Source organism: Aromatoleum diolicum, assembly GCF_012910955.1.
GTDB lineage: Bacteria > Pseudomonadota > Gammaproteobacteria > Burkholderiales > Rhodocyclaceae > Aromatoleum > Aromatoleum diolicum.
In genome coordinates, this window is the sequence record NZ_WTVQ01000008.1 from 1 (window position 1) to 54,629 (window position 54,629).

The following is a 54,629-nucleotide window of genomic DNA, read 5'->3' on the forward strand; positions in this document are numbered from 1 at the left end:
ACCCGGCGCGGTTGAACTCGCGCGTCTCGATCACCCGGCCCGCGCCGTCCGCCACACAGGCGACGAACACGTTCTTTGCCAGATCCACGCCGACCGTCGTAGTATTCATTTGGACTTCCCCTTTCGCGATCTCAGATTGAACTTCAGCAATTCAATCTTGGCACTTCGATGCCGGGCGGCCAATGCCGCGGGCGGAAGTGGGAAGTCCCTTTGTAGTCGGTCAATCTGACAACCGAAAGCGGAACGCTCTTCGAACGAACCGCCTCGCGCGGTTGCAGGTTACCTCAACGTTGGGCATCGTTTTCAGACGTGGCGGCCTTATGAAGACCAGAACCAGGCAGTTCGTGCAGCATCTTTCGCATGAGATTGAGGATGAGGACCGTGCAGAGGCCTACCTTGACGACTCGCTCCCGCTCATAGGCTTGGTCGTCATGTACTTCAACGCCGTCGAAAAGTCGCTCGACTCGTTCATTTGCGAGATCGTTTCCGACCGAACCGATGCGCCTGGCCTCCGGAGTTCGACAGTTAATCGCGTAACTATCTGATTTTGTTGAGCGCGACTTTGAAACGCTCCACTACAACAGCGTCAGCTGCTGGGGCGCGAGCGGTTTTTTCACCCGGAGCGCACTGAGGACCTCACTCTGATCGGTGCTGATGGAAGACACCCCGGTCACCGGCTCGGCGTCATTGAGGCGGATGCGGTGGTGCTGGATGCGATGCAGCTGCTCGAGGGCGCGCTCCGGGGTCAGTCCGGTATCTGCCGCGCGCAAGCGGGCACGCATGATCCGGTGCAGGATCAGCGCCATGAAACAGATTGAGGCATGCGCCCGGATGCGCTCGGGCAGCCGGTGATACACCGGCCCGATCTCGATCTCGGACTTGAGCACCTTGAAGCCGCGCTCGATGTCGGCGAGCGACTTGTAGCGCACGACGATGTCCGCGGGTGTCAGGTCCTGCGCATTGGTGACGAGCAGCAGCTTGCCGTCCATCATTTCGGCGAGCGTGCGAGCGGCGACGTCGATGTCGTAGCTGAAGAGCTCGGCCGGCAGATCGACCTTGATGATCTTCGACAGATGCGCCTCGCACACCGCGTGGTAGAAGCGTGCCTTCGCGCCGCTGTCCGAGAGTTTGCGCCCACGGTGTTTGACGCCACCGTCTTGATCGACGAGTTTGCCGGCCCAGTGCTCGCCCTGATTAATGAGCGTCTCGATACGTTCGTGGCGACGTTGGGTCTGGACGGCCGCCGTCGCCGGATCGTGCGCCACGACCAGGCGCAGGCCATTCCATGCGAGTTCGCCGGTCACCTCATCCTTGGCCGGGGCGCAGTGGGTGCGGTGGAAGTCGCCGAGCAGCTCGGCAAACTCATGGTAGCGTCGTCCCGGCACGGCGATGATGAATTCGAGCGCCTGCCCGTTGGCGAGCCGGATTGCCTGCAGCGCTTCGAGGTTGTCCAGGCTCAAGAGCCCGCGATCGGCCACGAGAATCAGCCGGCGCACCTGCGGGAAGCGTTCGAGCACCGTCGTGAGGGTCGGCAGCAGCGTCTTCGTCTCGGACGCGTTGCCGTCGAACACCTCGTGGTAGATCGGCAAGCCTTCGGCCGTCTGCACCACGCCCAGCATGAACTGGCGCGCGATCAAGCCTTCCTTGGCCATGCCGAACTGGCGCACGTCACCTTCGACCGTCGTCAGCCCCTCGGAGCGGATCGTGGTCAGATCGTAAAACACGACCGACAGGTCCTGATCGATCAGCGGGCGCAACAGCCCGGCGACCACCGCATCGACCGCCGCCTGGTGATCCATCAGCGCATCCATGCTGCGCAGCAACTGCTGATGCGTGATCGTGCTGACATCGACTTCGGGCAGCGCCACGGTCTCCAGCCAGCGCAGCACGCCGAGCTTGGAGTCGGGATCGCACAGACGGTTGAGCACCATCACGCGGATCAGGGCTTCGACGTCGGTGGTGTGCCGCGTCCGGCGAAACACGCGCCGCAGCTCGCCGAAGCCCAGCTCCTTCCACAACTCCGTGAGCGCCCACACGTCGCCCAATGCGCGCGCCGACTCGAACGCTACCGATGGCGGTGCCGGCTTCGCACCGAGGGGATCACGCCCCGACACCCTCAACAGACCGTTGATCACCGAATCGAGTTCGCCGCCGAGCTGATCGAGTCGCCCCAGGGTGGCCACGGTGCGCTTCTTTACCCGGCCCGCGTCATCCCGATAGGACTCGACGAGTTGGACGTAGCGGCGGCTTCCGGAGGTGGTGATCTTGACATGCATGCCGCCACTTTATAACCCACCTATAGCACGTCAACAAAGGCGTATTCCGTTACAAACGTGCCACCACAAGCATTTCAGAAAACTCGGGCTGAAACCCGCATGAATACTGGGGCGCCTTTGCCAAAATCGTCATTTTTCGGGATTAACTGTCGAACTCCGGTGGCCTCATCGTGATTCAGAAGCTCATGTTCAACGCCAAGCTGGACCTGTTCAAGCGCTTCTCCGAGGACTTCCATCAGTGCTTTGCGAGTGAACCGCCGAACTTCGATGCACTGATCCGCGAGTTGAGTGAAGTCGCAAGGCTGCGAAATCTCGTGGTGCACGCAGATTGGAACAACACTGATGAAGAGGGATACACGTTCGTGCGGCTAAAGGGTTCTAAGAAGGGAATGCTGCAGGAATACGTGCAGTTCTCGGTCGACTCCCTTGAAAAACTCATGGAGCGAATCATCGCCGCCAATCATCTACTCTCGGACTATTGGGAATGGCGGTCCGAGTGTCTCGCCAATCACTTTAGGCGGACCGCGCCGTGACGATGCCTAACTTGGCAATCGACACGGACGTCCTTTCGGCCGGCTTTCGCCGGCCTACTGTTCGCCGGTCGTTTCTACGTTGGGCATCGGAAAGAGCCGCCCCATGTCACGGATATCAATACCAAGGAGAGCTGAGATGAAGCAGATGCCGATTGTGTGGAAGCGTCTCGTGAAGGGTGGAGAGACCTGTACGCGTTGTGGGAATACGGGCCGCGAACTCGAGGCGGCAGTGGCTAAGCTCGCTGCCGCGCTGCGACCGCTAGGAATTGAACCCGTGCTCGAAACGCGAGAGATCGACGAGAATGCGTTCAAGGCAAATCCGTCGGAGTCCAACCGCGTGTGGATCGCGGGAAAACCGATTGAGGAGTGGCTAGACGCCAACGTTGGCATGAGTCGCTGCTGCTCAGTGTGCGGCGAATCGGATTGCCGAACGCTCGAGCTGGGCGGTCGCACCTACGAGGCGATTCCGGAGGAGCAGTTCATCAAAGCGGGCCTGATGGCAGGTAGCCAGATGATGGCCGTGGCATTGCCGCAGGACGAATGCGCAACGTCTTGCCACAGCAGCACCTCGGGAACCGCGCCGTGCCCGCCAGCCCCCGGGAGCGCGAAGGGCTCTTGCAGCTGATTAGCCTGGCAATAGTTCCCATAAAGCCTAGTGCAGCACACCGCCCAACCCGGCAGTCCACACGGACGCTGCGCGATAAGGCCGCGCAGCGCCGGTGACTTCTACTTTAGGCCCTGACCGAAGCTATTCACACCCGTAAGGGAATTTTTCACAATGGACATCCCACGGATATTCAACATCACTGAAAGTGCTCACCGCATCCACAACCCGATCACACCCGAAAAGCTCGCCACTCTCGGCGCGGCGCTACGTCTGGAATCGGGGGCCCGAGTGCTCGACCTCGGCAGCGGTTCGGGGGAGATGCTGTGCACCTGGGCACGCGATCACGGCGTCATCGGCACCGGCATCGACATGAGCCAGTTGTTCACCGAGCAAGCGAAACTCCGTGCTGTAGAACTCGGCGTCGACGATCAAGTCAAGTTCATCCATGGCGATGCTTCCGGCTATGTCTCTGACGAGAAGGCCAGTGTGGCAGCCTGTGTCGGTGCCACTTGGATCGCCGAGGGAGTCATCGGCACTATCGAGCTTCTGGCGCGGAGCCTGCGCACCGGAGGGATAATCCTCATCGGCGAGCCCTACTGGCGGCAGTTACCGCCGACGGAAGATGTTGCCAAGGGGTGTCTTGCCAACTCAATCTCCGATTTTCTCATGCTTCCAGAACTTCTCGCGTCTTTCGGCCACCTTGGCTACGACGTCGTTGAAATGGTTCTTGCTGACCAAGACGGCTGGGACAGATACGAGGCGACCAAATGGCTCACCATGCGCCGATGGCTTGAAGCCAATCCTGATGACGAGTTCGCGAAAGATGTTCGAGCCAAACTGACCTCGGAACCCGAGCGTTACGCCGCTTACACGCGTGAATACCTGGGCTGGGGTGTGTTCGCGCTGATGCCGCGGTGATACGTTGGCGCATCCGGCGGATCGTCAACGGCTGTGCCGCGCAACAGTTGGAGGCGTTGGGCGTCTCAGTAATGAAAGCGCAACTGAGCGATCAGCAATGCATCTCCCTCTACCCTGTACACCATGCGATGCTCATCCGTGATCCGGCGTGACCAATATCCTGAGAGCGCGTGCTTCAATGCTTCCGGCTTTCCAACGCCCGCAAAGGGCTCGTGCTGTGTCGCACGTATCAACTTGTTGATCCGTTCAACCATGCGTTTGTCCTGTTTTTGCCAGTACAGGTAGTCTTCCCATGCCTCGTCCGCGAAAATCAGCTTCATTCCGCCAGCTTCCGCTCAACGCCTTTGCCGGCGTTCAGTTGAGCAGCTGCCGAGAGAAGGCGCTTGGCGTTTGCGGGTGTGCGCAAGAGGTACGCGGTCTCTTCAAGCGCCTTGAAGTCTTCGAGCGAGAGCATCACAACGGACTGCTCGCCGTTGCGGGTAATGATCAAAGCCTCGTGGTCGTTGCAAACCCGGTCCATGGCGCTGGCGAGGTTTGCACGAACGGTAGTGTAGGTAATTGCATCCATAGCGGGCTCCTTATATGTACGGATTACTGTACATCTACAGCGGCCGACTGTCTACTCTGGTGGCACAGACGCCCAACAAATCATTGCAGCAGACCGCCAGAAGCTGCGCGTTTGCTGTCGGCTGAATTTAGCGTTAAGCGTCAAATAACCAACGACCTACTCCCTGGCATCCGATAACCCATAACGAATCAATGAAAAAAATACTACTACTCATCGCTGCTGTGGCGGCAGCCTTCTACGTAGGGTATGGAAAAACCAATGGGTTTCGCCAGCTCACAACGTTACCGGCAACACAAACGAGCACCGAGCACTCCGGTTCCTCCAATGCGGTTCAAGCGGCGTTCAATGAACAGAAGAGTGGCGTACAAGTTCAAGGCGAAGGAGTAGTTTCAAAGCTCCTTGCCGACGACAATGACGGAAGTCGCCATCAACGCTTCATCCTCGCACTTTCTTCCGGCCAAACCATTCTCGTTGCGCACAACATCGATTTGGCTCCCCGAATTGCGACGCTGAAATCTGGGGACTCTGTTGCCTTCAATGGTGTGTACGAGTGGAATGCGAAGGGTGGCGTTGTTCACTGGACCCACCATGACCCGGACGGGCGCCACCAGGCGGGCTGGCTCAGGCATGCGGGTCAGGACTACCAGTGAGGCGGAGCGTTGACGCTTAACCCGATAGCCCAACAGCTTCGCTGTTGGGTCCCCTTCGCGCTCCGGCTGCCGGTTGGCTGCACGTTATGTTTCTGAAAGCGCCGACCGGAGTCCCAAGTGTTGAACGAACGGCTCAAAATCTCTATCGCTGAACAAAAGGGCGTAGTCGCTTTCAATGCAGCGCGTCGCGATCACCGTATCTATGGTCTTGCGCACGGTAATACCACGCGCTCTCAAACTCCGAAAATTCTTGGCTGCTTGGATCGCGATCTCCTGACCACCCAGTTCCACGACATCCAACGAGGTGAGCAATCGTTTGGCTTCGTTAAACTCGCGGTCACTTCCAAAGCCTTGAAGCACCTCGGTCAAAATGAGGTCTCCCGTCGCGACCGGTTCGCTCCCCAAGAGCGAATCGAGCTTCTCGGCCTCCGGCGTGGCGGCTCCCCGAAAGTAGTCAATCCACACGCTCGAGTCGACCAAAATCACTGGTCTGTCCTCATTGCATCAAGGTCGCCCTGCCAGTTCAACTTGCCCCGGAAACGCCGTATCTCTTCCTGCCGGCTAAGGCGCAACACCGTTCGCAACCCAAGTTCAACCGCCTCCCGCTTGGTTTTCAGGCCCGTCGCTCGAAGGGTGTCGCTCATCAACTTGTCGTCAATAACAATGTTCGTCCGCATGATGTGTATCTCCAATAACATCTATACACATCATAGCACTTGGCCCACACACATAACCCTGCGCTCAGCACGGAAGAGAACGACACGAGAAGCACCAGCGACAGGTGTCGGGCGTCGCTTATATCTGGTTACGCCAAGATGGGAAGTCAGTCACTCATCGGTGGGACAGGCGCATAATCTTGCTGGATGGATCTATGACCATGCAGCCTGACTGCCCGAACCTGCGTACTGAGCTTGCGAAGCCCGGATGACACTTCACGCCAACGTCACATGCCCCGGTTGCAGGAGCGGCGACTGCCGCAAGTCCAATTGGCGATCGGACGTCGAAAGACAGACGAATCCGGGACTGCGGCCGTATCGTTGCCGTGCCTGCCACCACCGTTTTTGGGCGCCCGACCAGGCGCTATCGCGCCGGCGCTTTGCCCTTTCCTCTGCGGTGCTGCCACTGCTGGGCATCGCCATCATGGTGTTTTGGGCGGTCGACGAGCGAAGTGGGGACGAAATCGCGGCGCATGCGCCCGTCGCAGCGCCAGTGGCGATCGATCCCCATACGCTGAGGGCGGCGCAGGAGGGCGATGCGGAGGCTCAGCTCCGTATTGCGAAGCTGCTGCTCTTCGGTGGCGCGCAAGCTGGCGAGCAATCCGCCGAAGCGGTGCGTTGGTTGCAGTCGGCGGCGGAGAAGGACAATCCTGCGGCCATGGTGATGCTTGGAAAGCTCTACCGCAACGGCTTCGGTGTGTTGCAGGATTACGGCCAGGCGGTGAAGTGGATCCGGACGGCAGCCGAAAGGGGGGACCCCGACGGCATGCTCGAACTGGGTCGGCTGTACCGTGATGGTGTCGGCTTTCCGCGGGACCCGGTGCGCGCCTATGTGTGGTTCAATCGTGCGGCCGCGGCACTGCATGGTGATGCCGTGCGCGATCGCGCTGAGGTCTTGCGCAGCCTTACTGCGGACCAACTGAAGGATGCGCAGGCACAGTCATCGGCAGTTGAAGCCGGTCTTCCCGACGCCAAGCTGGCGAAGGACAACAGACAATGACCGCGCTTCGGCGCAGCGCACCGCCTTCCGCCACATGCTGGCGATAGTCGAGGCCGCGTTGGCGGATCAGGCCTTCGGCTCGTCCGCCCTGCGACCGGCCGCGCACTGAGCTGCCGCAAACGCCCCGAGCCGCCGGATCGCATCCTCGAAGCGCGGCGACCACGGGTTGCCGCAGTTGAGCCGCAGGCAATTGCGGAAGTGTCCACTGGCGGAAAACAGGTCGCCGGGCACGATCGCGATGCTGGCCTTGGCCGCTTCCTCGAACAGCGCCGTGCCGTCGCCCCCGGCCGGCAGTTCGACCCACAGCACGAAGCCGCCCTGCGGCTGCGAGAGGCGTGTGCCCGCCGGAAAGTGACGCAGCACGGCTTCGGACATCTGCATCACCTGCTTCTCGTAGACGCGCCGCAGGCCCCGCAGGTGCCGGTCGTAGGCCGTGGATTCAAGGTAGCGGGCGGCGACCGCCTGCGTCACCGGGTTGGTCGCGCCCGATGTCAGCGTTTTCTGCATCACGACATCCGCGTGGTAGCGGCCCGCGGCGACGTAGCCCAGCCGCAGCGACGGGCTCAGCGTCTTCGACAGCGACGAGCACAGCATCACGTTGCCGGCCGTGTCGAAGGATTTCAGCGGCCACGGCCGATGCGGACCGTAATGCAGGTCGCCGAAGATGTCGTCTTCGATCACCGGGATTCCCCGCTCCGCCGTCAAGGTGGCGAGGCGCCGTTTTTCCTCGTCGGGAACGAGGCTCCCCAGCGGGTTGTTGAAATTGCTCACCAGCAGGCAGGCGGCGATGCGCCGTTCGCGGCTCGCGATCTCCAGGGCATCCACCGACAGGCCATGGCGGGGGTGGGTCGGAATTTCCAGCGCCTTCAGCCCCAGTTCCTCCAGCAACTGCAGCATCAGGTAGTACGAGGGCGATTCGACCGCCACCGTGTCGCCGGGCCGGGTCACCGCGCGCAGGCACAGCAGCAGGGCTTCGGTGCACGAGTTGGTGACGACGATCTCGTCCGCTGCCAGCGCCTGCCCCCAAGTCAGCGAATGGCGCACGAACTGGCGTACCAGGTCGGGGTGGTTCAGTTGCGAGTGGCTGGCCGCGTCGAGGAGGCGTGCCGACTGCCGCCCGACCTGGCCGTACAGGCGCTGCAGCGGCGCGATCGGCAGCAGCTCGGCGGCCGGCATCGCGGGGCCGAGCGGCACCATGTCCGGCCGGCTGTTCAGCGCCACGACGCCCATCAGCCGGCTGCTGATATCCACGGCGACCGGACGCGACCGCCGCTGCCGCGCCTGCGGTTCGAGTTGCGCGTTGCGGCTGGCGGTGAGCGGGCGGACAAAGAAGCCGGACTGGGGACGCGCCTCGACCTGGCCACGCTCCTCGAGTTGGCGCAGCGCCTGCACCACCGTCGACACCGACAGCTTCTTTTCGCGTGCCATCGTGCGCACCGAGGGCAGGCGGTCGCCGGGGCGCAGGATGCGCTCGGCGATCAGGCCGGCCAGCTCGTCGGCCAATTGTTCGTATCGCAGTGCACGCTGTTCCATCACTCCCCCCATTTTCTTCACGCCACCTGCGCCGCATTGTCCTGCCGGCCGCGCCCGGTCGAAAGGCACAGTTGCCCTCCGTTTCGACCAGTACACTTTAAGAGAAATAGAATTGTAGCGATCACAATTTAAGTTCCGTGTGTCTGTACTGCTATCCCCTGTGTTCCTAGACTGGCAATGCGCCTTTATTGACGATTTCAGGAGAGCGATCATGCGGATGTCACTGAGCAACGGAATAATCCAGCTGGACGCATTGAAGCCGCTCGCCATTCGCGATGCTCGCGGTGTCCGTCTGGAATGCACTGCCGGCAGGGTCTGGCTGACCGTGCAAGGCCAGCCCGGCGATTTTTATCTCGCCGCGGGCGACGGGCTGTGCCTCGCCAGCAACGGCCTCGCACTGGTCGAAGGCATGCCGCGCGGCAGTGTCCGGCTGGTCGCTCATTCGCCCTGGCCGGTCCGCTGGGCCGGCCGGCTGTTGCGCCGCCTGTATCGTCGGCGCCCGCAGCGTGGCCACGGTACCGCCGGCGCGGCGATCTGAGCATCGGCGGGGAGCAGACATACAATCCTCTGCATCCCCGTCATCAGGACCGTACGCGCGACGCGGCAGGGGGTGCGACGGCACCGCATCATCCGGTAAAGTTGCTGTGCTCCGGATCTCGGCCTTTCGTAACTGCGCCGAGCCTTTACGCAGATAACCGGACCACCGCATGGACCGCTACACCGAAATCCGCAGCTTCGTCCTGGTCGCCGAGAAGGGCAGCTTCGCCGCCGCCGCGCTCGTCGAAGGCGTGACTCCGGTCGTCATGGGGCGCCGCCTCGACGGCCTCGAAAAACGCCTCGGCGTGCGCCTGATGCACCGCTCGACGCGCGGGCTCACGCTCACCGACCTCGGCGAACAGTTCCTCGAACAGTGCCGCCACCTGATCCGCGAGTTCGACGATGCCGAAACCAGCGTCAGCGCCGGGCGCGACATCGTGCGCGGCCACCTCGTCGTTTCCGCCCCGGCCGCCTTCGGCCGCCGCCACGTTGCCCCGCACGCCCCGGCCTTCAAGGCGCGCTACCCGGAACTCAGGCTCTCGTTCAACCTCACCGACAGCGTCGTCGACCTCGTGCGCGAAGGCTACGACATGGGTATCCGCATCGGCGAAGTCACCGACCCCAACTACGTCGCCGTGCGCCTCTTTGCGAACCGTCGCGTCGTCTGTGGCACCCCCGAATACTTCGCCCGCCACGGCGAACCGCACACCCTCGAGGACCTCGCCCACCACAACTGCCTCGCCTTCAACCTGCAGGGCGGCCAGCAACGCGGCTGGAGCTTCCTGCGCGACGGCAAACTCGTGGCCGTCCGCGTCGACGGTGATCTCGACTGCAACGACGGCGAACTTCTCTACAGCTGGGTCAAGCAGGGGTTCGGCATCGGCTGGCGCTCCACCTGGGAAATCCAGGCCGAACTCAAACGCGGCGAACTGGTGACCGTCCTAGACGAATTCGCTGCGCCCACCTACGACATCCAGGCGGTGTATCCGCAGCAGCGCTACCTGCCGGCCAAGGTGCGGCACTTCATCGAATACCTGAAGGGGATCTATCACACGCCGGGGTATTGGGAGCGGGGGTAGGCTGCCGGCGCAGCCTGCAAGGCAGATGCCGGGCGGTGGCCAGTGCTGCTCGACGCGGGCACTCATGCGGTCACCGACGATTCATGGAATTTCATGAGGTTCAAGACGAGGAGATCGCACATGAACGAGAAGCCTGCAGCGAAGGCCGAATCCACGGCGGACCGCGAGTTTGTCCACTCGCGCGTGATCGATGCGCCGCGCGAGCGCGTCTTCAAAGCCTTCAGTGATCCCGCTCACCTTGCACGGTGGTGGGGGCCGAACGGGTTCAGCAGCACTTTTCACGAGTTCGACTTCCGCGCTGGCGGCACGTGGCGCTTTGTCATGCACGGGCCTGACGGTACGGACTACCCGAACGAGAGCGTCTTCATGGAAGTCCTCGCGCCCGAGCGCATCGTCTTCGAGCACTTTTCCGGCCACCACTTCGAGATGACCATCACGCTTGCGGCGCAGGGGGCCCAGACCGTGGTGGGCTGGCGCCAGGTGTTCGACACGGCCGCTGAGCGGCAGCGTATCGCGAAGTTCGTGACCGAGGCGAACGAGCAGAACCTCGATCGCCTCGCGGCAGAGGTGCGCAATGTGGCATGAAGCCCATGCGGCCTGCCCCTTCCAGCGAAGCGGAGCGCCATGACCATTGGGACCAGCAAGCGGGGTGACGTGCGCATGTCAAACGCCAGCCGGTTGATGCAGAATTGAGTAGGCGGAACCGTCGATGTTCAACTCTTCAAGTGTCCTATGGCAAATAACCGTTTACGCCTTGCTTCAGTAACCGCTGTCACGTATCTGGTCGTCGTGCTCGGTGGCACGCTGGTACGTTTCGCGAATACGGGCGACGCATTCACCTTGCGTTTCAGCCTTACGCAACCCGCCACATGGATTGCCGCGTTCATCGCGGCGATCGTCGCATGGGGTTTGTGGAAGCATTACAGATGGGCGTGGTGGCTCGGGATTGCTGCGGCCGGCTACCAGCTGTTTCGGCTGCTTGGCTGGATCGTCGGCCATTTCAGCTTCTCGCGCCCGCCGGGCTTCGGGCCGTTGCTGGTCGCCGCGCTGCTGTTGGCGTTTCTGGTGCTCCTGTTCCCGTCGCACGTTCGCGCATCCTGCAATCGGTGATGCCGGCACGGAAGATAGCGACGAGGCTCTTGGCCCGTTGCGTATCCCGCTTCTAGTGGTTCATCATGAGGGAGACGGGCGCAGGCCATGCGCTGCAGGCTTCTCTTCGAGAGGATGTGCCAATGAAAGCTCTTTTGCGGCTGTTCTCGATCATCCATGCGCTCATGGCTTTTCTTTTTGCCTGCGCCGCAATCGTGCTCATCATCATAGCCGCCCGCATCGGCTGGACCGCCGTCGGCGGCGGGCTGGACCGGGTTGCAGCGCAGGGGATAATCGAAGCGGTCGGCTTGTTGGCAGCTGCAGTTGTCGCGCTTCAGATCGCGCAGACCATTTCTGAGGAAGAAGTCATTCGTGACGCGCATATCAGCGGACCGACACGGGTACGCCGTTTTTTGTCACGATTCATGGTGGTAGTTGTGGTCGCGCTCGCCATCGAAGGACTCGTCGCGACGTTCAAGGCGGTGCGCGAGGACTCGGTGCAGTTGCTGTATGCCGCGAGCCTATTGTTATCCGTAGGGCTGCTCCTGGCCGGCTGGGGGGTATTCATCCGCCTCAATCGCTACGCCGAGGAACTGGAGCCGGAGGCAATGGCGGCGGCCAAGCGCGAAGACCGAAAGCTCGAATAGTTGTCATGCGGGCGCCCTCACAGGTCGTTCCGCGAGACGGCCTGCAAACGGCGCTCCACCGCACTCGCAGGCTGCCCCCGGGAACCTCGGCGTCAGGCGAGCTCAAACTTGCAGGAGGCACATTCATGGCAATCGGCTGGCTCACAGTACTGCAAAGCGTTCCGTGGGCGGATGTCATCAGCAACGCGCCAAAGGTTGCTGAAGGCGCGAAGAAGCTGTGGAATACGGTGGCGAAGAAATCCTCTCCGCCGGAGGTTTCCGATGCGAGCACGCAGCCCGCCGTCTCGGCCGAATCGCGCACCATCGCCGCACTGGAAGCGCGTGCCATCGCGCTGGAGGCGTCGGTGGCCGACTTGCACGGCCAGATGCTTGCATCATCGGAACTCATCAAGGCCCTCGCCGAGCAGAACGCGCAGCTTGTCCAGCGCATCGAAACCAATCGGGTACGAGTGCTATGGCTGAGCGCGGTGACCGCGGCGCTTGCGCTTGCCGTAGTGTTCGGTCTGTTTCCGGCGTGAGCGACGAACCAAGGGGGGCAGGGGATTTTCCACAGCGCTGCGCCCGGTGAACGGGGCCGCGCCACAGTGTCGTTGTTTATGCGTATGAGTTTTTGGTGGTTTTCGCGTGGTGCATCACAGGGGAAACAATGATCGACATCGTCCCATTTTCTCCACCATACGCCCGTGGCGTCGTCGACGTCATTCTTCCGATCCAGCAGGCCGAGTTCGGGATCCCGATCACGCTCGAGGCGCAGCCTGATCTGCGGGACATTCCCGGCTATTACCTGCGGGGCAATGGCAACTTCTGGGTCGCCCTGGACGGCCAGACTGTCGTCGGAACCATCGCATTGCTGGACATCGGCGAAAATCAGGCGGCGCTGCGCAAGATGTTCGTCAAGGCCACGCATCGCGGTGCGGAGCAGGGCGTCGCCAGGCGTCTGCTGGAAACGCTCCTCGCCTGGTGCCGCAAGCGCGGCGTGCGCGAGATCTACCTCGGAACCACCGCCAAGTTCTTTGCGGCGCACCGCTTCTACGAGAAAAGTGGCTTCCGCGAGATTACGCGCGCCGAGTTGCCCGCCAGCTTTCCGGTGATGGCGGTCGACACGAGGTTCTATCGCCACAATGTATGAGCGTATGACATGCAGTCTCGCGGCGGCGCGGTCGACGCCCTGCCCGAGTCAGCCGTGACACACACACAAGGAGCAATGATGAAGCTTGTCGGCATGCTCGATTCTCCGTATGTTCGCCGAGTGGCGGTCTCCATGCAGCTTCTCGGTCTGCGCTTCGAGCACGAGTCGCTGTCGGTATTCCGCACGTTCGCGCAGTTCCAGCAGATCAATCCGGTGGTCAAGGCGCCGTCGTTCATCTGCGATGACGGCGAGGTGCTGATGGATTCGACGCTGATCCTGGAGTACGCGGAAGCGCTTGCTCGGCCCGGCCGCAGCCTGTTGCCCGCGTCCATCCCCGAGCTTCAGCACGCGCTGCGGGTGATCGGGCTGGCGCTGGCGGCGTGCGAGAAGAGTGTGCAGATCATCTATGAACGGGGCCAGCGGCCGCCCGAGAAGATGCATGAGCCGTGGGTCGCCCGGGTGACCGGGCAGTTGCTGGCGGCGTATGGGGCGCTCGAGGAGGAGTTGGTGCGGCGGCCGCTGGCGGTGGCGAGCGCGACGATCGATCAGGCGGGGGTGAGCACGGCGGTGGCGTGGCATTTCACGCAGCGGATGCTCCCCGAGCTCGTCCCTGCGGCCAACTATCCGGCGCTCGCGGCATTTTCAGCCAAAGCGGAAGCCCTTCCGGAGTTTCTTGCCGCGGCGCACGGGGCGGGGACCTATCGCCAAAACGGCTAGCGGTCGGGGCGGTAGCTGAACATGTCCGACGAGTTTTTCCTGGGTGTCGTTCTGCCCGTCATCTTCCTGCTGGCGGGGGGCGGGCTGCTGGCGACCGCGGCCCGGCACGGGGTGCGCACGCGGGCGTTTCTCGACCAGGCCCGCGAAGCAGCCGGGGAGGTAGTCGCGCTCGAGGAGGAGCCGGCGATGGAGGTGGGCGACTCACGCACTTACCGGCCGGTGGTCGCGTTCGCGATGGATTCGGGGCAGCAGGTGCGCTTCAGTTCGATGGCCCATTCCAATCCGCCCGCATATGAACTTGGCGCATCGGTCCGCGTCCTTTACGATCCCGAGCGGCCTCATGAGGCGCGCATCCGGTCCTTCGCCGAGCTGTGGTTTCCGCTGCTGCTTCTCGGTGGCCTGGGGGGCATTTTCACGGCGCTGGGTGCGGCAATATTGCTGGGCTACATTCCTTTATGAGTTCCCGCAGGTGCGTTAGCGGTCGGGGCCGATTCCGATGAAAGGAGCTGGTTGATGATCTACAAAGGTAGCTGCCATTGTGGTCAGGTTGCTTTCGAAGTCGAAGGCGAACTCATGCAAGTCATGGACTGCAATTGCTCGATGTGCACCCGCAAGGGTGCGCTGCTCTGGTTCGTTCCCCGCGACAAACTTCGCGTGCTCACGCCAGAGGAAAACCTCAGCACCTATACCTTCAATACCCACACGATCAAGCATCGCTTCTGCCCGACCTGCGGCATTCATCCGTTTGGCGAGGGCACCGATCCCGCGGGCAATCGCATGGCGGCGATCAACGTCCGGTGCCTCGAGGGGGTCAAGCTCGCGTCGCTTCCCGTCAAGCACTTTGACGGTCGTTCGCGCTAGGTGGTCAGCGGGGCTGGTCGCCTGGTGTCCGCTCAGCGGATGTCTCGCGCACCGTCATCTGTTCGCGTGCGCGTTGTTTGGCCGCGACGTAGTCGGCATGGGGAATGTGGAGCAGGTCGCCGAGCCGGCGCATCAGATGGTTTTCGTGATGACTCAAGTGGCTGTCCGCGAGCGCGACGCGCCACAGGAATTCGACGACGCGCAGTTTCTGTTCGGCGCTGAAGCCCTTGTTGATCTTCGAGGTGAAGCGATAGAAATCGGTCGCGTTCTGCGCCTCGGTTTCAGCGAGTTCGAACAGGCGGGCGAGTTCGTCGTCGGCGAGCGCGAACTTGTCGCGCAGCGCCGCGAGCACGGCCTGACGTTCCTCGGCGCCGACCTGCGCGTCGCTGCGCATCACTTCGACGAGCAGGACGGCGGTCGCCAGTTGCAGGGAATGCACACTCGACGGTGCGTCGACGGGGGCCGGTGCGTCGAACAACGTGCGAAAAAGGTCGTTGAGGGTACGAAGCATGGACGGGTCTCGGATTGGGTGGGCCCGCACGGTGGGCGGTGCGTGTAATGACAGCACGTCGGAATGAAGGTGCAAAAAAATGCGGCGAGAGCGGAGTCGGGGGGCGAGCCGAGCGAGCAAGGTCCCCACCCGACCGCGGCACCACCGATACCGCTGACATCATTTCCCGCTGCCGCGGGCGCAGCGGCCACAGCCGTCGGGATCGCTCTGCGCGGCCGACAGGCGTATATTCCGCGCTCGGCCAACGAAGTGCCCCCTTCGGCGCGGAACGGCCCCGACAGCCACGAACACCATGCCCCTGACCCGAATCGACCCCGTCCAGTACCCGTCACTACTGGCGGAGAAAGTGTCCCAATTCAAGCGTGACTTCGCTCCCTTCGGCGTGCCCGAGCCTGCGGTCTTTCGTTCGGCGGCGCTGCATTATCGCCTGCGCGCCGAATTCCGCATGTGGCACGAAGGCGATCGGGTCGATTACGCAATGTTCGCCGCGGCCGACCCGAAGCAGCCGGTGGTGATTGACGACTTCCCTGTCGCTGTGGAATCGATCTGCACGGCGATGCCGCGCCTGCGCGAGCTTCTGCAGGGCAACGAGGTTCTGAAGCGCAGCCTGTTTCAGGTGGAGTTTCTCGCGACACTGAGCGGTGAGCTGATGATCGGCCTGATCTACCACCGACCGCTCGACGAACGCTGGGAGGCCGCCGCACGGGAGCTCGCGGCCAAACTGGGCGTGCAGCTGATCGGACGCAGCCGCAAGCAGAAGATCGTGCTGGACCGCGACTGGGTGCTGGAACAGTTCGACTTGAACGGCCGCAGCCTGCGCTACAAGCAGGTCGAAGGGAGCTTCACGCAGCCCAACGGCGGCGTGAACCGGCAGATGCTCGGCTGGGCGTGCGAGCAGGCGGCCGGCCTCGGCGGCGATCTGCTGGAACTGTACTGCGGCAACGGCAATTTCACGATCGCACTGGCGCCGCTGTTCGGTCGCGTGCTCGCCACCGAAGTCAGCAAGTCGTCCGTGAATGCCGCGCACTACAATCTCGAGGCCAACGGCATCGACAACGTCGCGATGGTGCGCATGTCCAGCGACGAAATCAGCGGCGCACTCGCGCGCACCCGCGAATTCCGCCGCATGCAGGACATCGACCTCGACAGCTATCGCTTTTCGACGCTGTTCGTCGATCCGCCGCGCAGCGGTCTCGATGCGCCGACGCTCGCGCTCGCGGCCGGCTTCGAGCGCATCCTGTACATCTCGTGCAATCCGCAAACCTTGCAGGAAAACGTCGCCGCCCTGCAGTCCACCCATGCGGTCAGCGCGGCCGCGGTGTTCGACCAGTTTCCGTACACCCACCATCTGGAGTGCGGGCTGCTGCTGACGCGGCGGTGAGCACCGGCGGCGCAGGAAACCTGCGCCGGGTCAGCCGATTGTGCCAGTGAGCAGCAGATAACCTGGCAGCCAGCCGGTGAACACGCCCTGGACGATCGCGGTCCATGCGGCGAGGCGCGAGAGTGGTTTCTGCAGCGCGAGCAGCAGGAAGAATAGCAGCCATAGTCCGCTCCACGCGGCCCAGGATGCGCCCAGCCAAAGGTCCCAGCCAGAATGTGCGCCGGCCAGCGTCTCGATCGAGACGGGTATGGCGGTGATTGCGACGAACAGGCTGAACCAGCCGAGCCCGCGACCGTCGGCGCCGTTGTGGCGGTTGAACGCGACCCACAAGTACGTGAAGGAAAACAGCAGCGACAGCGCGGCGGCCTTGATCGACGCGGCGTCGGCACCTTCGCCGAACGCGAGCTTGAGCGAGACGAGCAGCGTGACGCCGCCGGCGAAGAAGTTGATCAGCGGGATCTCGCGGTCGCCGATGCGGCCGAGCATCCACAGGCCGTTGAGGATCAACACCGCACCGACATAGAAGAGGGCAAGGCCGAGAAGCATGATTGGCTGCGAGTTGGTTGATTGCCGAGCTTGAAGTTTGGGGACACGCTGCAGGGGGGCGTCCGGCGTGGCGGCCGGACGCCGGGTTCAGCGGGGCGGTGCGATCAATACCGTGTGATCGAGCTCAACCTCGTCGCAGTTGTGGCCGTCGCCGGCGCGGTCGACGACGAGGAAGTCCGACACGCCGTCGAGGGCGAGCAGCGGGTGGTGCCATACGCCGCGTGCGTAATTCACCCCCTGGTCAGCGCGCGCGAGGAACACGCGCAGATCTCCGCCGCTCGGCGCATCGCCCGCCGGGGCGACGACGACGAGGTAGGGACGCCCCGACATCGGCACAAAGGCCTGGCTGCCGAGCGGGTGGCGTTCCATCATCTCGATCGGGAAGGGCATCGCGCGCGGTTGGCCGCGAAAGATCGAGATGATGACGCGCCCGCCCGGGCCGGCGTCGACATCCGCCAGATCATGGTAGCGCTCGGTGTTGCCGCCGTTGATCGGGAAGTGGCGCACGGCGTCGCTTGCCTCGATGACGTCGCCGAAAGGCGCAAACGCCTCGGGCGTCAGCGCTTCGGCGACGATCGTTCGCGTTCCTGACAGCACCGCGGCGGCGCCCGGGGCCGGCGCGTTCATCGTGCCACCTTGCCCCACAGGCGCAGGCGCGAGACGCCGCCGTCCGGGATGATGTTGAGGCGCACGTGGGTGACCGGGCCGAGCCTGGCGATCTGTTCGGCGAACGCATGGATCGCGTCCATCGACAGTTTCTGCTCGGGCAGCAGCACCGGCCAGAACATGCTCTGGGTGATCACCGACTGGTCGGTGCCGCCGGAGACTGCGGCGGCCTGGATCGAGCAGCGGTCGGGGTAGTTGCCCTTGAAGTGGGCGGTATCGACTTCGATCTTCTCGATCGTGCCGGCCGCCCCCAGCTGCAGGATGCACCAGTCGGCGCCGGGTTCGCGGCGGCGGCGGGTTTCCCAGCCGTCGCCCATGTTGATGCCGCGCCCGGGCAGGATCAGGTTCGAGGCGGTGCCGAAATGCGCGTCGTTCCACGCCACCGGGCGACCGCCGTTTTCGAGCGCGACGAGGTCGACGAGCGCATCGCCCGCGCCTTCGAACACGCCGACCGGCTGGCCATAGACGCGCAGCCGCGCGATGCCGCCGTCAGGGTAGATGTTCACGCGCAGGTGGGTCCAGGCGGCGTCCGAATTCGCGCGCAGCACGTGGTGGCTGTTCCCGGATAGGGATGTCGAAGGCAGGATCTCGGTCCACTTCGCGTCCTTCAGCGCCGCCGTGTCGTCGCTGTCCGAGACGGTGGCCTCGATCGACACGGCCGGCGCGTAGTTGCCGGTGAAGTGGCTGGTGTCGACGTCGAAGCCGCGGATCGTGCCCTTGCGACCCAATTTCACGAAGCACCAGTCGTGGCCGGTGCTGCGCTTGCGGCGGGTTTCCCAGCCGTCCATCCACTTGCCGTTGTCGTCGTACTTGCCCGGGACGAACTGGGCAGGCTCGGGGTTCAGCATGCGCGAGACTTCGGCGAAAAAGTCGTCGGAGGCGAAGAGCGCCTTGGCACCGATGCGCGGGTTGGCCAGATCGACCGAGCGCAGCGCCCAGTCGGGCAGGGTGGCCGGTTCGGCGATGCGGATGCTGCCGGTGTTGTGACTCATGGTTTTGTCCTTGTCGGGTTTGGGAGGTTTTGGGGGATTGGGTGCCCGCGGCCGGACGGGGCGACCGCGGGTGTGCGGGGCTCAGGCGCGGGCCGGCACGGTGACCATCGGTTCCGGGAGCGTGGTGCTGATCGCGGATTGCGTGAGCGGCTCGGCGGCGGACGAGTTCAGATCGACGATGACCTCGCGGTTGAGGACCCGGTGCGCGCGCTGGCGGTCGATGTCCTTCTCCCACACGCCGACGACGACGGTGGCGACGCAGTTGCCGATCATGTTGGTCAGCGCGCGAGCCATGCCCATGAACCAGTCGACCGACAGCACCAGCACGAGCCCGATCGCGGGAATCGCCGGAATCGCGCTGAGCGTCGCGGCGAGGATCACGATCGCCGAGCCCGGCACGCCGTGGGCACCCTTGGACGTCACCAGCGAGATCGCGAGGATGGTCAGCAGGTCGACCATCGACAGCGGCGTATTGGTGGCCTGGGCGATGAAGACCGCGGCGAGCGTCAGGTAGATGGAGAAGCCATCGAGGTTGAAGGAATAGCCGGTGGGGATGACGAGGCCGACGGTCGAATCCTTGATGCCCATCAGCTCGAGCTTGCGCATCACCTGCGGCAGCACGGAGTCGGACGAGGCCGTGCCGAGCACCACCAGCAGCTCTTCGCGCAGGTAGCGCAGCAGTTTGAAGATGTTGAAGCCGGCCAGGCGCAGGATGAGGCCGAGGATGCCGACGACGAAGATCGTGCAGGTGATGTAGAACAGCGCGACCAGCATGCCGAGCTGCTTCAGCGAGCCGATGCCGTACTTGCCGACGGTGAAGGCGATGGCGCCGAGCACGCCGAGCGGGGCGAGCTTGACGATGAAGCCGATCAGCTTGAAGAACACGTGCGACAGGCTGTCGATCGCCGCGGTGACCGGACGGCCGCGTTCGCCGAGTGCCGCGACGGCGCAACCGAACAGGATCGCGATCAGCAGCACTTGCAGGATGTCGCCTTTTGCGAAGGCGTCGATGAAGGTCGCGGGGATGATCTTCAGCAGAAAGTCGACGGTGCTGGTCGCCTGCTGCACGCGATCGGACAGGCCGCTCATCGCCGAGGCGTCGAGCGAATTCGGATCCACGTTCATGCCGACGCCGGGCTGCAGCGCGTAGGCGAGCAGGATGCCGAGCGCCAGCGCAAAAGTGGTGACGATCTCGAAATAGACCAGCGCCTTGACGCCGACGCGGCCAACCTTCTTCAGGTCGCCGGTGCTGCAGATGCCGTGGACGACGACACAGAACACGAGCGGGGCGATGATCATCTTGATCAGCTTGATGAAGCCGTCGCCGAGGGGTTTGAGTTTGACGGAGAACTCCGGCCATACGAAGCCGACGATGACGCCAAGGATCAGTGCGATGACGACCTGGCCGAACAGGGTCTTGTGAAAGCGTTTATGCATGGTTCACCTCGCGAACCTGGATGATGGAGGCTGCGTCGTCGCAACCGTTCGTTTGCCGCGTCGTCGGGGAAAGTCGTGGCGTTCCCCGGGTTCGGCCATCCGTACAGCAGGCACCGGATCGATGTGTCAGCCGCGAATGCGTTCTCAAATGTGTACTGACATGTTAGTTAGAGTGTCACTTATTAGTCAATAAAAAATTTTTTTATGGACGGTCATCACATGGCAGCCGACATTTGCCCTGACGCGGCAGGCGTGTACCATTTGCTCATCTTAGTAAAGGGCAAACATATGAACATGCCGGACGGTGATGGTTTGCTGCTTGCCGAAAAGGCATTCAACGCGCTGAAGACTCAGCTGACCACCGGTCAACTGCGTGCCGGCCAGTTCGTGTCGATGCCCGACCTGGCGCGGATGGTGGATCTGCCGCTGGCGCCGGTACGCGAGGCGGTGAAACGCGCCGAGTCGGCGGGCTTGCTGAACGTGCTGCCGAAGCGCGGCGTCGCGGTGATGGAGGCGACGCCGGATTTGGTCCGCGAGTACTTCGACCTGCGCCTGATCTTCGACCAGGAAGGGGCGCGGCGACTCGTGCGTCTGGGCGACGGCAAGCGTCTCGCCGAACTGCGCGAAGTCCATCTGCGCCTGCTCGAGGCGGCGCGCACCGGCATTACGGCATCGTTGCAGCGCGAGGCGATGGCGGTCGACTGGGCGCTGCACGCGACGCTGTCGGATGCGCTCGGCAATGCGACGGTGCGCGAGATCTACGCGCAGAACCGCGACCGCATCTCGGTGATGCAGCATTCGCGGCCGCTGCTGCCCGACCGCATCGTGCCAGCGATGGAAGAACATCTGGTGATCATCGAGGCGGTCATCGGCGGCGACGAGCAGGCCGCGGCCGAAGCGGTACGTCAACACTTCAGCCAGACGCTGCGCTGGTGGGGCATCTTCGCCTGAGCGGCCTTGCTCGGCGGTGGGCTCCGGCGATGCGAGGCGGAAGCCCGATGTGCTGAGCGGTGTCTCGCTCCTCGGGACACGGCGAACGAGGAGGCGAGATGGGTGACGAGGACCGGCGCAGCGGAGCGGATCGGGTTTCGCCCGCCGAGGACGTACTGGACGCGGAGTGGCTGGAGTCTATCGGGCTGCACGAGCTGCTGCCCCCTTCGCTCGCGCCATGGCGTCCGCTCGTGGAAGAAGCCACGATGTTCTTCCTCGATCGCCTGCCGCCCGGAAGACTCGCTGAAATCCTGCTCGACCAGCTCGCCCTGGGTGAGGACGCCTCGCCCGCGCGGCGGCTCGTCGCACTGCTCGCGCAGTGTCCGACGCTGCACAAGCTCGGCCAGGTGCTCGCGCGCCAGCCCGGGCTCGATCCCGAACTGCGCCGTCATCTGCAATCGCTCGAATCGATGCCGGCGACCGCGTCGCTCGAACCGATCCTCGATCGGCTGCGCGCCGAACTTGGCGACGAGCTTCCCGTCACGGTCGCGTCCGCGCCGCTCGCCGAAGGCAGCGTCGCCGTGGTGCTGCCGTTCACGTACGAAGACGAGGGGCGACGGCATCACGGCGTCTTCAAGGTGCTCCGGCCCGGCGTCGAGGCGCGGCTCGCCGGGGAACTCGCGGTGCTGCCGGATCTGGCCGCCTTCATCGAGCAGCGCGCGGCGGATCTGGATCTTCCGCGCCTCGATTACCGTGACACCCTGGCCGGCGTCCAGCGCCTGCTGACGCAGGAGATCCGGCTCGATGTCGAGCAAAAGCATATGCGGACGGCCGCCGCCTTCTATGCCGACGAGCCGAAAGTTCTGGTGCCCCGGGTACTGCCGTGGTGCTCGCCGCGCGTCACTGCGATGGAGCGGGTCTTTGGGCCGAAGCTGACCGATGCGTCCCTGACGGCGGCACAGCGGCGCGAACTCGCCGAAACCGTCGTTCGCGCGCTGCTCGCGAAGCCGTTCTGGACGCGGGCCGACCCCGCCGTGTTTCACGGCGACCTGCACGGCGGAAACCTGCTCGTCGCCGACGACGGGCGGCTCGCCGTGCTCGACTGGAGCCTGGTGGCCCGGGTGTCGAAGTCGGATCGCGAAGCCCTGCTCGCGATCGCGCTCGGCGGGCTCACGTTCGATCCGGCGAAGATCCGCAAGGCGGTCGCGGCGCTCGGCACTTGCGCGGAGGACGATCCCGTCCTTGCCGGCATCGTCGAGCGCTCGCTCGACCGCCTCGTGCTCGCAGGACGCGTTCCGGGATTCGACTGGCTGCTCGCATTGCTCGACGAACTCGCGCTTGCTCGTGCCGCCGGTTTCGGCGAGGACCTCGCGCTGTTCCGCAAGAGTTGGCTGTCCTTGTCCGGCGTGGTCCGCGACCTCGCCGGATCGATTGCGCCCGACCTGCCGCTGATCGACGCCGGATTGCGCGAATTCCTCGCCGAACTGCCGGCGCGCTGGCTCGCGTTTCCGGGCACGCGCAGTTTTTCGACCCACGTCTCGAACGCGGACCTGCTCGACCTCGCCGCCTCGCCGTGGATCGCCGCGTTCCGTTACGCAGCCCGGCTCCGGGCCCTCGGCTGGCAACGTCTCCAGGCCGTCGCTGGCGGCTCGGGTGACGATCCCCAAGTGAATCCGGACCAGGCGAAACGATGAACGAATTGCTCGCCGCGGGCCGTCGCCGGCGCGGTGGAGTGCCTGTGCCGGCCGTCATCCGCCCGCCCTCATGCCGCCTGCACCGCGCCGACGAAGTTCGCGAGCTCCGGCGTCTGCGGATCGGCGAACACGGTCTTCGGGTCGCCGCTTTCGTGGATGCGGCCGTGGTGCATGAAGATCAGCTTGTTGCCGACCTCGCGCGCGAAGCGCATCTCGTGCGTCACCATGATCAGCGTCATGCCTTCGGTGGCGAGCTGGCGGACCACCGCGAGGACTTCGCTGACCAGCTCCGGGTCGAGTGCCGAGGTGATCTCGTCGCACAGCAGGACCTTGGGCTGCATTGCCAGCGCGCGGGCAATGGCGACGCGTTGCTGCTGGCCGCCGGAGAGCTGGTCGGGATAGCTGTCGAACTTGTCGGAGAGGCCGACCTTCAGCAGCATTTCCTTGGCGATGTCGCAGGCTTCCGGTTTCGGCGTGCCCTTGACGACCGTCGGCGCGAGCATCACGTTCTGTCCGGCGGTGAGGTGCGGGAAGAGGTTGAACTGCTGGAACACCATGCCGACCTTCTGGCGCAGCGCGCGCAGGTCGCCGCGGCCGTCGTGCAGCGCGGTGCCGTCGACGACCAGTTCGCCCTTGTCGATGCTTTCCAGGCCGTTGATGGTGCGCAGCAGGGTGCTCTTGCCCGAGCCGCTGCGGCCGATGAGGGCGACGACGTCGCCGCGGGCGACGTCGAGGTCGATGCCCTTCAGGACGTGGTTGGCGCCGAAGTGCTTGTGCAGCCCGGCGATCTTAACGAGCGACATGGAATTTCCTCTCAAGGCGTTTCGCATACAGCGAGAGCGGGTAGCACAGCGCGAAGTAGCCGGCGGCCACCAGGCCGAACACCACGAAGGGCTCGAAGGTGGCGTTGGCGAGCATCGAGCCGGTCTTGGTCAGTTCGGTGAAGCCGATGATCGAGGTTACCGCGGTGCCCTTGACGACCTGCACCGAGAAGCCGACGGTGGGCGCGATCGCGATGCGCAGGGCCTGCGGCAGGATGACGTGGCGCATCTGCTGCGTGTAGGACAGTGCCAGCGTCGCGGAGGCTTCCCACTGGCCCTTCGGCACCGCGTCGACGCAGCCGCGCCAGATTTCGGCGAGGTAAGCGCTGGTGAATAGCGTCAGCCCTGCCGCGGCGGCGAGCCACGGCGAGACGTCGATGCCGGCGAGCGACAGGCCGAAGAACACGATGAAGAGCTGCATCAGCAGCGGCGTTCCCTGGAAGACCTCGATGTAGGCCTTGGTCGCAGCCTGTAGCGCGCGGTGCTTCGAGATGCGCGCGAACAGGATCGCGAGACCGACGAGGCCGCCGAGCACGAAGGCGATCAGCGACAGCGCCAGCGTCCATTTGGCCGCGTCGAGCAGGTTGCGGACGATGTCCCAGGTCGTGAACTGGACGAGCATCAGCGTGCCCTCCCGACGATGACGTGCCGGCCGAGCTGCATCAGCAACTGGCGGATCAGCAGCGCCATCGCGAAATACAGCGCGGTGGTGAGGAAGTAGGTTTCGAAGGCGCGGAAGTTGCGCGACTGGATGAAGTTGGCGGCGAAAGTCAGCTCCTCGGTGGCGATCTGCGAGCACACCGCCGAGCCGAGCATGACGATGATGACCTGGCTGGTGAGCGCCGGCCATACCTTGGCGAGCGCGGGGCGCAGCACCACGTGGCGGAAGATCTGCCGCCGCGTCAGCGCGAGCGACTGGGCCGCCTCGATCTGGCCGCGCGGCGTTGCCTCGATGCCGGCGCGGATGATCTCGGTGGAGTAGGCGCCGAGGTTGATCACCATCGCCAGCACCGCCGCCTGCCATTCGCCCATCCTGACACCGAGCGCGGGCAAGCCGAAGAAGATGAAGAACAGCTGCACGAGGAAGGGCGTGTTGCGGATCGCTTCCACGTACACGCCGAAGAGGCGATCGAAGGGGCGCAGCTTCCACGCGCGGCAGATTGCTCCGGCGGTGCCGAGGCCGATGCCGAACACCGCGCCGACCGCGGTGAGCGCCAGCGTGAAGCCGGCGCCCGCGAGCAGCAGGTCCGCGTGGTCGATCACCGGCGCGAAATCGAATTGATAGGCCATTGCAGGTTCCGTACGGTGGCGGTTCAGGTGCGCAGGACGCGCGTCGGCGGAAACCGCGCGTCCTGCCGGCCGGGGGGCTTACAGGTCTTTCGGCAGCGGCGCGTGGAGCCAGCGCTGGGCGATGTCGTTGAGCGTGCCGTCCTGGCGGGCCTTGGCGATGATCGCGTTGACCTTCGCCGTCAGCGCGGTCTCGCCCTTGGCGATGCCGACGTAGCACGGCGAGTTCTTGATCAGGAACTTCGCGCCGAGGCGGCGCAGTTTCGTCATCTCATTGACCGCCGCAGCGACCACGTTGCCGGTGGCGACGAACTGGACTTGCCCGGTCAGATAGGCGGAGATCGTCGCGTTGTTGTCCTCGAAGCGCTTGATCGTCGCCGTGGCCGGGGCGATCTTGGTCAGTTCCAGATCCTCCACCGAGCCGCGGGTCACGCCGATGGTCTTGCCGGCGAGCTCCTCGACCTTGGTGAGCTTGACGTCCTCGGGGCCGAACACACCATTGAAGAAGGGCGCATAGGCGGCGGAAAAGTCGATCACCTTTTCGCGGTCGGGATTCTTACCGAGGCTGGAGATCACGAGGTCGGCCTTGCCGGTGGTGAGGTAGGGGATGCGGTTGGTGCTCGTCACCGGGATCAGTTCGACCTTCACGCCGAGTTCCTTGGCGATCAGCGCGGCTATGTCGATGTCGTAGCCGCGGGGTTTCAGATCGGTGCCGACGCTGCCGAAGGGCGGAAAGTCCTGCGGCACGGCGACGCGCAGGGTGCCCGCTTTCTGGATGTCGGTGAGCACGTCGGCGCGGGCGTTAGAGACGCCGAGCGTGGCGGCGACGGCAAGGCCGGCGGCGAGACCGCACAGGCTGCGGAGGAAGGGGCGGCGGGGGGAAGTCATGGACAATCTCCTTGCGAGGGCGGGTTCAAAGAAATGGGGAGGCAATGCCGACGCGGTTCGCGGCGGCGGAAAGGTGTTCGCGCATCGCGGCTTCGGCGGCCGCGGCGTCGCCGGCGAGAACCGCGTCGATGATGTGGCGGTGCTCGTCGGCGGGTTCCCAGATGCCGGTCGGATCGGAGAACGGCAGGCGCAGGCTGTGGCTGATCTGGTCGCGGAACTGCGCGGCGACGCCGGCGAGGCCCGCGTTGCCGGAGAGCTCGGCGAGGCACAGGTGGAATTGCAGGTCCCAGTCCGAGGCCATCACGAGGTCGCAGACTTTCAGCGCGTCTTCCATGCCGCGCTGGATCGATTCGAGACGCTCGCGTCCGGCGGCATCGATGCGTTGCGCGGCAAGGCCGGTCCAGGCCGGTTCGAGCACGGCGCGGAATTCGAACAGTGCCTGCGGGGTCATCGAGGCGGTGCCGCGCGGCGGGTGGGCGGGGTCCGGCCGCTTGCCGGCGGTCACGAACACGCCCTTGCTCGGTTGGGAGCGGACGAGTCCGAGCGCTTCGAGCGTGGAAATCGCTTCGCGCAGCGAGGCGCGGCTGATCGAGAGCTGCTCCGCGAGTTCGCGCTGCGACGGCAGGGCGGATCCGGCGGGGAATTCACCGTCGATGATGCGGCGCTGGAGCGCCTGGGCGGCGACGTTGGCGATGCTCGGCATGTAAGTTCCTGGGTGCTGTGATCTGACTGGTCAGACCGGTCAGGCCAGGAATTGCAGAAAACATGCCAGGTAAGATGAGATTGGCCGAAAGGCTCTGCTGGCGGGACTTTCGGCCGATTTTCGGCGAGCAGAGCGCGACGGGGTCGCGCATTATCACAGTGCGTTTACGACGAGGCGCGAACCATGGTGGGGCATGGTGGCGACGCGGTGGGCGGTTCAGTACGTGGTGCTAATCCGCCGGCGCCGCAGGGGGTATTCGCTCTGCGGCTGCTGCTTCGCAGCGCGGCGGAGGTGACGCAAATGCGCGCGGTGCAGCGCGCTTCCGCGCTGGCCGCTCAGACAGTCCTCGCCGCGCCGCCAACACCCCGCGCGGCGCCGGCTACGTTCCGGCTAGGGCCGTAGGGCGGATTAGCCGAAGGCATAATCCGCCACGTTCTTGCTAGAACTCGATCACGCCCGCTTCGTCGAGCCGGATTTCATCGCAGTTTGGCCCTTCGCCCGCCCGATCGATCACGAGGAAGTCGGAGACGCCGTCGAGCGCGAGCAGCGGGTGGTGCCAGACACCGCGCGCGTAGTTGACGCCCTGGTCGCCGCGCGCGAGGAATACACGCAGATCCTCGACGCCCGGCGTATTGGCCGCGGGGGCGACGACGACGAGATAGGGGCTGCCCGACAGCGGCACAAAGGCCTGGCTGCCGAGCGGGTGGCGCTCCACCATCTCGACCGTGAAGGGCAGCGCGCGCGGCTGGCCGCGGAAGATCGACACGATGCTGCGGCCGTCAGAGCCCGGCTCGATCTTCGCGAGATCGTGATAGCGCTCGGTGTTGCCGCCGTTGATCGTGAAGTGGTGCGCCGCGTCGCTCGCCTCGATGACGTCGCCAAAGGAGGCGAAGGCCTCGCGTGTCAGCGGTTCGACTTGCAGCCGGATCATGGTTTCGGTCATTTCTTCACTCTCCCCCACAGGCGCAGGCGCGAGACGCCACCGTCCGGGATGATGTTGAGGCGTACGTGGGTGACGGGGCCGAGTTGCGCGATCTGCTCGGAGAAGCTGTGGATCGCATCCATCGACAGCTTCTGCTCGGGCAGCAGCACCGGCCAGAACATGCTCTGGGTGATCACGGACTGGTCGGTGCCGCCGGAGACTGCGGCAGCCTGGATCGAGCAGCGGTCGGGGTAGTTGCCCTTGAAGTGGGCGGTATCGACTTCGATCTTCTCGATCGTGCCGGCCGCTCCCAGCTGCAGGATGCACCAGTCGGAACCGGGTTCGCGGCGGCGGCGGGTTTCCCAGCCGTCGCCCATGTTGATGCCGCGCCCGGGCAGGATCAGGTTCGAGGCGGTACCGAAATGCGCGTCGTTCCACGCCACCGGGCGACCGCCGTTTTCGAGCGCGACGAGATCGACGAGCGCGTCGCCGGCGCCTTCGAACACGCCGACCGGCTGGCCATAGACGCGCAGCCGCGCGATGCCGCCGTCAGGGTAGATGTTCACGCGCAGGTGGGTCCAGGCGGCGTCCGAATTCGCGCGCAGCAGGTGGTGGCTGTTCCCGGATAGGGATGTCGAAGGCAGGATCTCGGTCCACTTCGCGTCTTTCAGCGCCGCCGTGTCGTCGCTGTCCGCGATGGTCGCCTCGATCGACACGGCCGGCGCGTAGTTGCCGGTGAAGTGGCTGGTGTCGACGTCGAAGCCGCGGATCGTGCCCTTGCGGCCGAGTTTGACGAAGCACCAGTCGTGGCCGGTGGTGCGCTTGCGGCGGGTTTCCCAGCCGTCCATCCACTTGCCGTTGTCGTCGTACTTGCCGGGGACGAACTGGGCGGGCTCGGGGTTCAGCATGCGCGAGACTTCGGCGAAAAAGTCGTCGGAGGCGAAGAGCGCCTTGGCGCCGATGCGCGGGTTGGCCAGATCGACCGAGCGCAGCGCCCAGTCGGGCAGGGTGGCCGGTTCGGCGATGCGGATGCCGCCGGTGTTGTGACTACTCATGGTTAGTCTCTCTGTGGGGGGTGGAGGTGATCGGGATGGGATGCGCGGGCGATCGTCCGACCGCCCGCGGGGTCAGGCTCAGGACGCCGATTCGTTGGCGAGTGCCGGGGCCGGTTCCATCGCTTCGTCGATGACGGTCTGGCCCTTCATTGCGACGTAGTAGAACAGGGCGCCGAGCGCGCAGCCGATGAACCAGTTGAAGTCCGCGAGCACCTTGGTGCCCGACAGGGTGATCGCGACGCCGACCAGCACCGCCGGGGCGAGCGCCCACATTGCACGCTTGTTCACGCCGTTGTCGTACCAGTAGGTGCCGCCCGGCTTGTCGCTGTACAGATCATCGACGACGATCTTGCGATTGCGCACGAGGTAGAAGTCCACCAGCAGGATGCCGAACAGCGGGCCGATGAAGGCGGCGAGCATGTCGAGCGTGTAGTGGATCACTTCGGGTGAGTTGAACAGATTCCACGGCATGATGAAGATCGAGCCGACCGCGGCGATGAAGCCGCCGGTGCGGAAGCTGATGTGCTTCGGGGCGACATTGGAAAAGTCAAACGCCGGCGACACGAAATTGGCGACGATATTGATGCCGATCGTGGCCGTTACGAAAGTGAAGGCGCCCAGCACGGCGGCCATCGTGTTGTCGATCTTGCTGACCGTTTCGATCGGGTCGGTGATCATGTGGCCGAACACCGGGATCGTGCCCGAGGTGATGACGACGGTGACGACCGAGAAGGCGAGGAAGTTCACCGGCAGGCCCCAGAAGTTGCCGCGCTTCACTTCGTCGAAAGTCTTGCCGTAGCGCGAAAAGTCGCCGAAGTTCAGCATCGGGCCGGAGAAGTAGGACACCACCAGCGCGATCGCGGTCAGCATCGGGCCGACGACACTCCAGCCTTCGTACTTCACTTCACCCAGGTTCAGGCTGATGTTGTCGATGCCGGCTTTCCAGACGATCCAGCCCGCGAGCAGGAACATCACCACGTACACCGCCGGACCGGCCCAGTCGATGAAGCGCTTGATCGCTTCCATGCCGTGCCAGAACACGATCGCCTGCAACACCCACATGATCATGAAGCCCAGCCAGCCCAGATACGACAGGCCGGCGAAGCTGTCATGCGCCAGGCTTTCGAGGCCGGGGAAGAAGCGCAGCATGACGATGGTGAGTGCGGACGAGGCAAGGAAGGTCTGGATGCCGTACCACGCCACCGCGATCAGGCCGCGGATGATTGCCGGGACGTTCGCCCCCCATACGCCGAAGGCCATGCGACAGGCCACCGGGTAGGGGATGCCGGCCTGCTGGCTCGGCCGTGCGACCCAGTTGCACAGGACGTTGACGAGGCAGATGCCGATGATCAGCGACACCAGTACCTGCCAGCTGGTGAGGCCGAGTGCGAACAAACTGCCGGCGAAAACGTATCCACCAACGCTATGAACATCCGACATCCAGAACGCGAAGATGTTGTACCAGTTCCAGTTCTTGTCCTTCAATGGACCGAGGTCTTCGTTGTACAGGCGGTCGCTGTAGCCCGCCGGCAAGTGCTCTGACATGGTTTGTCTCCTCATCGTCGCGGTGTGCTGCGACTGCTTGCTGTGTGGTTTGTGCGGTCCTACAGGGTCGAGTGCGGGGCGTATAATTTCTCTTATGCACTCATAAACTGTATCCGTAGTGATATAAAAGTGTATCCAATCGATGAAGTCAAGAGGTTTTTTAATCTCGTTCAAAGATCCGCGCCAATACGGGCGTTCCATGGGTGTAACAGAATGGGGCTCGTGAGAAGGAGATGAATTGTCTTTGTGGATACAAAAAAATATTGAATTGTGTACAAATGGATTCTAGACTGGTTCTAACGACGGGCAGGCTGCGTCCAGCCCGGACATGGAGACAATGATGGGAAAACGTGCATCAGCCGAACTCGGAACCGGACGCGCGGACGATGGACTCGGCGGCAATGGTCGCGACGAGGTGATCTATCGCAATCTGTTCGTCGCGATCGTCGAGAACCATCTCGCGCCCGGCACCAAGCTTCCCGAGGACACGCTCGCCGAAACCTACGGTGTCAGTCGCACCAGCATCCGCAAGGTGCTGCAGCGGCTCGCGCACGAGCGCCTGGTCGACGTGCGCCTGAACCGCGGCGCCTCCGTCGCGCAACCTTCGGTCGGCGAGGCGCGCGACATCTTTTCCGCGCGCCGCATCATCGAGTGCGGCGCGATTGCGCAGGTCGTCGCGAAGGCGACGCCGGCTGCCCTCGAGGAACTGCGCGAGCTGGTGCGCCGTGAACATGCCGCGCAGGATCGCGGTGACTGGCGCGAGTCGATCTACCTGTCGGGCGCGTTCCACGTCGCCCTGATCCGCATCTCCGGCAACGAGACCCTGACCGACTTCCTGACCCAGCTGGTGTCGCGCTCGTCGCTCGTGATCGCGACCTACGGCTCGCCGCAGACCGCCAGCTGCCGTCATTCCGAGCATGACGACGTGATCGAGATCATCGCCGCGGGCGACGTCGAAGGCACGACGCGCTGGATGGACCGTCACCTGCGCGACGTCGAACGCACCGTCGTGCTGGTCGAGGAAGAACCCGTCGCGGCGGACCTGAAGAAGATTCTCGAGGAGGTCGCCCAGCGCCGCCCCAAGCTGCGCTAGGAAGCGACCCCTCTGTATACACATAGGAGACAGCAATGCTGATACGTGTCATCAACCCCAACACCACCCGCAGCATGACCGAGAAGATCGGCGCCTCGGCGCAGCGCGTCGCCGCCCCCGGCACGCGCATCGTCGCGACCAATCCGGACAGCGGGCCGGTGTCGATCGAAAGCCATTTCGACGAGGCCATCAGCGCCGTCGGTGTCGCCGACGAGGTGCGCAAGGGCGAAAAGGAGGGCACCGACGCCTACGTGATCGCGTGCTTCGGCGATCCAGGGCTGCTCGCTGCGCGCGAACTCACGCGCGCGCCGGTGATCGGCATCGCCGAGGCCGCCTTCCATCTTGCGACGATGATCAGCACGCGCTTCTCCATCGTCACCACGCTCTCGCGCACCGGCATCATCGCCGAGCACCTGCTGCAGTCCTACGGCTTCGCGCACCACTGCCGCCGCGTCCGCGCGGCCGAGATCCCGGTGCTCGATCTCGAAGACGACGGCGCATGCGCACTCGACCGCATCGTCGAGGAATGTCGCCGCGCCAAGGCCGAGGACAACATCGGCGCGATCGTGCTCGGCTGCGGCGGCATGGCGGATCTGGCCGACGAGATCCGCGACGCGGTCGGCCTGCCGATCGTCGAAGGCGTTACCGCGGCGGTGAAGCTCGCCGAAACGCTCGCCAGTCTCAAGCTTGGTACGAGCAAGCACGGCGACCTGGCGTTTCCTCCCGGCAAGCGCTTCACCGGGCGGTTCGAGCATCTGAGTTCCTGAGCCCTCGCCGAGACTCCCCCAAGATGAGTCCGGCCGGCCAGTAAAGCCTCGGCGCATCAGGGCCGCAAGGACACGGCCCGCGCGCATCCACAACGACGGAGACAGACAATGGCAATCGCAGATCAAGAGATGGGTGCGCCCCGGTTGAGCGTCGCCGTCGCGTCGGACCGTGTTGCCGACGAAGCACAACACAAGGCGGCCGGCGACGAATCGCTCGCACCGCAACAGACCCGCATCATGGACCGCTGGTCCTACCTGCTGGCGTGGCTGGGCGGCTGCGTGTCCATCGGCACCTTTGCGATGGGCTCGAGCCTCGTCGGCCAGCTCAACATGCTGCAGGCGGCGGCCGCGATCGCGATCGGCTGTTTCGTCATCGGCATTGCGCTGGCGATCAACGGCGAGGCAGGCCACAAGTACGGCATTCCCTTCATGGTGCAGGCGAGGAGCGCCTTCGGCTTCGCCGGTACGCGCTTCCCGGGCTTCGTGCGTGCGGTGCCTGCGGTCGTGTGGTTCGGCTTCCAGAGCTGGATCGGTGCCGGCGCACTGAACGCGGTGTCGGCGACGATGTTCGGCTTCGACAACCTCGTCGTCTGGTTCATCACCTTCCAGCTGCTGCAAATCGCGCTGTCGATCTACGGCTTCCACGGCATCAAGTGGCTGGAGAACATCGGCAGCGGCTTCATCCTGTTCGCGCTGGTGTACATGTTCTATGCGGTGATCACGAAGTTCGGCGGCGCGATCGACGCGAAGATCACCGGCATCGAAGGCACCTGGGGCATGCCGTTCTGGGGGGCGACGATGCTGTTCCTCGGGATCTACAGCACCATGATGCTCAACGTCAGCGACTACTCGCGCGAGCTCCACAAGGACGTGACGCGCGGCGCCCTGACCACGATCTACTCGATGAGCATCCTGCCGGCGACCCTCTTCATGGGCTTGATCGGCCTGATGGTGTCGGGCGCCACCGGCACCGCGGACCCGATCAAGGTGTTCTCGAGCGCGGTCGACAACAAGCCGCTGCTCGTCATCACGCTGCTCTTCATTGCGTTCGCACAGGTCACGACCAACGTGCTGAACAACGTCGTGCCGCCGGCCTACGTGCTGATGGACGTGTTCAAGCTGTCCTTCCGCAAGTCAGCCGTACTGGTCGGCCTGCTCGCGTTCGCGACCTTCCCGTGGGTGCTGGTCCAGGACGAATCCGCCGCCGGCCTGCAGGTCTTCGTGCAGACCTATTCGGCCTTCCTTGGCCCGATCTTCGCGGTGCTGGTCGTCGATTACTACATCCTGCGTCGGCGCACGCTGAACCTGCAGCACTTCTACGACGCCGACGGCCCGTACCGCGGCATCAACTGGGCCGGCATCGTCGCGACCGGGGTCGGCGCGGTCACTGCGCTGAGCTTTTCGGCCGTTTCCTGGTACGCGAGCCTGCTCCCGGCCGGGCTGACGTACTGGCTGCTGATGAACAACTGGGACGCGTGCAAGCGCTTCCGCCACAACTGACAAAGGTAAATCGCCATGAAGATCGATTCCCGCTACCCCCGCGACCTCGTCGGCTACGGCCGCAACCCGCCCTATGCGAACTGGCCCGGGCGTGCGCGCGTCGCGGTGCAGTTCGTGCTGAACTACGAGGAAGGCGGCGAGAACTGCGTGCTGCACGGCGACCCGGCGAGCGAGCAGTTCCTGTCCGAGCTCTTCAGCCCGCCGGCCATCCCCGACCGCCACCTGTCGATGGAAGGCATCTACGAATACGGCTCGCGCGTCGGCGTGTGGCGCTTCCTGCGCGAGTTCGAGCGGCGCGGCCTGCCGCTGACGATCTTCGGCGTGTCGATGGCACTCGAACGCCACCCCGAGCTGACCGCGGCGTTTCGCGAGCTGGGTCACGAGATCGCGTGCCACGGCTGGCGCTGGATCCACTACCAGAACGTCGACGAAGCGACCGAGCGCGAGCACATGCGCATCGGCATGGAGATCATCGAACGCCTGACCGGCGAACGCGCGCTCGGCTGGTACACCGGTCGCGACTCGCCGAACACTCACCGCCTGGTCGCCGACTTCGGCGGCTTCCTGTACGACTCCGACTACTACGGTGACGACCTGCCGTTCTGGATGGACGTGACGAAGACCAACGGCGAAACCGTGCCGCAGCTGATCGTGCCCTACACGCTCGACACCAACGACATGCGCTTCGCGCTGCCGCAGGGCTTCTCGCACGGTGACGAGTTCTTCGAATACCTGCGCGACGCGTTCGACGTGATGTACGCGGAAGGGGACGAGCGGCCGGCGATGATGAGCGTCGGCATGCATTGCCGCCTGCTCGGCCGGCCCGGACGCTTTCGCGCGCTGCAGCGCTTCCTCGACCACATCGAGAAGCACGAGCGCGTGTGGGTGTGCCGGCGCGTGGATGTTGCGCGGCACTGGCGGGAGCATCACCCGTACCGCCAAGCGCGGTGAGCACGCGCTTCGTTGCGCAAGGACTGCGGGCGGCAGTCGACGGGCCGCCGGCAGATACCTGATTGGAGGAGGAACTTCGCTCCCTCCGCGCCTTCACATTGATGTGTCGCCACCGATGAGCGGTGGCCAATCGGTGAACTCCAATCATGGCCCAAGAGATCAACCGCTGGAGCGCGTCGGACGTCATTCCGATGTTCCCGACCCTCGTATGGAAGGTCGAGCTGAGGCCGGAGCTTCACGCCGCGATGGACGCGAAGCTTCTCGCCGTGCTGGACGAGATGCGCCGCAACTTGCCGTCGCTTGCTCCCGGCCAGGGCTGGCAGTCCGGACAAACGCTGCATCGACGGCCGGAATTCGCCGAGCTGGTCGCGTGCGTCGACAGTCTGGCGAAGAGCGTGACGCGCTTCCTGCGGCTGGGCTACGAGGCCGTCGAAATCACCGGCTGCTGGGCCAATGTCCTCGCCCCGGGCGCTGCACATCGGATGCACATGCACCCGAACAACTTCCTGAGCGGCGTCTACTACGTCCGCGCGCCGCAGGGTGCGGACAGCATCAATTTCCACGACCCCAGACCCCAAGCGACCATCATCCGGCCGCCCGTCGTGGAACTCACCGCCGAAAACACCGACCAGGTGGTGGTGAACGTCCGCAGCGGCACCTTGCTGATGTTCCCGTCCTACCTGCAGCACTCCGTGGACGCAAACCAGAGCGAAGAGATGCGGGTGAGCATCAGCTTCAACATCATGTTCTCCGCTTTTTCGGAGAACCTGAGCAAGCCCTTGTGGTAGGAGGTGTGGTCGCCTCGCGGTGCCAAGCGCACTGCAGGTTGGTGATTCGCGTCCCGAGCGCGCGTACCGCTATGGTCTCGACCCAATCAGAGCGCCAGAAGCGGCATTCCATAACCTGAAGCTGTCGTCGTCGCCCAGTGACACCAAGCGTCGTTCGTCGTCGGTAAGGGTTGCCGCTCGAACCGTCGTTCTTCCATGATTCAGAGTCGCGAGATGCTTGAGTTCCCCGTTATCGAAGCTCCATACGCCGATTTCCCCAAGTATGCTGGCAGTGAGAAATCGCGTTGAATCGGGCAAGGGGCTGAACGCGGCGAAAATGATGCCGTCCTTCGCAACTTCGCGCTGGATTGGCGATTTGGGGTCGTCCAGGACGACTAGGTCAGCCCTGCCTGATTCGAATAGCACGATCGACCGGGTACCCCTTACATTCGTCTCCATGAACAGCGCCGCGTCACCGTGCTGCCCTCCTTTCAGCTGGGGCCGGACCGAAGTGGCGGTGTCGGCCAGCATGAGGTGCCCCACGGTATCCCCGACCAGCACGTACGAGCCAAACATGCCGGCGATCAGGTGCGTCGGCTTGGCATGGTATTCGAGTTGCGTGCTTCTCGTCCGGTTGCCGTGTATATCGAAGACGTCGAGATAGAACTGGCGAGCAACAAATATTTCTTCGCCGGACGCGCTGAAACCCATGTATTCAAGTCGGCGACCGCGGGCTTGCGCGCCTGGCGGCAATTCGTTGGTTCGAAAAGTGTCGAGACTGATCAAGTACACCGTGCCCGGCGGGTCCGAGCCGTTTTGGCCCCTTTCGCTTGCAACGAGCAGGTAGCGGCCATCGCGTCGCAGCTTGGTGAATACCCCGCCTTCTCGCCATCGTTCCATCAGGTAACCGGGGCCAATGCCCCTCAACTGTGCCTCTTCGTTCCGGTTGTCGCGCCTGAGTTTGGCCACCTCGATGGCGGCGCCGAGCGCTTCCTCAGCCTCCGGCATGCGCTTGATCTCGGACGCGCGATATGCGTCAGCCGCGGCCTGCAGGGGATTCAGATACAGGGCGCGATAGCTGCTCGCAACCAATGCAAGGGAACGCTCAGTCTGTGAGAGTTCGTATTGCCAAATGGCCGCCGCCGCGAACACGAGCAATGCGGCACCAGTACCGTAGGCAATCCGAAGTGTTCGCTTGTGCTGGCGATAGTCTTCACTGATGAGTTTGCCGACGTCCAATCCGCGGACTGGTGCCGCGATCTTCGCGGCAGCTTTCAGGAACTGCGGGTCGCGAACCGTGAGTTGGTGTTTGCCGGCGGCCCAACGCAAGTCAACCCAGAACGGCTCACTGGAGAATCTCCCCGCGAGTACCTTGGGCAGCGCTTTCGTGCGTTCCCAGTCGAAGTCGTTACGCCCGTCGTCCCAAAGTATTTCGCCGTCGGTGAGAACGATCAGGAGCGTTGAGGAGGAGCGATTCTCCATCCAGTATGTGACTTCTCGCATCACCCATTTGGAGTTCGCGGCGCGTGGCGACGCGAGAAAGACGAAATACCTCGAATCAGCGAGCGCTGCTTGGATCGCGGGCCAGCCTTCGGGAGTTGCCGAGAGGTCCGTTTCGTCGCGAAACACGTGCATGCTGCGCCAGCGATACCAAGGCTTGTCGAGTTGCTCGATGGCCCGCTGGAGCCGGGGAGCCAACCGGTCATCCGCGACGTGACTGTAGGAAATGAATGCGTCGTATCGCATCCTCGGCTGATCGTTTGCGTCATTGTCCATCGGATATTCCCCCTGAGGTGCGCTACATTCTCCGCCGTCCAACGAGCGGTCCTCATGCGGCCATTTCTTGCTGACGCCGTCTTTCAACCCAGTCTTGCAGGAACGTGGTCGGAGACATGTAGCCCAAGGTGGAGTGGTGGCGACTCAGGTTGTATAACCCGGCGATGCAGTGGAACAGATCGCTCATGGCGTCGCTACGGGTCGCGTAGTGCATGCCATGGACGCACTCGACACTCGATCTTCAGGCTGTTGAAGAAGCTCTTGCTGCGGGCGTTGTGCCAAGCTTCGCGCTCTATCCTGGCGGCTCGCGAAACCGCTCTTCGCTTGTTTTTCCAGCAGCTGCCCTTGCGGGACATCGATTCGCCGGATGCCGGTAGCGGCCGAGCTTCTTAACACAGTCCGAAGCGTCTAAGCGCCCAAACGCCGACGCCGTACCGCGCCAAGGCCGGCAAGACCCAGCGCGAGCAACAGCGCACTCCCGGGCTCTGGGACGGTGGACTGCTCCGCCCCCACGCGCCAGCCCATGTTGAAGGTTGTCGTCGACCAGCCGTTCGAAAGCGGATTCATAAACCACTCGGTGCCCGCCGGGCTGGTCGGGTTGGCTGGCATCCCGCCCGAGAAGCCAGATTGTGCAATGAGAGCCAGTGTGTAGTCGCCGGCGATCACGTCCCAGTCCAGACCGGTCGCGCCGCGCCATCCATCCGACGCCCCGCCGATCGTGACGAGGCTGCTGAAAAGCAGGGTGCCGGTCGGGCCGGATCCTTCATGCAATTCAAAGAGGACATCGCCCGTGCCGGGAGCGATCCAGCCTTCGACGCTGGTGATGCTGGACGCCTGAGAGACGTTGAAGGTCACGCCGAGGTTTTGGAAGCTGACGCCGCTATTGTTGAGGGTCAATTCAAAGCCGCCCGCGCCGGGACCGGTATCGAGGATGAATGCGGCCTGCGCCGTACCGATTGACAGAGCGAATGTGCCGGCTACCAACGCTTTGCTCCAATTAGGCATATTTTCCCCTTTTCTGCGAGTTATTGACTGTTAGATATCGAACCGACGCTGACTAAGCATTTTTCTTTCCATATTTATCTTTTGCAATATAAACAATGGCTTAATGTTGTCACCTGTTCGCACCCATCATAAGTTGTAAAGAGTGCCGACATCCGCCTCGAGCGAATCGTCCCGGCTTGAGTAGGCACTCTCGACGCGGTTGAGCTACTGCCTCCCGAGCTCGCGCTTCTTTTCGGGGCTGCGGCCGTCCAAGAGTTCGATGTGCATCGTGGTGTGCTCCTTGTCTTTTTGGGTTGGACATGGGGCTCAGCGGGCGAAGCCGAGCTCAGCGACGAATTGCACCTGGGTCGACGTGCGTCGGCCGCCACGCAGGGGCAGGGCGTTCGGAAAACCGAACGCCGCTTGCGGTCGAAATTCGGGTTTCCGAACGCGTCTGCACAATGGAGAAATCGCAGTTCCCGATAACTCAAGGGCTTGAACGTTGCGCAGTGCAGCAAAACTCCCTGGCACGGGGCGTGCAAAGAGAATGGCATCAAGGCCATTTATCGCCCCATACCAAAGGAGACATGATGAAACTGCGCCACCCCCTGAAGACCACCGTCGCCACCCTGTTCGCGGCCGGCGCCATCGCCGTCGTGCCGGCTGTCGCCCAGGCGAACACGCTGCAGAAGATCAAGGAAACGGGGAGCATCACGCTTGGCCACCGCGAGTCGTCGATTCCGTTTTCGTACTACGACCAGAACCAGCAAGTCGTCGGTTATTCGCACGAGATGATGCTGAAGGTCGTCGATGCGATCAAAACCGAACTCAAGCTGCCGAACCTGCAGGTGAAGCTGATGCCGGTGACCTCGCAGAACCGCATCCCGCTGGTGCAGAACGGCACCGTCGCGATCGAATGCGGCTCGACCACCAACAACAGCGAGCGCGCCAAGCAGGTGGCCTTCTCCAACAGCATCTTCATCGTCGGCACGCGCCTGATGACGAAGAAGGATTCGGGCGTGCAGGACTTCGCCCAACTGGCCGGCAAGAACGTCGTGACCACCGCCGGCACGACTTCCGAGCGTCTGCTGCGCAAGCTGAATGAAGAGAAGCAGCTCGGCATGAGCATCATCAGCGCCAAGGATCACGGCGAGTCCTTCCTGACGCTGGAAACCGGCCGCGCGGTGGCGTTCATGATGGACGACGCGCTGCTGTACGGCGAACTGGCCAAGGCCAAGCGCCCGGCCGAGTGGACCGTGACCGGCACGCCGCAATCCTTTGAAGCGTACGGCTGCATGATGAGCAAGGAAGATCCGGCCTTCAAGGCGCTGGTGGATGGCGCGATCGCCAAGGCGATGGCCTCCGGCGAGGCCGAGAAGATCTATAACAAATGGTTCCAGGCGGCAATCCCGCCGAAGAACATCAATCTCGGCTTCCCTCTGTCCGATTCGATGAAGAACCTGTTCAAGGCCCCGAACGACCGTCCGTTCGAATAAGCGCACCGCCGTCCCCAAAACAACAAACGCTTACGCCCGAGAACCATTCAGGAGACAATTCATGCATACCCTTGACCTAACCCGCTGGCTTGCCGGCCGCGCACTGCCGCTGCTCGCGGCGCTGACGCTGAGCGGCGCGGCGCTTGCCGACGCCAAGAGCAATGTCGTCATCCTCGCCACCGGCGGCACGATCGCCGGCGCCGGCGCCACTGCCGCCGCCAGCGCGACCTACCAGGCCGCCAAGGTCCCGGTCGACAAGCTCATCGCCGGCGTGCCCGAACTCGCTGATGTCGCCAACGTGCGTGGCGAGCAGGTGTTCCAGATCGCCTCCGAGAGTTTCACCAACGAGCAGCTGATGACCCTCGGCAAGCGCGTCGCAGCGCTAGCGAAGCAGGAGGACGTCGACGGCATCGTCATCACTCACGGCACCGATACCCTGGAAGAGACGGCCTTCTTCCTCAACCTGGTGGTGCGCACCGACAAGCCGATCGTGGTCGTCGGCTCGATGCGGCCGGGCACCGCGCTGTCGGCCGACGGCATGCTCAACCTATATGACGCCGTCGCCGTCGCCGCGGCCAAGGACGCGCGCAGCAAGGGCGTGCTGGTGGCCATGAACGACGAGATCCAGAGCGGCCGCGACGTCACCAAGGCGATCAACATCCGCACCGAAGCCTTCAAGAGCCCGTGGGGGGCGCTGGGCATGGTCGTCGAGGGCAAGAGTTACTGGTTCCGTGCGCCGGTGAAGCGTCACACGATGAACTCGGAATTCGACATCGAGAAGATCGAGAAGCTCGCGCCGGTCGAGGTCGCCTATGGCTACGGCAACATGAGTCCGTCGGCCTATCGCGCCTTCGAGAAGGACGGCGTGAAGGCGATCATCCACGCCGGCACCGGCAATGGCTCGGTCGCCAAGCACATCGTACCGGTGCTGCAGGACCTGCGCGGCAAGGGCGTCCAGGTCATCCGCTCGGCGCGCGTCACCGGCGGCGGCTTCGTGCTGCGCAACGCCGAGCAGCCCGACGACAAGTACGACTGGGTCGTCGCCCACGACCTCAACCCGCAGAAGGCGCGCATCCTCGCCGCGGTCGCCCTGACCAGGACGCAGGACAGCAAGGAACTGCAGCGCATCTTCTGGGAGTACTGAAAAAAACGCTGAGCACCCCGCTCTAGCACCAGCCCCTGAAGCACCCCGGGGCGGGCCGGCGACGGCCCGCTCCGCCGATCCCCCGGCGCGTCCGCGCCAGGGGGCGGGGACCGGCTACGCCTGTCGTAGCCGGTCCGGACGCCGCCGGGGCCTTCCCCTCCGCCGTTTCTGGAGTCATGCATGGAATACCAATGGAATTGGGGCGTCTTTCTGTTGCCCAGCGCCGTCAATGACGGCACCTACCTCGACTGGATGTTCGCCGGTCTGAAGACGACGCTGGTCCTGTCGCTGTCGGCGTGGCTGATCGCGCTCCTGTTTGGCGCCGTGGTCGGCGTGCTGCGCACCGTGCCGCATCGCGGCCTCTCGGGTGTGGCGACGGCCTACGTCGAGATGTTCCGCAACATCCCGCTGCTGGTGCAACTGTTCTTCTGGTACTTCGTGCTGCCGGAACTGCTGCCGGCGGGCATCGGCAATGCCTTCAAGGCGATGAACCCGTTCGCCCAGCAGTTCGTCGCAGCGATGGTGTGCCTCGGCTTCTTCACCAGTGCGCGCGTCGCCGAGCAGGTGCGTTCCGGCATCAATGCGCTGCCGCGCGGGCAGAAGAATGCCGGCCTCGCGCTCGGCCTGACGCTGCCGCAGACCTACCGCCACGTGATGCTGCCGATGGCCTTCCGCCTCGTCGTGCCGCCGCTGACCTCGGAGTTCCTCAACATCTTCAAGAACTCGGCCGTGTGCTCGACGATCGGCCTGCTCGAACTGGCCGCGCAGGGGCGCCAGCTGGTCGATTACACCGCGCAGCCGTATGAATCCTTCGTCGCCGTGACGGTGGCTTACGTGTTGATCAACGTCGTGGTGATGCTGCTCATGCGCAAGGTGGAAGTCGTCGTGCGCGTCCCCGGTTACCTCGGAGGCAAGTGAATATGTTCGGTTCCTATGAATTCGACTGGTCGTCGATCCCCGGCGCGATGGGTTTCCTCGGCCAGGGTTTGCTAGTGTCGCTGGAGATCACCGGTCTCGCGCTCGTCGCCGGCATCGTCTGGGGCACGCTACTGGCGATGGCCCGGCTGTCGTCGATCAAGCCGCTGGCGTGGGCTGCGGCCGGCTACGTGAACCTCTTCCGCGCCGTGCCGCTGGTGATGGTGCTGCTGTGGTTCTTCCTGATCGTGCCCAAGCTGCTGGAAAACTTCCTCGGCCTGCCGTCCGGCTCCGACGTGCGGCTGGCGTCGGCGATGATCGGCTTCGCGCTGTTCGAGTCCGCCTACTACGCGGAAATCATCCGCGCCGGCATCCAGTCGGTGCCCAAGGGCCAGCTCGCCGCCGCCCATGCGCTGGGCATGAGCTACCCGCAGGCGATGCTCCACGTGGTGCTGCCGCAGGCCTTCCGCAACATGGTCCCGCTGCTGCTCACCCAGGCCATCATTCTTTTTCAGGATACCTCTCTGGTCTACGTCTCGGCGCTCGCCGACTTCTTCGGCGCGGCCTACAAGGTCGGCGACCGCGACGGCCGTCTCGTCGAGCTGGTGCTCTTTGCCGGCGCTATCTATTTCGTCCTGTGCTTCGCCGCCTCGCAGGGCGTGCGGTACTTCCAGAAACGTCTGCAGACCGCCTGAACCCGCGGCGTCTGCGTTCCCGATACACACCTCAAGCGAAAAGGCATCGTCATGATCACCATCGACAAGGTCAGCAAGCATTACGGCAATTTCCAGGTCCTCACCGACTGCTCCACCCACGTGAACAAGGGTGAAGTGGTCGTCGTCTGCGGCCCCTCCGGTTCCGGCAAGTCCACCCTCATCAAGTGTGTCAATGGCCTGGAGCCGTTTCAGGACGGTGCGATCCACGTGAATGGCACCTCGGTCGGCGCACCGAAGACCAACCTCTCGAAGCTGCGCGCCCACGTCGGCATGGTGTTCCAGCACTTCGAGCTGTTCCCGCACATGACGATCAGCGACAACCTCAGGCTCGCGCAGATCAAGGTGCTCAAGCGCGACAAGGACGAGGCGGCGGAGAAGGGCCATTACTTCCTCGACCGCGTCGGCCTCAAGGCCCACGCGCACAAGTTTCCGGGCCAGCTCTCCGGTGGCCAGCAGCAGCGCGTGGCGATCGCCCGCGCGCTCGCGATGGACCCGATCTGCATGCTCTTCGACGAACCGACCTCGGCGCTCGACCCGGAGATGATCAACGAAGTGCTCGATGTGATGACCGAACTCGCCCAGGAAGGCATGACGATGATGTGCGTCACGCACGAGATGGGCTTCGCCAAGCGCGTCGCCCACCGCGTGATCTTCATGGACCACGGCAAGATCGTCGAGGACGACAGCAAGGAAGCCTTCTTCGCCAACCCGCGCTCGGAACGCGCGCAGCAGTTCCTCGCGAAGATCCTGCAGCACTGAACAAGCACAGCAAAGACAGCACTCAAGATTACAAGTAGAGGAGACAGCATGCATCACGCCGCAATACCGTCCTACCTTTCCGCCGACCACCTCGGCCCGTGGGAAACCTACCTCAGCCAGATCGAGGCGGTCGCCCCGTACATCGACGCGCCGCTGCGTCCGTGGATCGAGACCCTGCGCCGCCCCAAGCGCATCCTCGTCGTCGATGTGCCGATCCGCATGGACAATGGCGAGATCGCCCACTACGAAGGCTACCGCGTGCAGCACAACGTGTCGCGCGGCCCCGGCAAGGGCGGCGTGCGCTTCCATCCGGACGTGACGCTCTCCGAAGTGATGGCGTTGTCGGCATGGATGACGATCAAGAACGCGGTGGTGAACGTGCCCTACGGCGGCGCCAAGGGCGGCATCCGTGTCGATCCGAAGCCGATGTCGCAGGCCGAGCTGGAGCGCCTGACGCGCCGCTACACCAGCGAGATCAACATCCTGCTCGGACCCGACAAGGACATCCCGGCGCCCGACGTCAACACCAACGAGCAGGTGATGGCGTGGATGATGGACACCTACTCGATGAACCAGGGGCGCACCGCCACCGGCGTCGTCACCGGCAAGCCGATCTCGCTCGGCGGCAGCCTCGGCCGGCATGACGCGACCGGCCGCGGCGTGTTCGTCACCGCCCGCGCGGCGGCCGAAAAGATCGGCCTGCCGATCACCGGCGCGCGCATCGCGGTGCAGGGCTTCGGCAACGTCGGCGAAGCCGCGGCACGCATTTTCCATGACGCAGGCGCGAAGCTCGTCGCGATCCAGGACGTCGCCGGCACCATCCACAATCCGGCCGGCTTCGACCCCTACCAGCTGCGCAAACACCTCGCCGAAGGCGGCAAGCTCGGCGATTTCCCCGGCGCCTCCGAGATCGCGCCGGCGGACTTCTGGGCGCTGGAGTGCGAGATCCTCGTGCCGGCCGCGGTCGAAGGACAGATCACCGCCGCCAACGCGCCGCGCATCCGCGCCAAGATGGTCGTCGAGGGCGCCAACGGCCCGACCACGCCGGAAGCCGATGACATCCTCCACGACCGCAAGGTGCTGGTGGTGCCCGACGTGCTCGCCAACGCCGGCGGCGTGACGGTCAGCTACTTCGAGTGGGTGCAGGATTTCTCCAGCTTCTTCTGGACCGAAGCGGAGATCAACAGCCGCCTCGAGCGCATCATGACCGAGGCCTTCGCTGCCGTCTGGCACATCGCTCAGGAGCGCGAACTCAGCTTGCGCACGGCGGCTTTCGTCGTCGCGTGCAAGCGAGTCCTTGAAGCGCGCGCGGTGCGCGGTCTGTACCCCTGATCGCTGCCGCCCGTGCGCGAGGCGCCTATCCGGCGTCGCGCGCGCATCTGCGCCGGCGCAAGGCAGCAAGACTGCCGCGCGCTGGCGCATACTTCCAGCCTCCTCCAAAAAAAGTCCTTTCCTCCATCGCCAATGGTTCCGCGGTCACGCTTTCACCTTGCGCTGCGTCTTGCGCTGGTCGCCAGTTGCATGGTGCTGGCGGGAGCCGCTGCCTACCATTTCAGCGCACGGGCGCGCCTTGCCGCCTTGCGCATCGACACGCAGCACGACCTCGACCTGCTCGCCACGGCCGTTGACGGTTCGGTGACGCGCTATGCGCACCTGCCCAGCGCCGTCGGGCTGAACAAGGATGTGCTCGATCTGCTGCGCGCGCCGCAAAGCGAGCAGGAAAGCCGCCAGCCCGTCGCGAACCACTATCTCGAGCAACTCAACGATTACTTCGGCGGCCTCGCGATCTTCGTGCTCGACATGCAGGGGACGGTGATCGCGTCCAGCGACTGGGTCTATTCCGACAACCTGCTCGGACAGAACCAGAAGATGCGCAGCTACTTCCAGGCCGCCGCGCGCGGGGCACCGGATCGCTACTACGCCATCGACGAGACCCGCAACGAAGCGGGCTACTTTTTTGCCCACCCGATCCGCGACGAGCGCCAGGCTTGGCGTGTCGTCGGCGTGGCGGTGGTCAAGGTCGGTCTGGCCGAACTCGAACGCCGCTGGCTGCCGCAGGATCTGCCGGTGCTGCTCGCCGACGCCAATGGCGTGGTCGTCCTTGCATCGGTGCCGGAGTGGAAGTACATGGCGCTACGGCCGCTGAGCGGGGAGGTGGCTGCCGAGATCAGCGCCAGCCGGCAATTCGCCGATCATGCGATCCGCCCGTTTCCTGTCAGCATCGCGCTCGAGCACGCGGCTTCGGCCCAGGTCGTGTCCTTCCCCGAGGTGCCCACGTTGGCGGGCGAACGGCGCCTCAAGACCCGTGACTTCCTTGTCGAGAGCCGCCAGCTGGCGGGCACCGGCTGGCGGCTGACGACGTTTGCCGATCTGCGCGAGGCGCGCGCCGACGCGGCGACGCATGCGGCGCTCGCGGCGGCGGCGACGGGCTGTGTGCTGCTGCTGGCCTTGTTCCTGATGCAGCGTCGCCGCACCTTGAAAAGCCGCGCCGAAGCCCAGCTGCTGCTGGAAAGGGCCAACGCCGAACTGGAACAGAAGGTGGGCATGCGCACCGCCGATCTGACGGCAGCCAACGAGCGCCTGCGTGCCGAAGTCGTCGAACGTGAACGCGCCGAACAGACGCTGCGCGCCGCGCAGGACGAACTCGTGCAGGCCGCCAAGCTCGCCGTGCTCGGCCAGCTCGCCACCGGCATCACGCACGAACTGACGCAGCCCCTCGGCGCCTTGCGCACCCTTTCGGGCAATGCCATCGAGTTCATGCGGCGCGGCGATCAGGCCACGGCGCAGAACAATCTGCAGATCATGACGACGCTGGTGGACCGCATGGGGGAGATCATCGACCCGCTCAAGACCTACGCGCGCAAATCGCCAGCACGGCCCCAGTCGGTGGATGTCGCGCACGCGCTGCGCGGCGCGCTGTTCCTGCTCGACCAGAAGCTGCGCCGCGCCGAGGTGGCGGTGGACAACCACTGCCAGCCAGGGACGGCGCTCGCGTGGTGCGACCAGAACCGTCTCGAGCAGGTGCTGGTCAACCTGATTGGCAATGCCGTCGATGCGATGGGCGACTGCCCCGTCCGCCGCCTGCGCCTGGAAGCGGAGGCGGGCAGTGCGGGGCGCCTGCGGGTGCGCGTCATCGACAGTGGTCCGGGTCTCTCCGACGAGGCCCTGGCGCATATTTTCGAACCCTTCTTCACCACCAAGCCGGCCGGTGTCGGGCTCGGCCTCGGTCTCGCGATCTCGCAGGACATCGTCCGCGATTTCGGCGGCGACCTGTCCGCGGCCAACCATCCCGACGGTGGCGCCGTATTCACGCTGGACCTGCCGGCGGCCGGAGAATCACAGGCATGACTTCCACTCCTTCGCTGAATCCTGAGCTCAAGGTCCTCATCATCGAGGACGATCCCAATGTGCGCCTCGGCTGCGAGCAGGCGATACAACTCGCCGGCATCGCGGTGCACGGCGTGGCCTCGGCCGAGGCGGGACAGCGCCTGGTCGGTCGTGATTTTCCCGGCATCGTCATCACCGACATGCGCCTGCCGGGCATGGACGGCTTGCAGTTCCTGCGCACCCTCATCGCGCAGGACGCCGCATTGCCGGTCATCATGATCACCGGCCATGGCGACGTGTCGCTGGCCGTCGAAGCGATGCGCAGCGGCGCCTACGATTTCATTCCCAAGCCCTTCTCGCCGGAGCACCTGGTCGAAGTGGTCCGCCGCGCGCTGGAAAAACGCGCGCTGACGATGGAAGTCGAAAGTCTGCGCCGTCGCCTCGACCACCGCGAGGAGATCGAAAACCGGCTCGTCGGCCGCTCGCCGCAGATCGAGAAGGTCCGCCGCCTGCTGCTCGACGTCGCCGACACCGCCGTCGACGTGCTGATCCTTGGCGAAACCGGCACCGGCAAGGAGATGGTGGCGCGCTGCCTGCACGACCTGAGCAGCCGGCATGGGGCGAACTACGTTGCGCTCAATTGCGGCGGCCTGCCCGACAACCTCATCGACAGCGAGCTGTTCGGCCACGAGGCCGGCGCCTTCACCGGGGCGCAAAAGCGGCGCATCGGCAAGATCGAACACGCCAACGGCGGCACGCTGTTCCTCGACGAAGTCGAAAGCATGCCGATGGCGGTGCAGATCAAGCTGCTGCGCGTGCTGCAGGAACGCGTCGTCGAGCGTCTCGGCTCCAATCAGCTGATTCCCGTCTCCTGCCGCGTGGTGGCGGCGACCAAGGATGACCTGCGCGAACTCGCCGACCGCCAGAAATTCCGTGCCGACCTGTACTACCGGCTGAACGTTGCCAAGGTCGAGTTGCCGCCCCTGCGCGAGCGGCGCGAGGACATTCCGCTGCTGCTCGAACACTTCCTGCTGCACGCCGCGCAGCGGCACAACCGGCCGCTGCCCGAGGTGAGCCGTGAGCAGATGCAGCAGCTGATGACGCACGACTGGCCGGGCAACGTGCGCGAACTGCGTAATGCCGCCGAATGCATCGTCCTTGGGCTGCCCCGCGATTTCGGCAACACGCCGTCACCGGACACGCGCGCGGCATCATTGGCCGAAGCCGTGGAGAACTTCGAGCGCTCGCTGATCGCCGCCGAACTGCGCCGGCAGAACGGCAACCTCGCGCGCAGCAGCGAGGCGCTGCAGATCGCCAAGACCACGCTGCACGACAAGATTCGCAAATACGGTCTCGCGAGCTAGGCCGCTCCTGCGGGGCCAACGGACGACACTCTTTGGCGAATTTTCCGCTCACCGCACTAGAATCGACAGGTTTCCTTCCCCTCGAGGACAGCCCCGTGACTCTCGTACGCGACAAACTCTTCATCGGCGGCCGTTGGGTCGCTCCGGTCGGCAGCGGCTCGATCGACGTCATCGATCCGAGCGACGCCTCGGTCTATGCACGCATCCCCGAAGGTGCGCCGCCGGACGCGGAAGCCGCGATCGCCGCGGCGCAGGCGGCCTTCGACGCCTGGTCGCGTACGCCGCCGGCGGAACGCGCGGCATGCATCGAGCGCATCGCCGCGGGTTTCGAAGCGCGTCGCGACGACCTTGCGGCAGCAATCGCGCACGAAGTCGGAATGCCGCTGAAGCTCGCCGCGCGCGTGCAGGTTGGCGGTCCGCTCGCGAGCTGGAAGCACTACGCCAAGCTCGCGCGTGAATTCGCATGGGAGGAGCGCGTCGGCCATTCGCTGATCGTGCGCGAGCCGATCGGCGTGGTTGGCGCGATCACGCCGTGGAACTTCCCGCTCAACCAGATCACGCTGAAAGTCGCGCCGGCGCTCGCGGCAGGCTGCACAGTCGTGCTGAAGCCGTCCGAAGTCGCACCGATCAACGCCTTCATCCTCGCCGAGATCATCGAGGCGGCGGGCCTGCCGGCCGGCGTGTTCAACCTCGTCAGCGGCTACGGCCCGGTCGTCGGCGAAGTGCTCGCGTCCGATCCGCGCGTCGACATGGTGTCCTTCACCGGTTCGACGCGTGCGGGGCGGCGCGTCGCCGAGCTCGCGGCGGGGACGGTGAAGAGGGTTGCGCTCGAACTCGGCGGCAAGTCCGCGTCGGTGGTGCTCGACGACGCCGACCTCGCGGCCGCGGTGAAGGGCACGGTGTCGAACTGCCTGCTGAACTCCGGCCAGACCTGCTCGGCGCACACGCGCCTGCTGGTGCCGCGCGCAAAGCTCGCCGAGGCCGCGCAACTCGCCGCGGCAGCCGCGTCCGCGTTCAAGGTCGGTCCGGCTTTCGCCGACGACAGCCGCCTCGGCCCGCTGGTGTCCGAGGTGCAGCGCGAGCGCGTCATCGGCTACATCCGCCGCGGCATCGCCGAGGGCGCACAGCTCGCTTGCGGTGGCCCCGACGCGACGCCGGCCGGGGACGGTTTCTTCGTCGCACCGACCGTGCTGGTCGTCGAGGACCGCAAGTCCACCGTCGCCCAGGAGGAGATCTTCGGCCCGGTGCTGGTGATCCTGCCGCACGACGGTGACGAGGACGCGATCGCGCTCGCCAACGATTCGATCTACGGCCTCGGCGGCGGCGTGTGGGCTGGCAGCGACGAGCATGCGCTCGCCGTCGCGCGGCGCATCCGCACGGGCCAGATCGACATCAACGGTGCGCCGTGGAACCCGCGCGCGCCTTTCGGTGGCTACCGCCAGTCCGGGCTCGGGCGCGAGAACGGCGTCTACGGGCTGGAGGAATTCCTCGAGTACAAGGCGATCCAGCTGCCGCCAACGGCCTGACGCGGTCGTGCGGACTTTGGGGGGCGCGGAAACCCAGGCGCCGGTCGCCGGTCGCCGGGAAAAATTCTATTCCGCGATTCGCGAACTATGATCAATTCAGGGCGCCGTGCGGCGCTCCCCCAAGAGAGTGATCCGCTGATCCAAGGAGACCAAAATGGCACAGACCGTTGGCTCTGGCGGCAACGAGTACGTCGAGTTCTGGAATGAGGTCCTCGTTCCCAAGTTCGTAAGATACAAGCATATCCTCGTCGGCGGTCTGACCCACCACAGCGCGAGGATCTTCCCGACCCTGTCGGTCAAGGAGGGTGACAAGGTCGTCGATGTCGGCTGCGGTTTCGGCGATACGGCCATCGAATTGGCGCGGCGGGTCGGGCCGCATGGTTCCGTGCTGGGTATCGATTGCTGCGACGAGTTTCTCGACTTCGGCCGTCGCGAGGCCGATCGCGCCCGTGTCGGCAATATCCGTTTCGTCGAAGCCGACGTGCAGACCTATCCCTTCGAGGCGGCGCACGACTTCTGCTTCTCGCGTTTCGGCACGCAGTTCTTCGAGAACCCGGTCGCCGCGCTGCGCAACATGCGCCAGTCCTTGCGTCCCGGCGGCACGATGACGATGATCGTGTGGCGCCAGATCGAGGACAACCCGTGGCTGGGCCTGCCGAAGGAAGTCATCCTGCGCCATCTGCCGCCACCCGGAGACGATGCGCGCAGTTGCGGGCCGGGGCCGTTCTCGATGGCCAATACCGATGTCGTCACGAAGCAGCTCGAGATCGCCGGCTACACGGATGTCGAGTTCGAACGCATCGATGCACCGCTGATGGTCGGAACGTCGCTCGACGACGCAGTGGCCTTCCAGCTCGCGCTCGGCCCGGCGGGCGAGGTGTACCGCGAAGCCGGCGAGCTCGCGACGCAGCGCCATGCGGCGATCGTCGACGCGTTGCAGACGGCCCTGGCCGACTATGTCACCGACGAAGGTGTCGTACTCGATTCGAGCTCGTGGAAGGTGAGCGCGCGCAATCCGGGCTGAGCGAGTGGGACGCTACACCCACCCCAGGATGCCGGCCACAGCCCCGACCGCGATCATCCAGATCGGCGCGAGGCGGGTTTTCAACGTGGTCGCCATCGTCGCGACGATCAGCGCGAGGGCGCCGAGGCGGTGCGCCGGTTCGCCGACGAAGGGCAGCGACAGCAGCCATCCCGTCGCGAACACCAGACCGACCGTGACCGGCGCGAGCCCCGCGGTGAAGGCGCGCACGCCCGGTGTGTCGCGGCGCCGGCTGCCCCAGCGGCTGACGCCCAGCGACAGCAGGGTCGAGGGCAGCAGGATGCCGATCAGCGCGGCGGCGGCGCCCGCCACGCCGGCGACCTGGAAGCCGAGTACCGGCACGAACAGCACGTTCGGTCCCGGTGCGGCCTGCGCCAGCGCGATGGCGGTGGTGAAGTCGGCGTCGTTCATCCAGCCGCGGTCGACGACCAGATAGCGATGCATCTCCGGCGCGGTCGACATCGCGCCGCCGATCGACAGCAGCGACAGCATCAGGAAGCGCAGGAAGAGCTCCGCGAGATCGGCCAGGGGCAGGCTCGTCATCACTGGCCCCCGTCCTGGCGCGCGATGCACCAGCGCGCGAGGCACCAGCCTGCAAGTCCGAGCCCGATCACGACCCATGCCAGCGGCACACGGAAGACCGTCACCGCGACCAGTGTCGTCAGTCCCAGCAACGCGCACAGCCACGGTCCCAGCGGGTTCCTGCGCAGGGTGCCGAGCATCTTCAGCGCCATCGCGAGGATCAGCCCTGACGCCACCGCACCCATGCCGCGCAAGGCGCCGGCCACGGCCGGGAAGCTCGCCAGCTGGTTGTAGCTCGCGGCCAGCACCAGCACCAGCACCAGCGGCGCAAACAACATGCCGCCGACCGCCGCGAGCGCGCCGCGCCAGCCGAAGAAACGGTCGCCGAGCATCAGCGACAGATTGACAACGTTCGGCCCCGGCAACAGTTGCGCAACCGAATAGGCGTCGACGAACTCCTCGCGCGTCATCCAGCGGCGCCGGTCGACGAGCTCGCGCTGGGCGACGGCGAGCACGCCGCCAAAGCCCTGCAGTGCGAGCACGGTGAAGGCGATGAACAGATCGAACGGGGAGCGTGGGGACAGGCGGGCTTGTGCGGCAGAATTCACGGTTTGCGGTGTTCTTGGTTGTGGCGCCGGCGGTAATGGCGCTGCGTTTGAAGCCGTGAGCTTATCCCACTCGGGACGGACATGGCAGAGGCCATCAATGGTCGGCGTGCGGGATTCAGTTCCTCCTGATTCTTCGAGCGTTCCCCGGGCGCTCAAATGTAAATTCGCCGGCCGGGATATTTTTTCGCCGCACGCGGTCAACCCACTAGCCGGAGCCGTGGGCGGAAGGGCTGCATACCGCAGGGATCGATGTAGCGGTCGCAGCCGCGAACAGACCGAAGTGGCATGGTCCGCCTGCTGACGTTGTTCAACTCACGACCCCGGCGACACAATCCGGCGCCCGACCGCAGCGGTCGGCATCGCGCAATAACCGTCCCGAGAAGACACTTGCGATGACCCGTGCAACGCCCGATTCCGCGTGCGATTCCGCAGCCCACGGCGCAGTTCGCCGCGAAGGGCGGGGCCGTGCTGCGTCGGTCAGCGCAATGAATATCGCAGCGCAACGATCGGCGTTCGCCCGCGTGTGCGCCCTTGTCGTTTTCGCGTGCGCGACGCACGCCGCCGCGCAGGATGCACCGCCCTACCAGGCCCCCACCGACGCCGATGGCGTGCAGCGCGTGACCATCGTCGGCGGCAGCTACTTCTTCAAGCCCGCACGCATCATCGCGAAAGCGGGCCGGCCGCTGGAACTCAAGGTCAGCATGGAGCAGGGCATCGTCCCGCACCGCTTCGTGCTCGATGGCGCTGACGGCAAGCCGCTCGCCGACATCGAGCTTACCGAAGCGGCGAAAACCGTGCGCGTCGAACTCGCCGCGGGCGACTACACGTTTCACTGCCCCAGCCGCCTGCTGATGTTCAAGAGCCATCGCGAGCGTGGCATGTCCGGCATGCTCCAGGTGCGGGAGTAGCGCGTGCCATGGCTGCTCCTCGTCCTCGCCCTGATCGGTGGTGACGCGATGGCGGCCGCCGACCCGCTCGCCGACGCCGAAGCTCGATTCCGCACGCTTGAGAGCTACCGTGTCACGCTGCGCTCGGTCGCCGCCGATGGCGAACGGCAGGTGATCCGCTACGCATGGCGCAGGCCTGGCTGGATCCGCATGGACTTTGTCGAGCCGCATGGCGGCACGGTGATGATCTACGATCCCGTCGCGCGCCGCGTGCGCCTGTCGCCCTTTGGCCTGAACCACATGCCGACGCTGAACCTTGCCCCGGACAACCCGCTGATCCGCAGCCCGCGCGGCCACAGCGTCGACCACTCCGACGTCGGCGCGCTGCTCGCGAACCTCGACGAGCTGCGCGCCCGCGGCAGCATGAGTGTGCCGGCTGACGCCGAAGTCGCCGGCCGGCCCGCGACCGTCATCGAAATCGCGGGTGCGGCCGGGGTCAGTGTCGCCGGCGTGCATCGCTATCGCGTGTGGCTCGCGCAGGAGGTGCGGTTTCCGCTGAAAGTGCAGAGCTATGAAGCGAGCGGCGAGCTGATCGAGATCGTCGACATGAGCGACGCCGAATTCGACATCGCGTTTCCCGAGCGTTTCTTTACGCCGTGAATCGGGGAGGGGACATGCGCAGCAACGGCAGCAACCACTACCACCTCACCACGCTGTGGCAGTTCGACGCGCCGCTGGATGCCGTATGGGAGGCGATCACCCACCCCGAGACCTGGCCGGACTGGTGGGCCGGCGCCGAATGTGTCGTCGCGCTCGACCACGGCGACCCCAGCGGTGTCGGCGCGCGCCAGCGTTACACGTGGAAAAGCGTGCTGCCCTACCGGCTGACCTTCGTCAGCCATGTCACCCGCGTCGAACACCAGCGCCTGCTCGAAGGCTTCGTCGAAGGCGAACTCGAAGGTGTCGGCCGCTGGCACTTCGACCGCGAAAACGGCCTCACCATCGTCCGCTACGAATGGAAAGTGCGCACCACCCGACGCTGGATGAACCTGCTCGCGCCGCTCGCGAAGCCGCTGTTCCGCTGGAACCATGACGCACTGATGCGCAAGGGCGGCCTCGGCCTCGCCCGGCACATGCGGATGCGGCTCGCAGCGCCGGCGAATGCGGCGCGCGAAACCGCGGACATCGCCGATGCAGCCGGCGACGCCCCCGGCTCGGCCGATGCCTGCAAGGGCGTCGACCGCTGATGCTTTCGACGACGCGCGCGGCGCTGCGGCGCATCGAATCCCCGCTGCTGCGCGCCGCGGTCGCAGCCCTTCTCGCGGGCGTCCTCGCCGGCACCGTCGCAACCGCCGCACAGATGCTGCTGTGGTGGCTGGAAGCGACGCCCGTGTTCGACATGCTGCTGCGCGACGCCCGCCTCACCGCCGCGATCGTCATGGGCCGTGCGGTGCTCGCGTCGGAGCCCGTGTGGCGCTGGGACGCTCTCGCCGTGGCGACGCTGATCCACTTCGCCCTGTCGCTGATCTACGCCGCGATCGCGCTGCCCTTTGTCAGACGCATGCGCGCAGGCTCCGCGATCGTCGCCGGTGCCGTCTATGGGCTGGCGATCTACGCCGTCAATCTGCACGGCTTCACCGAACTCTTCCCGTGGTTCACGGTGTCGCGCGGCTGGGTGACAATCCTCACCCACCTTGTTTTCGGAATCTCGCTCGCCTGGGCGTGCCGCTACTTCGACCCGTTCGCCGACGCGACGGGCGGCACACCCACGGCGCCGCACCAGGCATGACCCAGGTCCAGGAAACCCCCGCCGCCTACGCCACGCGCGCCCTCTTCGAACCCATCGCCGGGTTGCTTGCGCGCTTCACGCAAGCCACGCTGCCGGATGGGGCGCAACTCAGCAGCCTGCTTCAGGAACTTGCCTCCGGCACCGCCACCGCCGCCGGCCGAACGATCCGTTTCACCCTGCCGAGCGTTGAGGTCACCGCCTATGAGGACCACATCTTCGCCACGGGAGCGGTGCCCACGCGTGCCGACGACTGGCACGACTTCTTCAACGCGCTCGCGTGGTGCGCGTGGCCGCGGACGAAAGCGGCCTGCAACGCGCTGCACATCGCCGAACGCCGGGCCCGCAGCGCCGCCGGGCTCCCCGGCCGCGGCCTGCGCCGCGACGCCCTGACGCAGTTCGACGAATGCGGCATCGTCGTTGTCTCCACCGACGCCGAAATCCCCGCCTTGCTGGCCGCG

At 64.8% G+C, this 54,629-nt stretch carries 61 protein-coding genes (1 of these 61 running past the window's edge); 38 read left to right on the forward strand and 23 right to left on the reverse strand.

The genetic code is table 11. The features are described 5' to 3' along the window. Positions 1-575: 575 nt before the first annotated feature. Positions 576-2,276, reverse strand: a complete 1,701-nt coding sequence (locus GPA25_RS06420; protein WP_169259545.1) for an IS1634 family transposase — start codon at positions 2,274-2,276, stop codon at positions 576-578. 170 nt (positions 2,277-2,446) lie between these two features. On the opposite strand from GPA25_RS06420, the gene GPA25_RS06425 reads away from it, so the two are divergent. The 3 genes from GPA25_RS06425 to GPA25_RS06435 all read left to right on the forward strand — a co-directional run bounded on the left by GPA25_RS06425 (position 2,447) and on the right by GPA25_RS06435 (position 4,334). Continuing rightward, positions 2,447-2,809 (forward strand): hypothetical protein, encoded by a 363-nt coding sequence (locus tag GPA25_RS06425; RefSeq protein WP_169259546.1) that lies wholly within the window; start codon positions 2,447-2,449, stop codon positions 2,807-2,809. A 136-nt stretch (positions 2,810-2,945) separates the two neighbouring features. Further along, positions 2,946-3,434 carry a DUF2703 domain-containing protein gene (locus GPA25_RS06430; protein WP_169259547.1) on the forward strand — a complete coding sequence of 163 codons (489 nt, stop codon included), beginning with the start codon at positions 2,946-2,948 and terminating at the stop codon, positions 3,432-3,434. Between the two features lie 153 nt (positions 3,435-3,587). Then, entirely contained in the window at positions 3,588-4,334 is a 747-nt protein-coding gene (locus tag GPA25_RS06435) for an SAM-dependent methyltransferase (protein WP_169259548.1), read from the forward strand. Between the two features lie 65 nt (positions 4,335-4,399). On the opposite strand, the gene GPA25_RS06440 is transcribed toward GPA25_RS06435, so the two are convergent. Together GPA25_RS06440 and GPA25_RS06445 are read right to left on the reverse strand one after the other, a co-directional pair. Further along, entirely contained in the window at positions 4,400-4,654 is a 255-nt protein-coding gene (locus tag GPA25_RS06440) for a Txe/YoeB family addiction module toxin (RefSeq protein ID WP_169259549.1), read from the reverse strand. Further along, the gene (locus GPA25_RS06445; protein WP_169259550.1) at positions 4,651-4,902 is read right to left on the reverse strand and encodes a type II toxin-antitoxin system Phd/YefM family antitoxin; all 252 of its coding nucleotides are present in this window, start codon (positions 4,900-4,902) and stop codon (positions 4,651-4,653) included. The genes GPA25_RS06440 and GPA25_RS06445 overlap by 4 nt, the downstream gene beginning before the upstream one ends. A 191-nt stretch (positions 4,903-5,093) precedes the next feature. Here GPA25_RS06445 and GPA25_RS06450 point away from each other — a divergent pair, with 191 nt between their 5' ends. Beyond that, positions 5,094-5,552, forward strand: a complete 459-nt coding sequence (locus GPA25_RS06450) for a DUF3465 domain-containing protein (RefSeq protein WP_169259551.1) — start codon at positions 5,094-5,096, stop codon at positions 5,550-5,552. 84 nt (positions 5,553-5,636) lie between these two features. On the opposite strand, the gene vapC is transcribed toward GPA25_RS06450, so the two are convergent. Then, on the reverse strand, positions 5,637-6,038 hold the full coding sequence (vapC, locus tag GPA25_RS06455) for a type II toxin-antitoxin system VapC family toxin (RefSeq protein WP_169259552.1): 402 nt from the start codon (positions 6,036-6,038) through the stop codon (positions 5,637-5,639). Then, a complete protein-coding gene (locus tag GPA25_RS06460) occupies positions 6,035-6,229 on the reverse strand; it encodes a type II toxin-antitoxin system VapB family antitoxin (protein ID WP_169259553.1) in 195 nt (64 codons plus the stop codon). Before GPA25_RS06460 ends, vapC begins: the two co-directional genes overlap by 4 nt. A 532-nt stretch (positions 6,230-6,761) precedes the next feature. Here GPA25_RS06460 and GPA25_RS23955 point away from each other — a divergent pair. Beyond that, complete coding sequence (locus GPA25_RS23955) at positions 6,762-7,268, forward strand: tetratricopeptide repeat protein (protein ID WP_343034853.1); 507 nt, start codon at positions 6,762-6,764, stop codon at positions 7,266-7,268. 66 nt (positions 7,269-7,334) lie between these two features. Here GPA25_RS23955 and GPA25_RS06470 read toward each other — a convergent pair whose 3' ends face one another. Then, positions 7,335-8,801, reverse strand: coding sequence for an aminotransferase-like domain-containing protein (locus GPA25_RS06470; protein ID WP_169259555.1), 1,467 nt, complete (start codon positions 8,799-8,801; stop codon positions 7,335-7,337). Between the two features lie 211 nt (positions 8,802-9,012). Here GPA25_RS06470 and GPA25_RS06475 point away from each other — a divergent pair, with 211 nt between their 5' ends. The 10 genes from GPA25_RS06475 to GPA25_RS06520 all read left to right on the forward strand — a co-directional run bounded on the left by GPA25_RS06475 (position 9,013) and on the right by GPA25_RS06520 (position 14,860). After that, a complete protein-coding gene (locus GPA25_RS06475; RefSeq protein WP_169259556.1) occupies positions 9,013-9,339 on the forward strand; it encodes a DUF2917 domain-containing protein in 327 nt (108 codons plus the stop codon). Between the two features lie 169 nt (positions 9,340-9,508). Continuing rightward, on the forward strand, positions 9,509-10,417 hold the full coding sequence (locus GPA25_RS06480) for a LysR family transcriptional regulator (protein ID WP_169259557.1): 909 nt from the start codon (positions 9,509-9,511) through the stop codon (positions 10,415-10,417). Positions 10,418-10,537: 120 nt separating this feature from the next. Then, positions 10,538-11,002, forward strand: a complete 465-nt coding sequence (locus GPA25_RS06485; RefSeq protein ID WP_169259558.1) for an SRPBCC family protein — start codon at positions 10,538-10,540, stop codon at positions 11,000-11,002. A 147-nt stretch (positions 11,003-11,149) separates the two neighbouring features. Further along, a complete protein-coding gene (locus GPA25_RS06490) occupies positions 11,150-11,527 on the forward strand; it encodes a hypothetical protein (RefSeq protein ID WP_169259559.1) in 378 nt (125 codons plus the stop codon). Between the two features lie 122 nt (positions 11,528-11,649). Next, positions 11,650-12,153: a hypothetical protein gene (locus GPA25_RS06495; RefSeq protein WP_169259560.1), complete on the forward strand. Its 504-nt coding sequence runs from the start codon at positions 11,650-11,652 to the stop codon at positions 12,151-12,153. 125 nt (positions 12,154-12,278) lie between these two features. After that, positions 12,279-12,671 carry a hypothetical protein gene (locus GPA25_RS06500; RefSeq protein WP_169259561.1) on the forward strand — a complete coding sequence of 131 codons (393 nt, stop codon included), beginning with the start codon at positions 12,279-12,281 and terminating at the stop codon, positions 12,669-12,671. Between the two features lie 128 nt (positions 12,672-12,799). Then, a complete protein-coding gene (locus GPA25_RS06505; protein ID WP_169259562.1) occupies positions 12,800-13,282 on the forward strand; it encodes a GNAT family N-acetyltransferase in 483 nt (160 codons plus the stop codon). 75 nt (positions 13,283-13,357) lie between these two features. Continuing rightward, positions 13,358-13,999, forward strand: a complete 642-nt coding sequence (locus GPA25_RS06510) for a glutathione S-transferase (RefSeq protein ID WP_246265423.1) — start codon at positions 13,358-13,360, stop codon at positions 13,997-13,999. 21 nt (positions 14,000-14,020) lie between these two features. After that, the gene (locus tag GPA25_RS06515; RefSeq protein WP_169259563.1) at positions 14,021-14,458 is read left to right on the forward strand and encodes a DUF3592 domain-containing protein; all 438 of its coding nucleotides are present in this window, start codon (positions 14,021-14,023) and stop codon (positions 14,456-14,458) included. Between the two features lie 54 nt (positions 14,459-14,512). Further along, entirely contained in the window at positions 14,513-14,860 is a 348-nt protein-coding gene (locus tag GPA25_RS06520) for a GFA family protein (RefSeq protein ID WP_169259564.1), read from the forward strand. 4 nt (positions 14,861-14,864) lie between these two features. On the opposite strand, the gene GPA25_RS06525 is transcribed toward GPA25_RS06520, so the two are convergent. Beyond that, on the reverse strand, positions 14,865-15,371 hold the full coding sequence (locus GPA25_RS06525) for a tellurite resistance TerB family protein (RefSeq protein ID WP_169259565.1): 507 nt from the start codon (positions 15,369-15,371) through the stop codon (positions 14,865-14,867). Positions 15,372-15,663: 292 nt separating this feature from the next. Between GPA25_RS06525 and trmA the strand changes: the two genes are divergently transcribed. Further along, positions 15,664-16,752, forward strand: a complete 1,089-nt coding sequence (trmA, locus tag GPA25_RS06530; protein ID WP_169259566.1) for a tRNA (uridine(54)-C5)-methyltransferase TrmA — start codon at positions 15,664-15,666, stop codon at positions 16,750-16,752. A 30-nt stretch (positions 16,753-16,782) separates the two neighbouring features. On the opposite strand, the gene GPA25_RS06535 is transcribed toward trmA, so the two are convergent. The 4 genes from GPA25_RS06535 to GPA25_RS06550 all read right to left on the reverse strand — a co-directional run bounded on the left by GPA25_RS06535 (position 16,783) and on the right by GPA25_RS06550 (position 20,393). Beyond that, the gene (locus tag GPA25_RS06535; RefSeq protein ID WP_169259567.1) at positions 16,783-17,298 is read right to left on the reverse strand and encodes an AmiS/UreI family transporter; all 516 of its coding nucleotides are present in this window, start codon (positions 17,296-17,298) and stop codon (positions 16,783-16,785) included. 87 nt (positions 17,299-17,385) lie between these two features. Continuing rightward, entirely contained in the window at positions 17,386-17,925 is a 540-nt protein-coding gene (locus GPA25_RS06540; RefSeq protein ID WP_169259568.1) for an ureidoglycolate lyase, read from the reverse strand. Beyond that, entirely contained in the window at positions 17,922-18,956 is a 1,035-nt protein-coding gene (gene alc / locus GPA25_RS06545; protein ID WP_169259569.1) for an allantoicase, read from the reverse strand. The genes GPA25_RS06540 and alc (GPA25_RS06545) overlap by 4 nt, the downstream gene beginning before the upstream one ends. A gap of 81 nt (positions 18,957-19,037) precedes the next feature. Then, the gene (locus GPA25_RS06550) at positions 19,038-20,393 is read right to left on the reverse strand and encodes a C4-dicarboxylate transporter DctA (RefSeq protein ID WP_169259570.1); all 1,356 of its coding nucleotides are present in this window, start codon (positions 20,391-20,393) and stop codon (positions 19,038-19,040) included. 288 nt (positions 20,394-20,681) lie between these two features. Between GPA25_RS06550 and GPA25_RS06555 the strand changes: the two genes are divergently transcribed. After that, a complete protein-coding gene (locus GPA25_RS06555; protein ID WP_211162981.1) occupies positions 20,682-21,344 on the forward strand; it encodes a GntR family transcriptional regulator in 663 nt (220 codons plus the stop codon). A 98-nt stretch (positions 21,345-21,442) separates the two neighbouring features. Beyond that, on the forward strand, positions 21,443-23,017 hold the full coding sequence (locus GPA25_RS06560; protein WP_169259571.1) for an AarF/ABC1/UbiB kinase family protein: 1,575 nt from the start codon (positions 21,443-21,445) through the stop codon (positions 23,015-23,017). A gap of 68 nt (positions 23,018-23,085) precedes the next feature. On the opposite strand, the gene GPA25_RS06565 is transcribed toward GPA25_RS06560, so the two are convergent. The 8 genes from GPA25_RS06565 to GPA25_RS06600 form a co-directional block, all read right to left on the reverse strand. Next, entirely contained in the window at positions 23,086-23,820 is a 735-nt protein-coding gene (locus GPA25_RS06565; RefSeq protein ID WP_169259572.1) for an amino acid ABC transporter ATP-binding protein, read from the reverse strand. Beyond that, positions 23,807-24,460, reverse strand: a complete 654-nt coding sequence (locus GPA25_RS06570) for an amino acid ABC transporter permease (protein ID WP_169259573.1) — start codon at positions 24,458-24,460, stop codon at positions 23,807-23,809. The genes GPA25_RS06565 and GPA25_RS06570 overlap by 14 nt, the downstream gene beginning before the upstream one ends. Continuing rightward, positions 24,460-25,128 (reverse strand): amino acid ABC transporter permease, encoded by a 669-nt coding sequence (locus GPA25_RS06575; RefSeq protein WP_169259574.1) that lies wholly within the window; start codon positions 25,126-25,128, stop codon positions 24,460-24,462. The genes GPA25_RS06570 and GPA25_RS06575 overlap by 1 nt, the downstream gene beginning before the upstream one ends. Before the next feature lie 78 nt (positions 25,129-25,206). After that, on the reverse strand, positions 25,207-26,013 hold the full coding sequence (locus GPA25_RS06580; RefSeq protein ID WP_169259575.1) for a transporter substrate-binding domain-containing protein: 807 nt from the start codon (positions 26,011-26,013) through the stop codon (positions 25,207-25,209). Positions 26,014-26,038: 25 nt separating this feature from the next. Then, complete coding sequence (locus tag GPA25_RS06585; RefSeq protein WP_169259576.1) at positions 26,039-26,716, reverse strand: FadR/GntR family transcriptional regulator; 678 nt, start codon at positions 26,714-26,716, stop codon at positions 26,039-26,041. Positions 26,717-27,155: 439 nt separating this feature from the next. After that, the gene (locus tag GPA25_RS06590) at positions 27,156-27,659 is read right to left on the reverse strand and encodes an ureidoglycolate lyase (protein ID WP_169259577.1); all 504 of its coding nucleotides are present in this window, start codon (positions 27,657-27,659) and stop codon (positions 27,156-27,158) included. Further along, on the reverse strand, positions 27,656-28,693 hold the full coding sequence (gene alc / locus GPA25_RS06595) for an allantoicase (protein WP_169259578.1): 1,038 nt from the start codon (positions 28,691-28,693) through the stop codon (positions 27,656-27,658). The genes GPA25_RS06590 and alc (GPA25_RS06595) overlap by 4 nt, the downstream gene beginning before the upstream one ends. A 78-nt stretch (positions 28,694-28,771) precedes the next feature. After that, positions 28,772-30,238, reverse strand: coding sequence for an NCS1 family nucleobase:cation symporter-1 (locus GPA25_RS06600; protein WP_169259579.1), 1,467 nt, complete (start codon positions 30,236-30,238; stop codon positions 28,772-28,774). 340 nt (positions 30,239-30,578) lie between these two features. Between GPA25_RS06600 and GPA25_RS06605 the strand changes: the two genes are divergently transcribed. The 5 genes from GPA25_RS06605 (at position 30,579) to GPA25_RS06625 (ending at position 35,337) form a co-directional block, all read left to right on the forward strand. Further along, complete coding sequence (locus GPA25_RS06605) at positions 30,579-31,331, forward strand: GntR family transcriptional regulator (RefSeq protein WP_246265424.1); 753 nt, start codon at positions 30,579-30,581, stop codon at positions 31,329-31,331. Positions 31,332-31,366: 35 nt separating this feature from the next. Beyond that, positions 31,367-32,098, forward strand: a complete 732-nt coding sequence (locus GPA25_RS06610) for an aspartate/glutamate racemase family protein (protein WP_169259581.1) — start codon at positions 31,367-31,369, stop codon at positions 32,096-32,098. A gap of 108 nt (positions 32,099-32,206) precedes the next feature. After that, complete coding sequence (locus GPA25_RS06615; RefSeq protein ID WP_169259582.1) at positions 32,207-33,598, forward strand: NCS1 family transporter; 1,392 nt, start codon at positions 32,207-32,209, stop codon at positions 33,596-33,598. Positions 33,599-33,613: 15 nt separating this feature from the next. After that, a complete protein-coding gene (gene puuE / locus GPA25_RS06620; protein WP_169259583.1) occupies positions 33,614-34,549 on the forward strand; it encodes an allantoinase PuuE in 936 nt (311 codons plus the stop codon). 146 nt (positions 34,550-34,695) lie between these two features. Further along, the gene (locus tag GPA25_RS06625) at positions 34,696-35,337 is read left to right on the forward strand and encodes a 2OG-Fe(II) oxygenase family protein (protein ID WP_169259584.1); all 642 of its coding nucleotides are present in this window, start codon (positions 34,696-34,698) and stop codon (positions 35,335-35,337) included. 69 nt (positions 35,338-35,406) lie between these two features. Here the strand turns inward: GPA25_RS06625 and GPA25_RS06630 are convergent, their stop codons facing one another. Both GPA25_RS06630 and GPA25_RS06635 read right to left on the reverse strand, forming a co-directional pair. Beyond that, positions 35,407-37,092: a TIR domain-containing protein gene (locus tag GPA25_RS06630; RefSeq protein WP_169259585.1), complete on the reverse strand. Its 1,686-nt coding sequence runs from the start codon at positions 37,090-37,092 to the stop codon at positions 35,407-35,409. Between the two features lie 408 nt (positions 37,093-37,500). Next, positions 37,501-38,097 carry a PEP-CTERM sorting domain-containing protein gene (locus tag GPA25_RS06635; RefSeq protein ID WP_169259586.1) on the reverse strand — a complete coding sequence of 199 codons (597 nt, stop codon included), beginning with the start codon at positions 38,095-38,097 and terminating at the stop codon, positions 37,501-37,503. 566 nt (positions 38,098-38,663) lie between these two features. Here GPA25_RS06635 and GPA25_RS06640 point away from each other — a divergent pair. From GPA25_RS06640 to GPA25_RS06685, 10 genes are all read left to right on the forward strand, one after another. Continuing rightward, positions 38,664-39,572, forward strand: a complete 909-nt coding sequence (locus GPA25_RS06640; RefSeq protein ID WP_425486363.1) for a glutamate/aspartate ABC transporter substrate-binding protein — start codon at positions 38,664-38,666, stop codon at positions 39,570-39,572. 61 nt (positions 39,573-39,633) lie between these two features. Continuing rightward, entirely contained in the window at positions 39,634-40,716 is a 1,083-nt protein-coding gene (locus GPA25_RS06645; protein WP_169259587.1) for a type II asparaginase, read from the forward strand. Between the two features lie 180 nt (positions 40,717-40,896). Next, a complete protein-coding gene (locus GPA25_RS06650) occupies positions 40,897-41,634 on the forward strand; it encodes an amino acid ABC transporter permease (protein WP_169259588.1) in 738 nt (245 codons plus the stop codon). A 2-nt stretch (positions 41,635-41,636) separates the two neighbouring features. After that, entirely contained in the window at positions 41,637-42,326 is a 690-nt protein-coding gene (gltK, locus tag GPA25_RS06655; protein WP_169259589.1) for a glutamate/aspartate ABC transporter permease GltK, read from the forward strand. A gap of 51 nt (positions 42,327-42,377) precedes the next feature. Then, positions 42,378-43,106 carry an amino acid ABC transporter ATP-binding protein gene (locus tag GPA25_RS06660; protein ID WP_169259590.1) on the forward strand — a complete coding sequence of 243 codons (729 nt, stop codon included), beginning with the start codon at positions 42,378-42,380 and terminating at the stop codon, positions 43,104-43,106. Positions 43,107-43,154: 48 nt separating this feature from the next. Next, positions 43,155-44,438, forward strand: coding sequence for a Glu/Leu/Phe/Val family dehydrogenase (locus tag GPA25_RS06665; RefSeq protein WP_169259591.1), 1,284 nt, complete (start codon positions 43,155-43,157; stop codon positions 44,436-44,438). Between the two features lie 132 nt (positions 44,439-44,570). After that, a complete protein-coding gene (locus GPA25_RS06670; protein WP_246265426.1) occupies positions 44,571-46,454 on the forward strand; it encodes a sensor histidine kinase in 1,884 nt (627 codons plus the stop codon). Beyond that, positions 46,451-47,797 (forward strand): sigma-54-dependent transcriptional regulator, encoded by a 1,347-nt coding sequence (locus tag GPA25_RS06675; protein ID WP_211162982.1) that lies wholly within the window; start codon positions 46,451-46,453, stop codon positions 47,795-47,797. The genes GPA25_RS06670 and GPA25_RS06675 overlap by 4 nt, the downstream gene beginning before the upstream one ends. A gap of 95 nt (positions 47,798-47,892) precedes the next feature. Further along, positions 47,893-49,323, forward strand: coding sequence for an aldehyde dehydrogenase family protein (locus GPA25_RS06680; protein ID WP_169259592.1), 1,431 nt, complete (start codon positions 47,893-47,895; stop codon positions 49,321-49,323). A gap of 154 nt (positions 49,324-49,477) precedes the next feature. After that, positions 49,478-50,347: a class I SAM-dependent methyltransferase gene (locus GPA25_RS06685; protein ID WP_169259593.1), complete on the forward strand. Its 870-nt coding sequence runs from the start codon at positions 49,478-49,480 to the stop codon at positions 50,345-50,347. Positions 50,348-50,359: 12 nt separating this feature from the next. Here the strand turns inward: GPA25_RS06685 and GPA25_RS06690 are convergent, their stop codons facing one another. After that, a complete protein-coding gene (locus GPA25_RS06690) occupies positions 50,360-50,908 on the reverse strand; it encodes a chromate transporter (protein WP_169259594.1) in 549 nt (182 codons plus the stop codon). Continuing rightward, positions 50,908-51,495: a chromate transporter gene (locus tag GPA25_RS06695; protein WP_169259595.1), complete on the reverse strand. Its 588-nt coding sequence runs from the start codon at positions 51,493-51,495 to the stop codon at positions 50,908-50,910. The genes GPA25_RS06690 and GPA25_RS06695 overlap by 1 nt, the downstream gene beginning before the upstream one ends. A 485-nt stretch (positions 51,496-51,980) precedes the next feature. On the opposite strand from GPA25_RS06695, the gene GPA25_RS06700 reads away from it, so the two are divergent. The 5 genes in view from GPA25_RS06700 to GPA25_RS06720 are tightly spaced (at most 14 nt apart) and all read left to right on the forward strand, a layout consistent with a single transcriptional unit that may run on beyond the window. Next, the gene (locus GPA25_RS06700; protein WP_246265433.1) at positions 51,981-52,403 is read left to right on the forward strand and encodes a cupredoxin domain-containing protein; all 423 of its coding nucleotides are present in this window, start codon (positions 51,981-51,983) and stop codon (positions 52,401-52,403) included. A 3-nt stretch (positions 52,404-52,406) separates the two neighbouring features. After that, the gene (locus GPA25_RS06705) at positions 52,407-53,042 is read left to right on the forward strand and encodes a LolA family protein (RefSeq protein ID WP_343034856.1); all 636 of its coding nucleotides are present in this window, start codon (positions 52,407-52,409) and stop codon (positions 53,040-53,042) included. Between the two features lie 14 nt (positions 53,043-53,056). Next, positions 53,057-53,629 carry an SRPBCC family protein gene (locus GPA25_RS06710; protein WP_169259597.1) on the forward strand — a complete coding sequence of 191 codons (573 nt, stop codon included), beginning with the start codon at positions 53,057-53,059 and terminating at the stop codon, positions 53,627-53,629. Further along, entirely contained in the window at positions 53,629-54,171 is a 543-nt protein-coding gene (locus tag GPA25_RS06715) for a hypothetical protein (protein WP_211162984.1), read from the forward strand. Before GPA25_RS06710 ends, GPA25_RS06715 begins: the two co-directional genes overlap by 1 nt. Beyond that, positions 54,168-54,629, forward strand: partial view of a DUF3025 domain-containing protein gene (locus GPA25_RS06720; RefSeq protein WP_169259598.1) — the 5' portion only. 351 nt of this gene lie beyond the right edge of the window; only the first 462 of its 813 coding nucleotides appear in the window; it begins with the start codon at positions 54,168-54,170; its stop codon lies beyond the right edge, outside the window. Before GPA25_RS06715 ends, GPA25_RS06720 begins: the two co-directional genes overlap by 4 nt.

Bases quoted from the DNA above. Each gene is read 5' to 3' on its own strand.
- GPA25_RS06525 (WP_169259565.1), bottom strand. From the start codon at position 15,371: ATGCTTCGTACCCTCAACGACCTTTTTCGCACGTTGTTCGACGCACCG.
- GPA25_RS06610 (WP_169259581.1), top strand. From the start codon at position 31,367: ATGCTGATACGTGTCATCAACCCCAACACCACCCGCAGCATGACCGAG.
- GPA25_RS06470 (WP_169259555.1), bottom strand. From the start codon at position 8,801: ATGGAACAGCGTGCACTGCGATACGAACAATTGGCCGACGAGCTGGCC.
- trmA (WP_169259566.1), top strand. From the start codon at position 15,664: ATGCCCCTGACCCGAATCGACCCCGTCCAGTACCCGTCACTACTGGCG.
- GPA25_RS06710 (WP_169259597.1), top strand. From the start codon at position 53,057: ATGCGCAGCAACGGCAGCAACCACTACCACCTCACCACGCTGTGGCAG.
- GPA25_RS06495 (WP_169259560.1), top strand. From the start codon at position 11,650: ATGAAAGCTCTTTTGCGGCTGTTCTCGATCATCCATGCGCTCATGGCT.
- GPA25_RS06660 (WP_169259590.1), top strand. From the start codon at position 42,378: ATGATCACCATCGACAAGGTCAGCAAGCATTACGGCAATTTCCAGGTC.
- GPA25_RS06505 (WP_169259562.1), top strand. From the start codon at position 12,800: ATGATCGACATCGTCCCATTTTCTCCACCATACGCCCGTGGCGTCGTC.
- GPA25_RS06485 (WP_169259558.1), top strand. From the start codon at position 10,538: ATGAACGAGAAGCCTGCAGCGAAGGCCGAATCCACGGCGGACCGCGAG.
- GPA25_RS06700 (WP_246265433.1), top strand. From the start codon at position 51,981: ATGAATATCGCAGCGCAACGATCGGCGTTCGCCCGCGTGTGCGCCCTT.
- GPA25_RS06460 (WP_169259553.1), bottom strand. From the start codon at position 6,229: ATGCGGACGAACATTGTTATTGACGACAAGTTGATGAGCGACACCCTT.
- GPA25_RS06440 (WP_169259549.1), bottom strand. From the start codon at position 4,654: ATGAAGCTGATTTTCGCGGACGAGGCATGGGAAGACTACCTGTACTGG.
- GPA25_RS06590 (WP_169259577.1), bottom strand. From the start codon at position 27,659: ATGACCGAAACCATGATCCGGCTGCAAGTCGAACCGCTGACACGCGAG.
- GPA25_RS06560 (WP_169259571.1), top strand. From the start codon at position 21,443: ATGGGTGACGAGGACCGGCGCAGCGGAGCGGATCGGGTTTCGCCCGCC.
- GPA25_RS06550 (WP_169259570.1), bottom strand. From the start codon at position 20,393: ATGCATAAACGCTTTCACAAGACCCTGTTCGGCCAGGTCGTCATCGCA.
- GPA25_RS06650 (WP_169259588.1), top strand. From the start codon at position 40,897: ATGGAATACCAATGGAATTGGGGCGTCTTTCTGTTGCCCAGCGCCGTC.
- GPA25_RS06540 (WP_169259568.1), bottom strand. From the start codon at position 17,925: ATGAACGCGCCGGCCCCGGGCGCCGCCGCGGTGCTGTCAGGAACGCGA.
- alc (WP_169259578.1), bottom strand. From the start codon at position 28,693: ATGAGTAGTCACAACACCGGCGGCATCCGCATCGCCGAACCGGCCACC.
- GPA25_RS06435 (WP_169259548.1), top strand. From the start codon at position 3,588: ATGGACATCCCACGGATATTCAACATCACTGAAAGTGCTCACCGCATC.
- GPA25_RS06675 (WP_211162982.1), top strand. From the start codon at position 46,451: ATGACTTCCACTCCTTCGCTGAATCCTGAGCTCAAGGTCCTCATCATC.
- GPA25_RS06565 (WP_169259572.1), bottom strand. From the start codon at position 23,820: ATGTCGCTCGTTAAGATCGCCGGGCTGCACAAGCACTTCGGCGCCAAC.
- GPA25_RS06445 (WP_169259550.1), bottom strand. From the start codon at position 4,902: ATGGATGCAATTACCTACACTACCGTTCGTGCAAACCTCGCCAGCGCC.
- GPA25_RS06515 (WP_169259563.1), top strand. From the start codon at position 14,021: ATGTCCGACGAGTTTTTCCTGGGTGTCGTTCTGCCCGTCATCTTCCTG.
- GPA25_RS06500 (WP_169259561.1), top strand. From the start codon at position 12,279: ATGGCAATCGGCTGGCTCACAGTACTGCAAAGCGTTCCGTGGGCGGAT.
- GPA25_RS06640 (WP_425486363.1), top strand. From the start codon at position 38,664: ATGATGAAACTGCGCCACCCCCTGAAGACCACCGTCGCCACCCTGTTC.
- gltK (WP_169259589.1), top strand. From the start codon at position 41,637: ATGTTCGGTTCCTATGAATTCGACTGGTCGTCGATCCCCGGCGCGATG.
- GPA25_RS06450 (WP_169259551.1), top strand. From the start codon at position 5,094: ATGAAAAAAATACTACTACTCATCGCTGCTGTGGCGGCAGCCTTCTAC.
- GPA25_RS06665 (WP_169259591.1), top strand. From the start codon at position 43,155: ATGCATCACGCCGCAATACCGTCCTACCTTTCCGCCGACCACCTCGGC.
- GPA25_RS06615 (WP_169259582.1), top strand. From the start codon at position 32,207: ATGGCAATCGCAGATCAAGAGATGGGTGCGCCCCGGTTGAGCGTCGCC.
- GPA25_RS06670 (WP_246265426.1), top strand. From the start codon at position 44,571: ATGGTTCCGCGGTCACGCTTTCACCTTGCGCTGCGTCTTGCGCTGGTC.
- GPA25_RS06570 (WP_169259573.1), bottom strand. From the start codon at position 24,460: ATGCTCGTCCAGTTCACGACCTGGGACATCGTCCGCAACCTGCTCGAC.
- GPA25_RS06585 (WP_169259576.1), bottom strand. From the start codon at position 26,716: ATGCCGAGCATCGCCAACGTCGCCGCCCAGGCGCTCCAGCGCCGCATC.
- GPA25_RS06510 (WP_246265423.1), top strand. From the start codon at position 13,358: ATGATGAAGCTTGTCGGCATGCTCGATTCTCCGTATGTTCGCCGAGTG.
- alc (WP_169259569.1), bottom strand. From the start codon at position 18,956: ATGAGTCACAACACCGGCAGCATCCGCATCGCCGAACCGGCCACCCTG.
- GPA25_RS06630 (WP_169259585.1), bottom strand. From the start codon at position 37,092: ATGGACAATGACGCAAACGATCAGCCGAGGATGCGATACGACGCATTC.
- GPA25_RS06635 (WP_169259586.1), bottom strand. From the start codon at position 38,097: ATGCCTAATTGGAGCAAAGCGTTGGTAGCCGGCACATTCGCTCTGTCA.
- GPA25_RS06625 (WP_169259584.1), top strand. From the start codon at position 34,696: ATGGCCCAAGAGATCAACCGCTGGAGCGCGTCGGACGTCATTCCGATG.
- GPA25_RS06580 (WP_169259575.1), bottom strand. From the start codon at position 26,013: ATGACTTCCCCCCGCCGCCCCTTCCTCCGCAGCCTGTGCGGTCTCGCC.
- GPA25_RS06600 (WP_169259579.1), bottom strand. From the start codon at position 30,238: ATGTCAGAGCACTTGCCGGCGGGCTACAGCGACCGCCTGTACAACGAA.
- GPA25_RS06645 (WP_169259587.1), top strand. From the start codon at position 39,634: ATGCATACCCTTGACCTAACCCGCTGGCTTGCCGGCCGCGCACTGCCG.
- GPA25_RS06420 (WP_169259545.1), bottom strand. From the start codon at position 2,276: ATGCATGTCAAGATCACCACCTCCGGAAGCCGCCGCTACGTCCAACTC.
- GPA25_RS06475 (WP_169259556.1), top strand. From the start codon at position 9,013: ATGCGGATGTCACTGAGCAACGGAATAATCCAGCTGGACGCATTGAAG.
- GPA25_RS06490 (WP_169259559.1), top strand. From the start codon at position 11,150: ATGGCAAATAACCGTTTACGCCTTGCTTCAGTAACCGCTGTCACGTAT.
- GPA25_RS06555 (WP_211162981.1), top strand. From the start codon at position 20,682: ATGAACATGCCGGACGGTGATGGTTTGCTGCTTGCCGAAAAGGCATTC.
- GPA25_RS06575 (WP_169259574.1), bottom strand. From the start codon at position 25,128: ATGGCCTATCAATTCGATTTCGCGCCGGTGATCGACCACGCGGACCTG.
- GPA25_RS06715 (WP_211162984.1), top strand. From the start codon at position 53,629: ATGCTTTCGACGACGCGCGCGGCGCTGCGGCGCATCGAATCCCCGCTG.
- GPA25_RS06535 (WP_169259567.1), bottom strand. From the start codon at position 17,298: ATGCTTCTCGGCCTTGCCCTCTTCTATGTCGGTGCGGTGTTGATCCTC.
- puuE (WP_169259583.1), top strand. From the start codon at position 33,614: ATGAAGATCGATTCCCGCTACCCCCGCGACCTCGTCGGCTACGGCCGC.
- GPA25_RS06430 (WP_169259547.1), top strand. From the start codon at position 2,946: ATGAAGCAGATGCCGATTGTGTGGAAGCGTCTCGTGAAGGGTGGAGAG.
- GPA25_RS06690 (WP_169259594.1), bottom strand. From the start codon at position 50,908: ATGACGAGCCTGCCCCTGGCCGATCTCGCGGAGCTCTTCCTGCGCTTC.
- GPA25_RS06685 (WP_169259593.1), top strand. From the start codon at position 49,478: ATGGCACAGACCGTTGGCTCTGGCGGCAACGAGTACGTCGAGTTCTGG.
- GPA25_RS06605 (WP_246265424.1), top strand. From the start codon at position 30,579: ATGGGAAAACGTGCATCAGCCGAACTCGGAACCGGACGCGCGGACGAT.
- GPA25_RS06480 (WP_169259557.1), top strand. From the start codon at position 9,509: ATGGACCGCTACACCGAAATCCGCAGCTTCGTCCTGGTCGCCGAGAAG.
- GPA25_RS06520 (WP_169259564.1), top strand. From the start codon at position 14,513: ATGATCTACAAAGGTAGCTGCCATTGTGGTCAGGTTGCTTTCGAAGTC.